Source organism: Pseudomonas sp. MWU16-30317 (genome assembly GCF_020515695.1).
In the GTDB taxonomy this organism is placed as follows: Bacteria; Pseudomonadota; Gammaproteobacteria; order Pseudomonadales; family Pseudomonadaceae; genus Aquipseudomonas.
Genome location: NZ_JAIWJA010000005.1, coordinates 458,112 through 515,782 on the forward strand (window position 1 = coordinate 458,112; position 57,671 = coordinate 515,782).

Genomic DNA, 57,671 nt, shown 5'->3' on the forward strand with positions numbered 1-57,671 from the left:
GGGATGGTGAAGCGCTGGTGGTCGGCCAGTTCGACTTTGCACAGGCCCACCAACAGGAAGGTCGCCGGGGTCAGCGGGCTGACCGGGAAGCCTGTGGTGTGCACGCCCAGCAGTGAGGCCTGGGCGACCTGCAACGGGTCGACGCCCAGCGAGCGGCCGACTTCGGCGATCACCGGCATGACGCCGAAGTAGTAGGAGTCCGGGTCGAACAGCAGGCTCAGCGGCATGGACAAAAAGCCGACCACCGCCGGGATGAGCTTGCCATGGCCAGCGGGGATGCCCGCGACCGCGACTTCGGCCATGGCCTTGAGCATGCCAGAACCTTGCATGATGCCGGTGAACACCCCGGCAGCAAGGAGGATGCTGGCCATGGTCAAGGCGGTTTTTGCATGGGCGTCGATACGGGCACGCTGGGCGTCGACGTTGGGGTAGTTGACGCACAGCGCGACCACGGTGCCGAGCATGAACATCACCACGGGGTCGATCCAGCCGGCGATCATTACCGCCATCACCACCACCGTCAGCAACAGGTTCGGCAGGAACAGCCGCGGCCGACGCAGGGCTTCGTCATCGACGCCGAGCACGCGTTTGGGCGTCGACTCACTGCCCAGACTGCCAGCGCCCAGGCCCAGGCGGCGTTCTTCGCGCAGGCCCAGGCCCCATGCGCAGGCAAACACGAATGCCAGGCCCACCAGTTGCACGATGATCAGCGGCTGAAATAACTGGCTGACAGGCACATGCAAGGCGGCGGATGAGCGCAGCACCGGGCCGGTCCACGGCAGAAAATTGACCCCGGCGGCCATCGCAGCCACGCAGGCGAGGATCCGCCGATCCATGCCCAGGCGGGTGTACAGCGGCAGCATGGCTGGCACGGTGACCAGGAAGGTCACCGCGCCCGAACCGTCCAGATGCACCAGCAAGGCCAGTAGTGCGGTGCCGAAAACGATGCGCGTGGGGCGGGTGCCGACGGTGCGCAGGATGCGGTCGATGATCGGGTCGAGCATGCCGGCGTCGGTCATCACGCCGAAGTAGAGGATGGCGAAGACGAACATGCCCACCACCGGGGCGACGTTCTTGATGCCGGCGATGATGAAGGTGCTGGTCTGCAGCCCGAATCCGCCAATCAAGGCGGCGACGATGGGCAAGGCGATCAGGGCGACGAGAGGCGAAAGGCGTTTGCTCATGACACTCACGAGCAGGCACAGAATGGTGATGACACCGAGTATTGCGAGCATAGCGGCTCTCCGCGTAGCCACGCCGGCATGGGCGTAGCGAGTTTTGTTGTTGTTTGGTGAGTATCGAAAGATGCGGCGCTCGGTGTAAATTGAAATATACCTGTGGTCACGTTCGGGAAAACAAAATGAAGAACGCCCTTCAGCACATCCGTGCCTTTATCGCCGTGGCCCATGCTGGCAACTTTGCCAAGGCCGCCACCCAGCTGCACCTGTCGCCTTCGGCCCTGACCGTGCAGGTGCAGCAGTTGGAAACCTGGTTGGGCATCACCTTGCTCGATCGTGGCCCGCGGCACCTGGCGCTGACGCCCGCCGGGCGACAGAATCTGGCCCCCATGGAAAAACTGCTGATGGACCTCGACAATATTGTCGAGCAAAGCCACGACCTGGCAGGCTTGCGCCGTGGAGTCGTGGAACTGGCCGCGTTACCGTCGTTGTGTTCGGGGGTGTTGCCCAGGGTGATGGGTGAGTTTCAGCAGCAGTATCCAGGTGTGGAAATACGCCTGCGTGATGTGGTGGCGCACCGTATCGACGACTTGGTGCGCAACGGTGACGTGGAGTTCGGCCTTGGAGGGCGGGGCAAGGGTGGCGGTCTGGACTTTCGATTCTTGCTCATGGACCGGTTGTGCGTGTGTGTTCGCGATGATCACCCATTGGCGCGCAGGCAGCCGCTGACGCTGGCCGATCTGAGCGGCCAGCCGATGATCCTGACCGGCCGCGACAGCAGCGTGCGTGAGCAGGTCGAACGCGTATTCGCCGACCACGGCTTGCGGCTGATCGCCCGTGCCGAGGCCAATTATATGTCTACGGTGCTGGCCTTGGTGCAGCAGGGGCAGGGCATCAGTCTGCTGCCGGAATCGGCGGCGCAAGGGCAGGTCGGGGTGTCGTGTCGGGTGATCGACGGGCCGCACATGAACCGCGAGATTGGCCTGATCACTCGCGCGGAGCAGGGCCTGAGCCCGGCGGCATCAGCCTTCGTAAAACACTTCGAGGGGCGGGTGCAATGAGCCCGCTGCATGAGCGCGTACACTACTGCAAACGTCCTGTTCCTGAGGTGAACGAGCAATGCCCATGATCCATAAACTTGCCGACGTCGCCAGTGCTTCCATCGGTGCCGGAACTCGCGTGTGGCAGTTCGCTGTCATTCTCGAGGGGGCCGTCATCGGCGAAAACTGCAACCTCTGCGCGCATACTTACGTAGAGAACGATGTGGTGATCGGTCACAACGTTACCCTCAAAAGTGGCGTCTACCTGTGGGCGGGGACACGTCTTGAGGACAATGTGTTCATCGGTCCGAACGCGACCTTCACCAACGATAGAATGCCGCGCTCGAAGGTGTACCCCGATGCTTTCGAAGGCATCACCGTGCGGACGGGGGCAAGCATCGGCGCCAACGCTACGTTGCTTCCAGGCATCACTGTCGGCCAGGGCGCGATGGTGGGCGCGGGGGCCGTGGTCACGCGGGATGTCCCAGACTACGCCGTCGTAGTCGGTAACCCGGCTAAAGTCACCCGGTATCTGAAGTAGGCTCAGTCAGCGATCCATGGCCTGGCGCCAATCGACCGTTTAACTGCGCGTCGGTGGCGCGACCTGCCTGTTCAGAGCTGCTAGCATGATTAGCAATGAAGTCAGGATGCTGAATAGTTTTCTTCAGCCGCTAAGGAGTTTTATGAGCAGGGCTGGCCAACGATCATCCAATGCCAAGTATTTGTGCCCTACCAAAAAAATGGCCTTTCTGCTGCATGAGCCAATGATGCTCAATCATTATGAAAGTGTCTGGCAGGCCTTGGGCAAGTCGCAGTTTTCTATCGTCCTGACGCAATATTTTTATCTGGATCAGAACGGTCAACAGAAAGAAGGCATCCCTGCATTTTTCAAGCATGTCCAAGCGCGAGGCTATCAGGTGCTTGATATAGAGCAGGTGATAGACAGCGGCATCAGGTTCGACTATTCCGTCAGTAATCATCCTATCTCGGGCGGTAGCAAGACTCGCAAACCCGAACAAAGACACGATCGCTACAAAAAGCTGTGGAATCGAATCCTCATCGCGTCCGGGCGTCGAGCCCGGTGGCATTACGGGGTAGATATCGACACGCTGCTACCCCTGCAAGTGGGCAGAAAGCAGATCCGCTACATGTACGGGGCCGATCTCAGCGACGCCTGGAGTTTGATGGACTGGAACGAGATCTACGATATCTTCCTGTGCCATGGCGTGAATGACGAGCGGATCATAAAGGAGCGGTTTGCAGGTGAGGTATTCGTCATGGGCTATCCGCGTTATGACGAGTATTTCGAGGCAGATCTTGATGTGGCCAGCATCAGCAAGGAGTTTGACCTGACTCCAGGCAAAAAGACCTTGCTGTGGATGCCGACATTGGGAGGCGAAAGCTCTTCCATCCCGGTGTATGCGCAAGCGATCGCGCGATTGCACGACCAGGTCAATATCATCGTCAGGCCTCACCCGCTCTCGTTCGTGCAGGAGCGGGAATACATTGCGGCACTACAAGCCTGCGATTTTAAAATCGATCGTACCTCGACCCGTAATATGAATCAGCTGTATGGCGCTGCGGATCTGGTGCTGGCTGACTACGGCGGCACACCGTTCTCTGCGGTGTTCCTGGGCAAGAATACGGTGCTGCTGGATGTGCCAGGAGGAGACGAATCGCCGATGAATGTTGGCTCTTCGGTGCTCGAACTGAAAAAATCGCTGCCGGTGTATACGCCCGATACTGTCGAGCAGTTGCCCCAGGCGCTGTCTTCGCCAGCATTTATGCAACGTAACGACGCTGCAATCGAACACCTCTTTCAACAGTACTTTGGCTCGCCCCGAGGTCGTAACGCCGCCCGGGTTGCCAAGTATCTTGAATCACTTTGAACCGCTGTTTTTGAACGGGCCTGAAAAATGAGTAGTGAGCTGATGCAAACCGGCGGACTGATCTGGATCACTGGCTACTCCGGTGCTGGCAAGACGACGGTTGCGCAAATCGTCAGTCAGGCGCTCAGAGAGGAGGGGCTACCTGTGTTGTTGCTGGATGGCGACGACTTGCGCAGCATCCTCGGTGAAAAATTCGGCCATGAGCTGGATGAGCGTAAACGCTTGGCCTATGTCTATTCGAGGCTGTGCAAGCGCGTCAGCGAAAACGGCATTACCGTGGTCATCGCGACCGTCGCGATGTTCGAGTCGGTGCGTGTGGAAAACCGTTTATCCAATGATCTCTACGTCGAAGCCTACCTCGACGTGCCACTGGATATCAGGGCCGAGCGCGACCCCAAAGGCATCTACCGTGCCCAGGCCAAGCAGAACATATCGCCCACGCCCGCTGGATTTGAAGAGCCCGAAAACCCTGATCTCATCCTCAAGAATTATGGTGACACGACCCCGCAAATGGCGGCGGGCGAAATCGTTCGGCATTTTCGGCAGGCGGTGCAGCTTCGCCAGCGCAAGCAAATACCCGTGCCGGCCGTTTATCAGGACAGGGCCAGGTATTGGGATGCCTACTATCAAAAGCGCGGCGCACCGATCCCGCCGTCTTCGTTCGCGATTTTTTGTGCTGAAAACTTTTTCAGTGATAACTGCCACGTATTGGAGTTTGGCTGCGGGAACGGTCGAGATACGTTTTATTTCTCGAAGAAATATCAAGTCACCGGCATTGATCAGTCCGCAGTTGCTATCAACATCAACAGGCAGCGCGCCAAAGACGAACAGATCCTGAATATAGACTTCGTCGATGGTGACTTTGCTGGCGTGGTGGGCGGTCTACCGGAAGTCGTCGATGCGGTCTATGGGCGATTCGTGATACATGCCATATCGCTCGACGACGAGGGCAAAGTGCTAGGTCATGCCCATAAAATACTGAAAGCAGGAGGCAAGCTTTATCTGGAGTTCCGCACCGATAAGGACAGCCTGATGCAGGAAGGGACCGAGGTGGGTGAGAATGAGCGGGTAACTGACCACTACCGGCGCTTCATCAATGTTGGGGAGTTTTGCAAACGTCTTTTGGCAATCGGATTCACGGTTGACTATTGCATCGAGCGTGATGGACTGGCCAAGCACGGTGACGATGATCCGATAGTCGCTCGGGTCATTGCTCGCAAGTAGCGCCGATGAGGGGGCGGCGGAGAGCGCAGCCCCCTAGGGATGAAGTTACAAGAACCTTCCTACCTGCGCTAATACCGCCTCATCCAATTCCGGCGTCATCTGATGCAATGGATTCGACGCCATCCCGGTCGCGGTCACCCGGCTGGTAATCTTCGGAAAGTACGTCTGCTCCGGGTCCATCTTGACGATAAAGGCTACGGGCCCCGTGCTCTCGAGTTGTGGGCCAAAGTCTGCCGATTCCGCAAACCCAGGCTCGACCCGCACCACCGGGATCCCGTAAGCCGCAAACAACGCCGCCCAGTTCGGCAGGCCCAGGCCTGTCTCTAAGTCGCATCCCACATAGCGCCCACCAAAATAGCTGCGTTGTGTCGAACGAATCGAGGCGTAGCCCGAGTCGTCGAAAATAAAGATCTTCACGTTCAAGCGGTTGATGCCAACGGTGCCGATTTCCTGCAGGTTTTGGGCGAAACCGCCATCGCCTTCCACCAGTATCACCCGGCGCTCGGGGTTGGCGAACGCCGCGCCGATGGCACCGCTCAGGCCGTAACCCATGGATGCCAGGCCCTTGTTGGTGACCACCCGTTGCCCGGCTTTCTGGGCGAACACCTGCATCATCACCGTGAACGCGCCGCCGCTGCTGCACGGGACGATCACGTCATCGTTCCTGAGCAAGGTCGACACGTGTTCGACCAGCTTGAACGGCGACTGGTAGCCCTCATGGGTGGTGTTCTCTTCGACCAGCGGCACTGTTGCTTGTACCTGACGGCAGTAGCTGTGCCAGTCACTCCACTGGCCCTCGATTTTGCCGGCCAGGGACTTTAGCCATGGGTTGACGTCGGCGCAGATCGGCAGGTCGACGCGTGGGTGACCCTTGGTCAGCTCGGCGACGTCGATATCGACCTGCACCACCTTGCCGCCGCGGCCGAACTCCTGCCAGTTGAAGCCGGTTTGCTGCAGGCCCAGGCGCGTGCCCAAGGCAATCACCAGGTCAGCCTGTTGCAGCAGCAAGTTGGCGTAGCGTTGGCCCCAGGTATTAGGCCGGCCGAAGTAGCAGGGGTGGTCTGCGGGGACGCGGTCCAGGCCGTTCCAGGTGGTGAACAGCGGCAATGAATAGCGCTCGGCGACGTCTGTCAGCGCGGCGGCAGCTTCACGGCTGACACCTCCACCGATCAGCACGGCCGGGCGTTGTGCATCGCCAAGCAGGGCGAGCACTTGGTCCAGCGAGTTGGCGGCGCTGCGCACCCCGGGCGGTATGGGCAGGTCCTTGCCGGTGATGGCGCTGGCGGCGGTGGTGGGTAGCTCTTCGGCGCTCATCAGTCGGCCTTGCACGTCCAGTGGAAGTTCGATGAACACCGGGCCAGGGCGGCCGCGCTCGGTAGCGCTGCACAGGGCCAGGAAGGCCTCGCGCGACACTTGGCTGTCCAGGCGTTCGGCGGCCACGGTGACGGGGCGAGCGATGGCGACGCCGTCGATTTCCTGGATGCCGCGTTGGCGCAGGTGGCCGTGGCTGAGGTCGGCGGTCTTGACCTGGCCGCCGAGTACCAGCAGTTCGCGGCTTTCGAGATAGGCGCCGGCCAGCGCGGTGACGATGTTGGTGAGGCCCGGGCCGGCGGTGACCAGCGCCAGTGCCTTGCTGCCGTCCGCCGAGGTGGCGTTGAAGTATTCAGCGGCAATGCCGGCTGCGACTTCGTGCACCGTAGGGATGCAGGTCAGGTGGTGGCTGAGGCTTTCGAGCAGGTGCATGATGTTGCCACCCGCGACGAAGAAGCAGTGGGTGTAGCCGGCTTCGGCCAGCCAGCCGCTGACCCAGTCACTGTACTTTTTCTGCATGATGTCTCCCGATACTATTTTTGTCGGTTGTGGCACGAATGGCCGGGCCCTGTTAGCGGTGCCCGGCGGGCGTCAAGGCTATTGGATGCCGAAGAAGGTTTCGATGCGCTCGACCACGTAGTCGAGCATCTCGGGAGTCAGGCCTGGCCATACGCCGACCCAGAACGTCTGGTTCATGATCCGATCGGTGTTGGTCAAAGTGCCCGACACGCGATATTCACGGCCGATCATGTACGGCTGGCGCAGCAGGTTGCCGGCGAACAGCAGGCGCGTGCCGACCTTGTGGTCGTCGAGGTAGGTCAGCAAGTCGAGACGGGTGAACGCGGTCCCTTCCTTGAGGCTGATCGGGAACCCGAACCAGGAGGGATCGCTGCCTTCGGTGGCCTCTGGCAGGACCAGAAACTCCTGGCAACGCGCCAGCTTTTCCTTGAGGTAGGCGAAGTTGCGTTTGCGGGCCTCGATGAAGGACGGCAGCTTGTCCATCTGAGCCAGGGCGCAAGCGGCTTGCATGTCGGTGATCTTGAGGTTGTAGCCCAGGTGCGAGTAGGTGTACTTGTGGTCGTAGCCGTACGGCAGGTCGCCCAGCTGCCAGCAGAAACGCTTCTTGCAAGTGTTGTCCTCACCGGGCGGGCAGAAGCACGAGCGACCCCAGTCGCGGATCGATTCGACGGCCAGGCGCAGTTTGGACTTGTTGGTGAACACCGCGCCGCCTTCACCCATGGTGATGTGGTGCGCAGGATAGAAGCTCAGGGTGCCGATGTCGCCGAAGGTGCCGACCAGCTTGCCGTCGTAGGTGGAACCCAGCGCGTCGCAGCAGTCTTCGACCAGCCACAGCTTGTGCTTGTCGCACAGCTCACGGATCTTGCGCAGGTTGAACGGGTTACCCAGGGTGTGGGCCAGCATGATCGCCTTGGTTTTTGGCGAAATGGCGGCTTCGATCAAATCCGGGTCGATGTTGTAGGTGGTCGGGTCGACATCGACGAACACCGGGATCGCGCCGTTCTGGATGATCGGGTTGACGGTGGTCGGGAAGCCCGCCGCTACGCCGATCACTTCGTCACCGGGCTTGATGGCGCGGGCGCCTAAAGTCGGCGAGGTCAGTGCGGTGAACGCCAGCAAGTTGGCCGAAGAGCCCGAGTTGGTGGTCAGTACGTGCTTGACGCCGAGGAACGTGCTCAAGCGTTTTTCGAACTCGGCGTTGAAGCGGCCGGTGGTCAGCCAGCCATCCAGCGAGGCCTGGATCATCAGGCCGACTTCGGCGCCATCGATGACCTTGCCAGACGGCGGAATCGCGGTCACGCCGGGCACGAATTCGCGGCGCGCGAAGGCGGTCTTGGCGTATTGCTGGGCCAGCTCGTCGATCTGTGTTCTGAGTTCGTCTTGGGTCATCATCAGGCGATCCGCATTCGTTGTGGTCATGCTTGGCAAAAGCGTGAAATTTGCTCGGTGCACACGTGGCGCATGTCGCTGCCGGCCAGGTACGACCGGTGCCAGGCGACGACTTCGTCCAGGGCACGGGCGAGGGACCAGCGGGGCGTCCACGCCAGCTCTGCACGAGCTTTGGAGCAATCGAGTTTCAGGTAATGAGCTTCGTGCGGGGCGGCGGCGTTGGCTTCGACACGCACCTGCGCGCCATCGGCCCAAGACTGCGCCATGCGTTCGGCAATCCATGCCACCGGCTGCGCGTCGGCGTCGGCAGGGCCGAAGTTCCAGCCCTCGGCAAAAGCCGCGCCGTCGATGAACAGGCGTTGAGCCAGCAGCAGGTACCCAGACAACGGTTCCAGCACATGCTGCCAGGGGCGCACGGCGCCGGGATTGCGGATGACCGCGGCGCGCCCCTGCTCGAAGGCACGCAGCAGGTCGGGTACCAACCGGTCAGCAGCCCAGTCACCGCCGCCGATCACGTTGCCGGCACGGCCACTGCCCACCGCCACACCGTGCTCGGCATGGCGTGCCGGGTTGAAATACGAGTTGCGGTAGGCCGCAGTGACCAGCTCGGTGCAGCCCTTGCTGGCGCTATAGGGGTCGTACCCGCCCATGGCTTCGTTCTCGCGGTAGCCCCAGGGCCACTCGCGGTTGTCATAGCATTTGTCGGAGCTGACGATCACACAGGCGCGCACGCCGCCTACCTGGCGCACGGCCTCAAGCAGATGCACTGTGCCCATCACGTTGGTAGAGAAGGTCTCGATCGGGGCGTCGTACGAATAGCGCACCAGCGGCTGCGCGGCCAGGTGCAGGACGATGTCCGGCCGGGCCTGTTGGAGGGCTGCGGTCAGCGCCGTCAGATCGCGGATATCACCGATCAACGAGGACATGCCGGTCGCCACCGAGGCGACTTCGAACAGGTTCGGCGTGGTCTGCGGGGCGAGGGCGAACCCGGTGACCTGGGCGCCCATTTGCTGCAACCAGAGCGCCAGCCAGCCGCCCTTGAAGCCGGTGTGCCCGGTCAGGAAAACTTTTTTGCCGTGCCAGAACGCGGGCTCGATCACCATACTTTCCACGGTGCCAGGTTGCGTTCCCACAAATCCTCCAGCTGTTGTTTTTCCCGCAGGGTGTCCATCGGCTGCCAGAAGCCGGCGTGTTCGTAGGCCATCAGGTCGCCTTCGCGCGCGAGTGTCTGCAGCGGCTCGGCTTCCCAGATGGTGTCGTCGCCCTCGATCAAGTCCAGCACTTCAGGTTTGAGGACGAAATAGCCGCCGTTGATCCATGCATCGTCGCCATGGGGTTTTTCCCGGAAGCTGTCGACGCGCTGCTTGCGAATGTTCAATGCGCCGAAGCGTCCCGGTGGCTGGGTGGCCGTGACCGTGGCGCGTTTACCATGGGCCTTGTGAAAGGCGATCAAGCTACCGATATCGACGTTGGAGACGCCATCGCCATAGGTGAAGCAGAAGTCTTCATCGGGCTCCAGGTATTTACGCACACGGCGCAGTCGGCCGCCGGTCTGCGAGTCGGCACCCGTATCCACCAGCGTCACGCGCCACGGTTCGGCGCTGTTCTGATGAACCTTCATCTCGTTGTTGGCCATGTCGAAGGTGACGTCCGACATATGCAGGAAATAGTTGGCGAAATACTCTTTGATGACATAGCCCTTGTAGCCCAGGCAGATCACGAAATCGTTCACACCGAAGTGAGAATAGGTTTTCATGATGTGCCAAAGGATAGGCCGGCCGCCGATCTCGACCATGGGTTTGGGCCGGATGCTTGTCTCTTCGCTCAAACGGCTCCCTAGCCCACCCGCCAGGATCACTGCTTTCATCGTACGCTCCCGCGTCATGTCAAAAAAATTACGTCGCAGCGGGAGGTATGCGCAAGTCGTGCCAGAGAACGGTTATTGCCCGTTATTTGCCAATAAATATATATGTTTCAAATAGTTGGCGGTCGCCAGGATCTGCTCGTCCAAGGGCTGCGGCGTTATTCCGGCGGTCCGCTCCCATTGGCGAATGGCGTCAGCGTCGCCGACGTAGCGGTCGGCTGGAGCGGTGCTCAGGGGCGGGCGCTCGATGGCCAGGTGGGGGGCGAGCAGTCGTTGGCATCGGATGGCCAGCTCCCCGACCTCGACCGCTTCGGTACCGGCGGTATCGAATGCATGGAAGGCCGGGGCGCGCTCTGCCAGCAGTAAATGGCAGCTCAGGGCGATGAGGTCCATGACGCTGTAGTAGGAGCGGATGACCGGATGGGTCGCGCGCACCACGATCGGTTCGTTGCGCAAACATGCGGTGATGATCGAGGCCAGGGCATACAGGTGGTGCTTGTTGATATAGGGGCCGCTGACATTGAACACCCGCGGGCTGCAGACTGCAAAGCCGTACTGCGCGCCCATCGCTTCGAACGCGCGTTCATCTTCCAGCTTGCAGCGGCCATAGATGGCGCCGTCGCTGTGGTTGGCCATATCCAGGCCGGCATAGGCCGCGCCGCTGGAGGGCACGAACAGCCCGGCCACTGGATTGGCATCGACAAACTGTGCCAGCGCCTCGCGGATGTGGCGGTTGTGCTGGATATAGGCCTCGACGCTGTTGCCCGCGACGCGGTCCTTGGTCTGGAAGGCGTAGTGGAACACCAGGGCAGGGCGGGGCGGGCGCAAGGCCGACAGTGCTGACAATGGCTGCACCGCCACCGTTGTGCCGTCGCGCAACACCAGTTGCCGCGCTGAGGATGCGAAGGCGTGCACCCGCGGCCATTGCGCCGCAGGCAGGTGACCGAACAGGTATTCGAGGGTGGCCTGACCGAGCCACCCTGTGGCGCCGATCACCACGAAGTCGAGGGTTTGCAGGCGTTCCATCAGATACCGCCGCGTACGGCGATGCCGGCGCCCAGCGCGAAGGCGTTGCAGATCAGCGCCTGAATGATCGGGCTGCGGGGAACCGACAACCGTTGCAGCTCGCCATCCTCGACCGGCACGATCACGCGGTAGTGGCTCTGGGAATGTTTCTTGTCGCTCTCGAAATGCGTGAGCAGCACCTCGGCGTCAATGCGTATGAGCGGCGACAGGGTATAACGCAGCGGCTGCAGCAGGGCTTGTACGTGATCTACCAGGCGTCGGGCGCGCTCTTCGCCGACGGGGCTGAGCAGCGACGCTACTTCGGCATACTTGTAGGCCATCAATATGCCCACACCGACGGCAATACCATGGGGGATGGCGAAGTGCGTGGCGGACTCCACGGCATGCCCGAAGGTGTGACCGAAATTGAGCAGCAGGCGCTCGGCCTGATCGAATTCGTCGACCTCGATGAACCACTTTTTGGTGGTCAGGCTCTGTTCGATGATGGCAAACGCCGTGGCCGTCTGCAGCGGGGCGGCGGGCCGTAGCGCGAGATAATCGGCGAAGGCCTCTGCGCCTCGGGCATAGCAGATTTTCACCGATTCCATCAGGCCGCTGGTTTGCTGTTCGGGGCTCAGGCTGTGGACGAAGGCGAGGTCGATGAGGATGCTCGCGGGTGGATGAAAATTACCCACCAGATTCTTCAACGCGCCGACGTTGATCGACGATTTGCCGCCGATGCACGAGTCGACCATGCCTAGCAGCGTGGTCGGGCAATAATGCCAACGCAGCCCGCGCATGTAGATCGACGCCACGAAGGTAGCGATGTCCTGAATGATGCCGCCGCCTACCGCGACGATTTCGGTTTCGCGCGTGGCGCCGTGTTGCTTGAGCGCCTCGATGATGGGCGCGATGCGTTCCAGCGACTTGTTCGCTTCGCTGGCATCCACGGCAATGATCGGATCGCTGACGAACGCCACCTGGGGCAGCAAGTGACGGTCGACGATGAAAATGCGGTGGGCGTTGCTGGCGATGACTTCCTGAACCAGCCCTTCGCCAAGGGACACGCGATAGATGCCCGTCGAGCTGTTGATATCAAACGATGCGCGCATGAGTGAAGCCCTTGTCGACAGTCAGGAATTGCCCAGTAATAGCAAGGTGCCCAGGGGTGCAGCAGAACTCCACCACGGCGGCGACATCCTCGACCGTTGCCAGCCGCGAACCCGGTGTTGCGCCCTCCAGGCGAGCAATTTGCTCGGCGCTGAGATTGGCACGGGTCATGGGGGTATCGAGTGCGCCTGGCAGCACTGCGTTGATCACGTGGCCATCGTCCGCCAGATCCAGTGACACAGAACGCACCAACCCTTGCAGGGCGGATTTGGTGACGCAGTACGAGAGCTTGTTCTGTCGCGCAATGTTCTGCCAGATCGAGCTGATCACGCACAGCCGTGCGCCACCGCTGCTCAGAGCGCCACCGCCCAGCAGGGCGTGCAACGAAACCAGGATGTGACCGACATTGGCTTCGTACATGTTCAGGTGGCGCGAGTAGTCGAGGTCGTTGATGTTGTCGGTGCAGTTGTCGCCCTGAGCCCACACAACGGCATCGAGACGCTCGACAGCGGCGGGTAAAGGCTCGTTGGCCAATGGATTCCACTGGACGACATTGACGTTTTTGCGCTCGTTAACGCTGGTGGCTGGTTGCCGAACGATGGCGATGACGTCCCATTCACGGGTTGCGAACCAGTCGACCAGCCCGCTGCCAATGGCGCCGGAAGCGCCAAATATGGCTATGCGTGGTTTGTCGATCTCAGGCATTGATTTATTCGCCACCCAACAACTTCCAGCGCGAATCTAGCATTTCAATGCGTTTGTCGTCTTCCTTCTCGATCAGGCCGTAGTACTCGCGCTTGTTCTGCAGCCACAACAGCTCGAAGTGCACAGCGTTTAGCAGGCCTTTTTCGATATCGAGGGTGCGTAACGATTCGGCGGCGTAGATGACCTTGCGGGTTTCAAAGCGCGCCAGGTGGTTGGCCTCGAGTTTCCTCAGCTCGCCGATGGCGTCGCTCGAAACACCACCGCCGACCACCAGTTCAAGGCCGGCGGCTTTGGCTGCAGTCCCGGTCTTAAGGGCGTACTCGGTGATGCGAGGGTCGTTGATGTCGTTACGGGTGAAACCGTGCGACAGGGAGAAGTCGACGCGCCCGAACACCACGCCGTCCAGGCCGTTGGGCACGCTGGCTGCCTTGATCAGCGCATCCAGGTTGTTGAAGCCAGTGATGGTCTCGAGGTTGAACAGGAACTTGGTGTCTTCCTGTTCCTCCTTGCTGTAGATCTTGTTCTTGGCCTCAATGAACTTTTGCACGGCGTAGGCCGACTCGATCATGGGCGCGATGATGTATTCGACGCCGATCTGCTTGCTCTCGAGCAAGTCGCGAATGGCCTCGCAGCCTCCCACCTTGAGACCGATACCCAAGTCCGCCCGGCGCGCCAGTTCGATCAGGCGCAGCAGCTCGTCGACGCGGGTGCCTTCGGCTTCGAACTCGGCCTTGACGGCCACGTAGCCATATTCCTGTTTACCGCGTTTGAGGAGGTCCAGCATCTTGCGCTCACGACGGTTCATTTGACGCTCCTTGACTCAAATAACTTCAGGCCGGCTGGATGCGCCAGCGGCCTTCGCAGCAGCGAGCCGGGCCCACAGCCGTGCCAGAAAAAAAGCCAGCCGCGATGGACGAGGCAGGCATCGACATTCAAAAAATTAGTGACCAAACATGAGCAAACTGTAGCACAGAGCATCGCTTGCAAATGTGGCTGACAGTAGGCGTATCGGCCGCCGTCGAGCACGCTTGAATTCGCTGTATAGCTTGCCTAAACGGCAGGAGTCGGGGTATCGATCAACGCCTTTATCCGCCCCGCATCCACCGCCGACACCGGGTTATAAACAATCATCCCCAAATCCGGCCGCCCATCCACGGCAAACCCCGAATACTCCAACTCGATCAACCCCAGCACCGGGTGATGCAGCTTCTTGGTCCCTTCACCGTGCACACGCACATCGTTATCTCGCCACAACCGGGCGAAGTGATCGCTGGCGGCGCACAGTTCATCCACCAGCTTGTTCACTTGCAAGGTTGCCCCGGCGCGCGCCGCATCGGCCCTGAACGCCGCCACCACGAAGCGCGCGATGTCGTCCCAGTCGTCCTGTTTGGCGCGCATGCGCGGGTTACAGAACATCAGCCGCAAGATGTTGCGCTGCGCCACCGGCAGCTGGCCGTAGTCGGTAAAGACCACGGTCGCGGCGCGGTTCCAGGCCAGGACGTCCCAAGTGGCCGTCTTGATGATCACCGGGCTGGACTCGAAGCTGTCGAGCAGGCGCTGCAAGCGCGGCGTCACGCCGTCCGGCGCTTTGTAGACGACCTCGGGTAGATGGCCGAAGGCGAGCATGAACAGATGCTCGCGCTCCGGTTCGGTCATCAGCAAGCCCTGGGCGATGCGATTGAGCACCTGCGCGGAGGGCGCGCCTCCGCGGCCCTGTTCCAGCCAGGTGTACCAGGTGGCGCTGATATTGGCGCGCTGAGCGACTTCTTCACGGCGCAGGCCGGGCGTGCGCCGGCGCGTTGCAGGCAGGCCGAAGGCTGCCGGGTCGAGGCGGCTGCGGCAGTCTTTGAGGTAGACCCCAAGGGGGTTCGCGAGCTGATCCGGCATGTTGATCCTGTTAGTGCGTATACCCTGATAACGTCCCTACTTTTACAGGATAGAGACTAAGCGCAGGCTGCTGCCATATCAACGACATGGGACAGGATCATGCGTGTATTTCTTACGGGTGCTACAGGTTTTATCGGTTCCCGGGTGGCGGCCGAGTTGATCGACGCCGACCACCGAGTGCTGGGCCTGACTCGCTCGGATGCGGGCGCGCAGGCGCTCAAGGCGCTGGGGGCCGAGGTGCTGTATGGCGATATCGAGGACCTGCCGGGCCTGCAACGGGGGGCGGCTGCTTGTGAGGCGGTGATCCATACGGCGTTCGATCATGACTTCACGCACTTCGCCGACAACTGCCAGAAGGACTACCGCGCGATCATCGCCTTGGGCGCGGCGCTGGAGGGTTCCGAGCGGCCGTTGATCATCACTACTGGCGCTGCTGCGGGTTCTCCAGGGCCCGGACAGGCGGCGATCGAAGACCACTTCGACCCCGAGCACCCCAATCCGCGCGTGGCCTCGGAGCTGGCCGGGCGCGAGTTGTCACAGCGTGGCGTTGACGTCAGGGTGATACGGTTGACGCAGATTCACGACACTCTGAAGCAGGGGCTGGTGAGTTATCTCATCGCCCACGCCCAGCGCACCGGCCGCTGCGCTTATGTCGGCGAGGGCCTGAACAGCTGGTCGGCGGCCCATGTCGCAGACACCGCACGCTTGTATCGCCTGGTGCTGGAGAAGGGCACGGCGGGCATGCGGTATCACGCTTCGGCCGAGGTCGACGTGAGTTTCAAAAGCATCGCCCAGACCGTGGCACAGCGCCTGGACGTGCCGTTGGTGGCGTTATCCGCAGAAGAGGCCGTTGGGCATTTTGGCTGGTTGGCGACGTTCGTGGACAAGGACTTGAAGGCCACGAGCGCCAAGACCCGCGCCGAGTTGGGCTGGGACCCGACAGGGGCGGGGCTGCTGGAGGATTTGCAACGCGCGCAGCTATAGCGAAGGGGCTTGGCGCCGATTCGGTGTGTCAGCCACGGATGGCGTGCTGACACGACGCTGTCGGGGACAATCCCTCTCGCTACAGGTATTTCAGCGAGGGGGGCTGCGCAGTGAGGAGGGGCCGCCAGCGACCGGGATGCGCTTGCCGGTATCCACCAGTTTCTGCCCTTCGATGCTGTACAGCCCCAACTGGTGTTCGACGTTGAACTGCACGATGACGTGCTTGCTGTCGGCGCTGAAAACGACGCCCTGTGCTGCGACACCATCGGCCACTTGCGACACCTGCGTGGCCTTGCCGTTCTTGATCGCGAACAGGGTTACGAGGCCGTGGGGGCGGGCGCCGGGGTTGTCGGGGGTGAGGTTGGAGCCGTCGATCGATTGGGCCGCGATCCATTTGCCGTCGGGGGAGATTGCCACGCCTTCAGGGGTGGCCGGTACGGTGAGGTGCTGCACCGCGCGGAATGGGGCCTTGGACACGTCGATCAGGGTCACGCTGTCCACGTCCGCCGCCAGGCGCCCTTTGTAAGCCAGGCCGGCGAGGCCGACGTTGCTGACCACGGCCCAGTGGCCATCGCTGGAGGCATCGACGGTGTACGGCGCCACACCGGTGCTGACGCGGTCGCCGCTGTCGACCCATTTGCCGTCCTTGAGGTCCAGCACCGCGACGCCTTGTTCGTCACGCATGGCGGCCAGCGCGTGCTGGCCATCGTGGGTGAACACTACGCCGGCCAGGCGTTTGCTGCTGATGTTGATGGGGTCGAGCAGTGTCACCTGCTGCCCTTCGATACGCAGCGGCCGCACGCTGCCGTCCACGCAGGTCACCAGGCCCCAGGTGCCGCTACGGTCAAACGCGACGGCTTGAGGATGGCTGCCGAGTTCGATGTGGGTGACCTTGGCGGGTTTGGCAGAGAGGTCGACCACTTGCAGGAAAGTGTCCATCAACAGCTTTTTGTTCGCCTGGTCATAGCGGGTGGGCGCAGCGATCAGCGCCAGTTTGCCGTCCGGGCTGATGGCAGCGGCCTGGGGTGGGCCTTGAATACCGTTTTCGATCTCGACGGTCTGGTTGACCTTGGGTGGGAAGACGCTGGCATCCAGCACCGTAAGGGTGTCCGGGACAGGGTTGGCGGGGTAGGTGTCGAGGCCTTGAGCGCGCTGGTACTTGCCGTCGTTCGAGGAAACCACCCAGTCGGCAGCGAAGGCAGAGTGCGCCGCAAACAGGGCCAGAAGGCAGACTGAAACCGGTTTCAGGGCGAAGCGAAAAGAAGGTGTGGTCATGTGCTTTCCAGGTCCATCCAGGGTTGTCGAGAAGTGAGAGACCTCACTATATACATCGCTGGATGGCCCGAACTTAAAACATATTTCAGTGGTAATAACGCTCGCGGGGCCCTATCTGCAGCGCCTGGTTCACACTGCTGCGCAACCCTGGTGGTGCTTCAATCCAGCCGGTCGTAGAGGCGTTTGCCCATGCTGACATGGTGCTCGACGCTGTAGCCCAGTGACTCGTAGAACGGCACGATCTCGGTGTTGGTATTGACCACTTGCAGGTTGATTTTCAAGCAGCCGAGGCGCACCAGCGCTGCCTCTGCGTGATGCACCAGGGCTTCGCCGATGCCTTGGCGGCGGTGGCCTGGGTCGACACTCACCGAGTACAGCCAGCCGCGGTGGCCGTCGTAGCCGGCGAGCACCGTGCCGACCACCTTGTCGCCGGCGAGGGCGACGAAGAACAACTGATCCGCGTGGGCCAGTTTCATGTCGATGGAGCGGCTTGGCAGGCGGTGTTCGGTGGGGTGATCGAAGACGTTGTCCCACAGGGCGATGACGCTGGCCCGGTGCAGAGGATCGGAATAGTCGACGATAGCGTCCATGGTCAGGCCTCTTGGCAAAGAGGTGGACGCTAGCGTCTGCGGGGGGTGGTTGTCCAGCCAGGAGGCGGCTGGATGCTGCTGGATGTATTCAGTGGCTGATGTGTGGGGGCATAGGGCCCTTTCGCGAGCAAGCTTTGCTCCCACAGGTGTACGACCCAAGACCGGTCGACTCTGTGGGCGCAAGGGTGCGCGTTCGCGGTGAAGAGGCCCTGAAGCACATCGCAAATCAGCCCCGCCAGACAGGCCGGCCATCGTCACCCATGGCCCAGTGCGGCTCGCGAGGTTGAATACAGACCCCGCCAATCCACCGCGGCGCATCCGCGTGGTCCGGCCAGTAGGCTTCACCTGCCAGCACTTGCTGCCCCAAGGCGGTCAATTGCAGTGGCCGCTGAGGCCAGTCCAATTGTTTTCCGGTTTCGCTGATCAAGGGCCTGGCGCCATCGATCAGCGGCCGCATCATGGCGTAGAACATCATGTCGCCCAGGTAGGGCAGCGGTTCACGTATCTCCATCAGCTCGGCAAACACTCGCCCGCACGGCATTTCGCCGCCCTCCAGCAACGTCTGCAAGGCCAGGCGCTCGGTCAGTGACAGGCCATCGCGCACGCCGGGCAGCTCTTGCAGTTGTCGGCGCAGTGCGGGGGCGAGCAGCGGCAGGCTGGGGTGTTCAGCGTCGGCGATAGCCGCCAGCGCCAGCGGTGAAGCCGCACAGTAGGCGGCCCAAGTGCGGCGTGCGAGCGCCAGTGCTTCGGCCGTTACGGCCCGGCGTTGCGGCCATAGCCACGCCAGCAGGTCGGGGGCCAGTTGGCCGATGCCGATAAAGCGCTGCACCCCCGGCACGGCGTTGATCTGCACCAGTTCCAGGCGGTGCTCCGGCAGGCGATCGAGACCTGCCAGGGCGCTCACCAGAAACAGCTGGTCGTAGGCATCGGCTTCGCACCACAACACTCCAGGTGTGTCGCCCAATTGCGCCAGCCGGTCGTATTCGTGGTCGGTGCGCCGTTGCACATCGGCCAGCGGCAGGTTGAATACCTGACTGATGTACTGGCTGCGTTGCGCGCGATACGCCTCAACCGGCAGTGCTTGCACCGGGCCCATGCACAGCGGGTCGGCCATCATCTGGAAGCGGCCCTTGAAACCGGCCAGGCGCAGGCTGTGTTCGATATCGTTGCCGCAACGCCAGTGGCAGCTGTTGGCCTCGTCGCTGGCGGTGAAATCCGGTTGGCGGGCGGCGAAGTCGATGGCATCGACATGCGCCTTGAGCTTGGGCCAGGTGGCGAAACCATAGCCGCGAGCGATCAGCCATTGGGCATCGGTCAGGGTGGCGGGCGATCGCTTGAGCTGGGCCTGATGCTTGGGCGCCGAGCCTGCGTGAAGTTCACGCAGCAGGTCCTTGGCTTGCTTCTTGAGCTGCTCGAGGTTGAGGCGGCCGTGGTGGGGCGAAAAAATGCGCGGTACGGACATACGAGCTCCTTGAATGAACCTTGTCCGCTTTAAGGTCGGGAGTCGTAGCGAGAATGAGGGTGAATCAGGTCCTGGGCACAGCCCTTTCCGCGGATGGAGGCGCAGAGCACGCCTGGTCCGGGATGATACGAGGGTGAATGAGGGAGATCAACCGTGTCGCGAGGGGCTTGCCCGGAAAGATGCCAGGTCGGCGCTAATGCATCCGACCTGATATTTTCCGCGGCAAGCCCCTCGCTACAGTGGGGCGGCGCGATCAGCTGGCCTTGATCCGCTCCACCGCCACTGGCGTAAGCCGTGGGGTGAGGAAGTGAATCACCACAATCGCTACCAGATACATACTGCCGGCCACGATAAAGATCGGCTGATACGACTTGAACACTTCAAGGATGTAGCCGTTGTAAGTGGTCATCAGCATGCCGCCCATGGCACCGGCCATGCCGCCGATACCGATCACCGAAGCCACCGCCTCTTTGGGAAACAGATCGGAAGGCAAGGTCATCAGATTCGCCGACCAGGCCTGATGCGCCGCCGCTGCCAGGCCGATGATCGCCACCACCAGCCACAGGCTGGAGACGAACTGCGCGGTCACGATCGGGGTGACGGCCAATGCACACAGCAGCATGGTGGTCTTGCGCGACACGTTGGCCGAGCGGCCCAGTTTCATCTGCTTCGACGAGCCCCAGCCACCCAACACCGAACCGACGTCGGCGAGGATATACACGGCAATCAGCGGCGGGCCGAACGATTTGAGGTCCAGGCCGTAGGTCTTGCCGAGGAAGTCCGGCAGCCAGAACAGGTACAGCCACCAGATCGGGTCGGTGAGGAACTTGCCGGCCGCATAAGCCCAGGTCTCGCGAAAGCCCAGCAGCTTGACCCAGGAGATTTTCACTGGCGGGGCGCCGGCTGAAATGACGCTGTCATCGGACTGGATATAGGCCAGTTCCGCCGGGCTGACTTTCGAGTGCTCTGCCGGGCGACGGTACATGATCACCCAGGCGATCAGCCAAAAGGAGGTGACGATACCGATAGAGATGAACGCCGCGCGCCAGCCCCAGGCCAGAGTGATGGCCGGTACCAGCAGCGGGGTAACGATCGGGCCGAAGGCCGTACCGGCGTTGAAGATCCCGGTGGCCAGCGCCCGTTCCTTTTGCGGAAACCATTCCGACACGGCCTTGAGGCTGGACGGAAAGCTGCCCGACTCACCCAGCCCGAGGGTGAAGCGTGCCAGGGCGAACTGAGTGACCGTGGTGACCAGCCCGTGACCGATGCTGGCGATGGTCCAGATAGTGAAGGCCATGGCATAGCCGATGCGCACGCCGACCTTGTCGATGATGCGGCCGAACGTCAGGAAGCCGATGGCGTAGGCGCACTGGAACCAGAAGACGATGTTGGCGTAGTCGGTTTCCGACCACTTGAGTTCAGCGGCGAGGGTGGGCTTGAGGATACCGATCATCTGGCGATCGATGTAGTTGATGCCGATGGCGATGAACAGCAGGGCGCAGATGATCCATCGGTAGCGGGTCAAGCGTGATTGCGGCACCGCTATTTGCGGCTGGAGCTGTGGAGGGACCTGTATTGTCATTATTGCGGCTTCCTTTTTATTGTTATTGACCGTGTCTAGCGCGGCATCCATTTCATCGAGAAAGCGACAGCTTGAATGGACCTGTAGGACATCCTATGACGGGGTCCTGAGGCTGTCAACGCGGCTCACGACAGCACGAAATCCACTATTTTTGGCATTTTTACATCAACAAGTAGTGCAACCGCTCTAGCTCGCGGATTTGCGGCTTGGCATCGTTCAATCGGATAACACAGCAGCTCGTCGGTACGACTCCAGCGCCGCTATCGCTCCCGTGCGACTGTGCTCCGGCAGGGTGCAGGGATGCTCGCTTGGGGGGCATGAACGACGTTGAGCCTCGCGCAGTTACCTGTCTGCCCCAGTACGACCGCCCATCGCCGACCATGGCGCGACCTTTGCATCGCCCTCACTCAGGTAATCCCCACAACCCGAACCAGACACGACAAAGGCGCCGTGTTGCCCCGCTCATCGAGCGTAGGCAGCTGGCGCCTTTTTTGTTTTGCACACCGCCACAAAGATGAGCGAGAGCCCATGAACAGCACCCACGTTCGTAGCGTGTGCCCCTATTGCGGTGTCGGCTGTGGCATCGTCATGAGCGTGGCCGACAACCGTGTGATCAAGGTCAGCGGCGACAAACTGCACCCCGCCAACTTTGGCCGCCTGTGCACCAAGGGCAGCACCTGTGCGCAAGCCCTCACCGCACCGGGTCGGATGAACACGGCATTCATGCGCCACGAGCGCCAGCGCGAGCCCGTGCAGGTTGCCATCGATGAGGCCATCAGCAGCACCGCACGGCGTTTGCGCGCGATCATCGACGAGCACGGCCCGGACGCGCTGGCGCTCTACGTGTCGGGGCAGATGTCGCTGGAAGCCCAGTACCTGGCCAACAAGCTCGCCAAGGGCTTCGTGCGCACCCGCCATATCGAGTCCAACTCGCGGTTGTGCATGGCCAGCGCCGGCAGCGGCTACAAGTTGTCGCTGGGCGCCGATGGACCGCCGGGCTCGTATGACGATTTCGATCACGCCGATGTGTTTTTCGTCAGCGGCGCCAACATGGCCGATTGTCACCCGATCTTGTTCCTGCGTCTGCTCGATCGGCGCAAGGCCGGGGCGCGGTTGATCGTCGTCGACCCGCGGCGCAGCGCCACCGCCGACAAGGCCGATCTGTTCCTGCAGATAGCGCCCGGCAGCGACCTGGCACTGCTCAACGGGCTGCTGTATCTGCTGGTCGAGAACGGCCATGTCGACGCCGACTTCATTGCGCGTCACACCGATGGCTGGGAGGTCATGCCGGCCTTTCTGCAAGCCTATACACCGGCCCACGTAGCGGAGATCACGGGCCTGAAGGAGGACGATATCCGCACCGCCGCGCAATGGATCGGCGAGGCTGGCGAATGGATGAGCTGCTGGACCATGGGCCTCAATCAGAGCACTCACGGCACCTGGAACACCAATGCCCTGTGCAACCTGCACCTCGCGACGGGGGCTATCTGTCGGCCGGGCAGCGGGCCGTTTTCCCTCACCGGCCAGCCCAATGCCATGGGCGGCCGCGAGATGGGCTACATGGGCCCCGGCCTGCCTGGCCAGCGCTCCAATCAGGTGGCCGCCGATCGGGCCTTCATCGAGCAACTCTGGCAACTGCCCGCCGGTCATTTGCGCAGCGAGGCGGGGGTCGGCACCGTGGCCATGTTCGACGCCATGGCGGCGGGCAGCATCAAAGCCTGCTGGATCATCTGCACCAATCCGGTGGCCAGCGTCGCCAATCGCCAGCAGGTCATCGAGGCCCTGTGCACGGCGGAGCTGGTGATCACTCAGGATGCCTACCTCGACACCGAGACCAACCGTTACGCCGATGTGCTGCTGCCTGGCGCTCTGTGGGCCGAAGCCGAAGGGGTGATGATCAACTCCGAGCGCAACCTGACCTTGATGCCCAAGGCAGTCGACGCGCCCGGCGAGGCCATGGCCGATTGGCAGATCATCGCCCGCATCGCCTGTGCCATGGGCTACGCCGAAGGGTTCAGCTACAGCAGCCCCGAGCAGGTGTTCGAGGAGATCAAAGGCGCCTGGAATCCCGGCACCGGTTACGACCTCCGCGGTGCCAGCTACGCACGCTTGCGCGAGGCGCCGCTGCAGTGGCCCTGCGCGCCCGACAGTAGTAGCACCCGAGCGCCGATTCGTTACCTTGAAGGTGATGCCAGCCATGCCGGCCTCTTCGCGAGCAAGCTTTGCTCCCACAGCACAAACAGTGCTGACGCCTTACACCCGTGGGAGCAAGGCTTGCCCGCGAAGGGGCCGTCAGATAGTGCAATGATCGCAGCCACAACCCGCCCCCTGCGCTTCGCCACCGCCACCGGCCGCGCGCAGTTCTTCGCCCGCCCCCACATGCCACCCGCCGAGTTGCCAGACGATGACTACCCGCTGGTGCTCAACACCGGGCGGGTGCAGCACCAATGGCACACCCTCACCAAGACCGGCAAGATCGCCACCCTCAACAAGCTCAACCCCGGGCCCTTTATCGAGGTGCATCCCGAGGATGCCCAGGCCCTGGCGATCGGCGAGGGCGACCAGGTCGAGGTCCGTTCACGCCGTGGCCTCGCGGTGCTACCGGCGCGCGTTACCGATCGGGTCCGGCAGGGCAGCTGTTTTGCGCCGTTCCACTGGAACGATGTGTTCGGCGAGCAGTGGGCAATCAACGCGCTCACCAGCGATGCCGACGATCCGCTGTCGTTGCAGCCGGAATTCAAATACGCCGCGGTGGCCTTGCAGCGTGTCGGCTCGCCGCTGATCGTGACCCGCGAATGGCAAGATCACCCCGCCATCCCCTTGGCGTTACCGAGGGTCGCTGAGCACGCAGACGCGCAACAGTCGCAGGCACTTGGGCAGGCCGCTGCGCAACGGTCTTGCCCGGTAGAAGAGCCCGCCGCGCAGTGGGTGCTGTGGGCATCGCAGACCGGCAACGCCGAAGCACTGGCCGAGCGCGTGGTTACCCAGTTACGTGACACCGGGCATGTGGTGCGCAGCGGTGCCATGGGCGAGGTGGCATTGAGCGACCTCAAAGGCGCGGCCAGCCTGTTGTTGATTGCCAGCACCTTTGGTGACGGTGATGCTCCGGACAACGGCGCGGGTTTGTGGACGGCGCTGCACGGCGAGGCGGCCCTCGACTGCGCCCAGTGGCGTTATGCGGTGCTGGCGCTGGGAGATTCCAGCTACGATCAGTTCTGCGGCTTTGGCCGCAAGCTTGACGAACGCCTGCACGGCCTCGGCGCCCGGCGCTTGCTGGAGCGGGTGGAATGCGAGCCCGATTACGAGGAGTCGGCCAGCGCCTGGCTGGCCTCGATTCGCGTCGCTCTTGAGGTCAGTGCGATCGCTCCGTTGTTCGAGCCGACTCGTCAAACCTCTAACGAGAGGGCTCGCCCCCGAACAATCTCTCAGCCCCCACAACCTTCCGCGCCTCTGTACAGCAAGCACCGCCCCTACAAGGCCCGCCTGCTGCACAACCACCGACTCAACAGCCCCGGCGCGCAAAAGGAAACACGCCACATCGCCTTCGACCTCACCGACAGCGGCTTCGATTACCAGGCCGGCGACGCCCTGGGCGTCTGGCCGAGCAACTGCTTGACGCTGGTCGAAGACCTGCTCGGTACCCTGCGCCTGGACAGCGGCCAGGCCGTGACCCTCAAGGATCAGGGCGACATGGCGCTGGCCGTGGCGCTGCAAAAGCATCTGGATATCTGCCGCATCACCCCTGACTGGTTGCGCATCGTGGCCGAACACAGCAACAGCGCGCTGCTCACCGAACTGCTGGCGCCCGAGCACAAGGCTCGGCTCAAGGACTGGCTATGGGGCCGGCAACTGGTGGATCTGCTGCACGAGTTCCCGGTGGATATCGATGCCACGCAACTGCTGGGCCTGCTCAAACCCTTGCAGCCCCGCCTGTACTCCATAAGTTCGAGCCCCAAGGTCACCCCCCACGAGGTGCACCTGACCGTTTCGACTGTACGTTATCGCTGCAACGACCGCGCCCGCAGCGGTGTGTGCTCGGGCTTTCTGGCTGACCGCGCGCAGCAGACGTTGGTGCCGATCTTCACTCAACGCTCGGCGCATTTTCGTGTGCCCGCCGATCCCCATGCGCCGATGATCATGGTCGGCCCCGGCACCGGTGTGGCGCCGTTTCGCGCCTTCCTGCAGGAGCGCCAGGCCACCGGCGCGCCGGGCAAGAACTGGCTGCTGTTCGGCGAGCAGCGCCAGGCCAGCGATTTCTATTATCGCGACGAGCTGCAGGCGTGGCAGCGCGACGGGCATCTGCAGCGTCTGGACACGGCGTTTTCCCGCGATCAGCAGGCCAAGGTCTATGTGCAACAACGCCTGCTCGAGCAGGGCGCGCAGCTGTGGCAGTGGCTGGAGGAGGGCGGGCACTTTTACGTCTGTGGCGATGCGAGTGCGATGGCCCGGGACGTCGATGCGGCGCTCAGGCAGGTAGTGGCCGAGCACGGTGGCATGAGCGGCGAGCAGGCGCAGGCGTATGTGCAGGGTCTGAGTAACGCCAAGCGTTATGTGCGCGATGTGTACTGAAAGGAGGCGTTGCGCCGGGGGATGCACTCCGGTGGCGCAGGATGGGTGAAGTCACAGAACAGCTCCGCGAGCAGAGCCCGCCCCCCACAAGGCGTGCGCGATGCCTGTGGGGCTGGGGCTGCCGAGGAAGAGGCCGTCACTGGCAGCGCAAATCTGCAGATTGGCACAGATGCTGCTTTCACCTTGATACTGACTCGCCGACCACATTCGGCCAGTGCACAACCCCATCGAATACCAGGCAAAGGCGCCTGGAGCTTAACGGCTCCAGGCGCTTTTTTTTTGCCTTTTTTTACCGAGGAGTCGCCATGAATGCGCCACTGAGCATCGAGCCGCGGGAAAGACTGATCGTCATCGGCAATGGCATGGTCGGCCACCACTGCGTCGAACAGCTGATCGAGCGCGGGGCGCTGAGCCGCTTCGACGTACGGGTGTTTGGCGAAGAGCGCCAGCGCGCCTACGACCGCGTGCACCTGTCCGAATATTTCAGTGGTTCCGATGCCGAGGCATTGGCACTGGGCGAAGCCGATCTGTATGGCCGCCATGGCGTGCATCTGCATCTGAGCGAGGCGGTGCTCGAGATCGATCGCGAACGCTGCGAAGTGGTCACCGCACTCGGGCGTTATGGCTACGATCGCCTGGTGCTGGCGACCGGTTCCTACCCGTTCGTGCCACCGATCAGCGGATCCGAGGGCAACGCGCGACTGGTCTACCGTACCCTGGATGACCTCGACAGCATTCGTGCGGCGGCGGCCAACGCCCGTCGCGGCGTGGTGGTGGGTGGCGGCCTGCTGGGCCTGGAGGCCGCCAACGCCTTGAAGTCCCTGGGCCTGGAAGCCCATGTGGTGGAGTTCGCGCCGCGCTTGATGCCGGTGCAATTGGACAGCGATGGCGGCGCCGCCTTGCGTGCACAGATCGAGGCCCTGGGCGTCGGTGTGCACACCTCCCGCGCCACGCAATCGGTGGTGGCGGGTGAAGGCTATCGCTATCGGATGAATTTCGACGGCGGCGAGTTTCTCGAGACCGACCTGATCGTGTTCTCGGCCGGCATTCGTCCTCAGGATGCGCTGGGCCGCAGCAGTGGCCTGGAGATCGCGGCGCGCGGTGGCGTGGCGATCGACGCGCACTGCCGCAGCAGCGATGCGCGGATCTTCGCCATCGGTGAATGTGCTTCATGGAATGGCAGCGTCTTCGGCCTGGTCGCACCGGGCTACAGCATGGCGCGCAATGTCGCCAGCACCCTGGCCGGGGAGCAGCACGCGACCTTCGCCGGTGCCGACATGTCCACCAAGCTCAAGCTGCTGGGGGTCGATGTCGGCTCCATCGGCGACGCCCACGCCGCCACGCCGGGTGCCAGGAGCTATCGTTTCATCGACGAGGCCAACGCCAGCTACCGGCGCCTGGTGGTGGATGCCGAGGGCAAGAAAGTCATTGGCGCCGTGCTGGTGGGTGACAACAGCTACTACGACACCTTGCTGCAATACGTACAGAACGCTATCAAGCTGCCAGCCGATCCCGCGAGCCTGATCCTGCCGCTGGCCTCCGGCGCGCCGAGCCTGGGCGCCGACGCGTTGCCGGACACGGCCACTGTCTGCTCCTGCCACAACGTCACCAAGGGCGCGATCTGCACGGCCATCGACGGCGGCTGCGCCGAGCTGGGGCAACTCAAGGCGCAGACCAAGGCCTGCACCGGCTGCGGCGGGTGCGCGGCGTTGCTCAAGCAAGTCTTCGAACACGAACTGATCGCCCGCGGCGTGGCGGTCGACAAGAGCCTGTGTGAACACTTCGCCCACACCCGGCAAGAGCTTTACGCGCTGGCCCGGGTCGAGGGCATTCACAGTTTCGACGAGATGCTCGCCAAGCACGGCCGGGGTCACGTCGGCTGCGATATCTGCAAGCCCACTGTGGCCAACGTGCTGGCGTCGTGCTGGAACCGGCCGATCATGGACCCGTCCCTGGTACCACTGCAGGACACCAACGACACCTTCATGGCCAACATGCAGAAAAACGGCACCTACTCGGTAGTGCCGCGCATTCCGGGAGGCGAGATCACCCCGGACAAGCTCATCGCCATTGGCGCGGTGGCAAAGAAATACGACCTCTACACCAAGATTACCGGGGGGCAGCGCATCGACCTGTTCGGCGCGCAGCTGCACGAACTGCCGGACATCTGGAGCGAGCTGATCGCCGCGGGCTTCGAGACCGGGCATGCCTACGGCAAGTCGACGCGCACGGTGAAGTCCTGCGTGGGCAGCACCTGGTGCCGTTACGGCGTGCAGGACAGCGTGCAGATGGCGCTGCTGATCGAGGATCGCTACAAGGGCCTGCGCTCGCCGCACAAGCTCAAGTTCGCGGTGTCGGGCTGTACCCGCGAATGCGCCGAGGCGCAGAGCAAGGATGTAGGCGTGATCGCGACCGAGAAGGGCTGGAACCTGTACATCGCCGGCAATGGCGGCATGCGCCCGCGGCACGCCGAGCTGTTCGCCACCGATCTGGACGATGCCACGTTGATCCGCTACATCGATCGCTTTTTGATGTTTTATATCCGCACGGCCGACAAGCTGCAACGTACCTCGGTGTGGCGCGAGAGCCTGGAGGGCGGGCTGGATTTTCTCAAGCAGGTGATCATCGAGGACAGCCTGGGCCTGGGCGCGGAGCTGGAAGGGCAGATGCAGCTGGTCGTGGATCGTTATGAATGCGAATGGGCCAACGCCTTGAAAGACCCGGAAAAACTCAAGCGCTTCCGTACCTTCGTCAACGACAAACGCAGTGATCCGGATATTCAATTCATCACCGAACGCGAGCAACGCCGACCGGCGCCGGCGGTGCAGTTGATTGCTGTGACCGAGGAGGTGCTGTGATGGGCCAGGCGCAATTGCAGCAATCATGGCGGCGGGTGTGCGCTGTGAGTGATCTGGTGGCGCAATCGGGAGTGGTGGCGTGGGTGGACGGCGCGCAGGTGGCGCTGTTCTATCTGCCCGAGCAGAACCCGCCGATCTTCGCGGTGGCCAACCGCGACCCGCAGTCGGGTGCCAACGTCATCGGCCGCGGGATCGTCGGGCTGCTCAAGGGTGAACTGGTGGTGGCGGCGCCGCTTTATAAGCAGCATTTCAGTTTGGTGACAGGGCAGTGTGTCGAGGACCCGTCCCAGGCGTTGGCGACCTGGGCGGTGAGGTTGAATGGTGAGGAGGTCGAGATCAGCGATTGAGAGTCAGAGCTCGCCTCACGTTCTGTAAAACCGCGCAGTCCTGCTACGATGCGCGACATGAACCTCGATACCCGGATCAAATTCCGCCACCTGCTGTGCTTTCTCGAAATCGCCCGCCAAGGCAGCTTTGCCAAGGCCGCCGATGCCGTGGCGATCAGTCAGCCGGCGATCTCGAAAACCCTCAAGGAGCTTGAAGAGCTGCTCGAGACCCGGCTGTTCGAGCGGGACAAGACCGGCGTCGAGCTGACCCCTGCCGGCATCCGCTTCATGCGCTATGCGGCGCCCTGCGTACAGGCCCTGCGCGACGGTGTCAGCACCCTGCGCAGTGAGGAGCACGAGCCACCACAGGTGCGCGTCGGCATCCTGTCGACGGTCGAAAGCCAGCTCATGCCCGAAGTCCTCAAGCGTCTGCACGAGCGCCACGATGCCTTGGTAGTCAGCGTGTCCACTGGGCCCGGCGCTTATCTGTTGGGCCAATTGCATGTGGGCGACCTTGACCTGGTGATTGGCCGCATGACCGACAGCCCGCAGATCCAGGGCTTGATCTTCGAGCACCTGTACAGCGAGGCCATGGCGCTGGTGGTGCGTACCGGCCACCCGCTGTTGGCCGTGCAACCACTGGAACGCAGCCAGATCAGCCGCTACCCGCTGGTGCTGCCGCTGGCGGGGACGACCATTCGCAAACACGCCGACAGCCTGTTCGTGCAATGTGCCGTCAGCCCGTCTTCGCAAAGGGTCGAAACACTTTCCCCGACCCTCAGCCGCCGCTACGTGCAAACCAGCGATGCGATCTGGGTGGCGCCACGGGATGCGGTGCGCCTGGACGTCAGCCAAGGCGAGTTGCACGAGTTGCAGTTGGGTGTCAGCGAGCCCGGCGGCTCGGTAGGCATCTGCAGCAACGCCGCGCGGGCCTTGCCGTTGCCGGCGCAATGGCTCTGCGAAGTGGTGCGCGAGGTGGCCGTCGAGTACCGCCAGGCGAGCGAAGCGCGCTAAGCGTGGTTTTACCTCGGTCCCGAGTCCGGTGAAGATGAAATCCTTGTAATACCTGAACTTATCCTCCTTTAGTGCCTCTCATGCCGGTAGCCATTGGTCGTGGCCGCCTGATAAGCTCGCGGCTTTACTCGAATGCCCTATTGGCGCATGAACAAGGAAATAGCATGAAACAGCATCGGTTGGCAGCGGCGATCGCCCTGGTTGGTTTGGTACTCGCAGGCTGCGATCAGCAGGCCAGTGTCGAGCTGAAAACACCGGCGCAGAAAGCTTCTTATGGTATCGGCCTGAACATGGGCAAGAGCCTGGCGCAAGAAGGCATGGACGACCTGGATTCCAAGGCCGTGGCTCAAGGTATCGAAGATGCCGTGGGCAAAAAGCCTCAGAAACTCAAGGACGACGAATTGGTCGCCGCTTTTGCTGATCTGCAGAAGCGTGCTGAAGAGCGCATGACCAAGATGAGCGCCGAAGCTGAATCCGCCGGCAAGAAGTTCCTCGAAGAAAACGGCAAGAAGGATGGCGTGGTCACCACCGCTTCCGGCCTGCAGTATCAGATCATCAAGAAAGCCGACGGCGCTCAGCCCAAGCCGACTGACGTGGTCACCGTTCATTACGAAGGCAAGCTGATCGACGGCAAGGTCTTCGACAGCTCCATCGAGCGCGGTAGCCCGATCGACCTGCCGGTCAGCGGCGTGATCCCGGGTTGGGTCGAAGGTCTGCAACTGATGCACGTTGGCGAAAAGGTCAAACTGTTCATCCCGGCCAACCTGGCCTACGGTGCCCAGAGCCCGAGCCCGGCGATCCCTGCCAACTCGGTACTGGTCTTCGACCTGGAACTGATCGCTATCAAGGATCCGTCCAAGGCTGATGCCGGCGCACCTGAGCAGTCTCCGGAAGACGAAGACGCGCCAGATGACGCTCCAGCCGCACCGGCTGCGCCAGCCAAGAAGTAATTCTGCCTGGCTGTACTGCAAACGCCCCGTCTCGACGGGGCGTTTGCGTTTTTGCGGTTCGCGTCGCTGATTTTTTCGAACCCCTGGAAATGGCTGTAGTCACAGCTGTACGCCCTCATGGACTAGCCCGTAAGTGGCTATCCAGTCAACGAAAATCTGTGTTTTTTATGTGAGTAAAAAACGCGCGATTTGTGTTCGGCCCTTGTATATCGGGGGCCTACAGGCCTAAATTCGCCTCTGTTCACAAGGTTATCCACAATATCTGTGGATAACCTTTCCCCTATATTTTTCGGGAGGGTTCATGAAAGCACCCTGGAGTTTCAGCCGTTTCCTGCCACTGGCCGAAAGGCTGCTGAGTCGTGGTCGTTTACCGGCATTGGTCTTCGCGGTGACGCGCAAGGTCAAGGGCCATAACCTCGGCAAACTGCGCGAGGATGTCGGCCTGCTGCAGGCGCTGTGCCTGGCTTACTGGCGCGGGGAATATCGCGCTATCAGTGGCAAGTCGATGCTGTCGATAGTGGCCGGTCTGCTGTATTTCGTCAGCCCCTTCGACGCCATTCCGGACTGGCTGGTGGGCGTGGGGATGCTCGATGACATCGCCGTGCTCAGTTGGGTGATGAAGGTGGTAGCGGACGAGCTTGAAGATTTCCGCGCCTGGCGCGCTCGCCAGTCGCCCGAAAAACTGCGCGTGCTCGAACGTGTGCCAAATGTCGAAGAGCCGCTGGAGCTGGATCCGCGCAAGGGTTGATCTGGCGAAAGTCCCAGCCGGCTCCTTTGCGAGCAGCGCTCCCGCACAGGGGCCACGTAGACGCATGGGAACGAGCTAGCGCGTGCGGCGGCGAATGGGCCAGGAGTGCTGACCAGTGACCGCCCAATCGCGCCGCACTCCAGGCCGCACCATGGCCCGCTAGTGGCTGGCGTTCGGTGATCATCGAGCTCATGGCTGGCGCCTTGCCATCAGCCTTGCAGGCGCCGATTACCGCCAATTCAAGGACAAATATCCCCTCCCTGAGATTCCGCTGTTAAGATAATCGCATTCAGGAATATGCCTATCGAGCACTCGTTTCGGGCGGACAGGGGGATGTGATGGGGATTCAGGTGATCAGTCGTGATGGCCAGCCGGAATACGCCGTGGTGCCATGGGCTGAATATCAGGCTTTGTTGGCAGCCGCAGGTCAGGCTACACCTGCGCTGGAGCCGACAGCGCATAGTGCGACGGCCAGCGAGGCTGGGCATCCTGCCTTCACTGAACTCGCCGCCCTGCGCGAAGCCAAGGGGCTTGAAGCCAATACCCTGGCGCGCGCCGTCGGCATCAGCCCGGCGTACCTGGCGATGATCGAAAGTGGCGAACGCGACCCCGATGCAGCGATCAAGCGCAGCCTGGCATGGGAGTTGGGGGTGCCGGGCTGGAGGGAGGCATCATGAGCGTGCGTATCAGCCGCCAGCAATGGGACGGCTTGTTGGGCGAGCTGGACCACGCCCGTCGGCAACGGCATCTGCTCACCTATCGTGCTCTGCTCGAGCGCTTGCAGTTTCCCACGCCCGCCATGCAGACCTTGACCGCAGCCCTTGAACATCTGGCCTCGCTGGACGCGAAAGCCGAGCAGCCGATTCGCAGCTCATTAGTCATCAGCCAGGGCGCGAGCCGTTTGCCGCGCCCTGGCTTTTTCGAATGCGTCGAACGCCTCGGGCGCTTTTCCGGACCCTCGGATGGTGTTGCAGCTGCCTCCTGGCATGCCTCCGAAGTGGTACGGGTGTTCGAGTACAGCTATCCCGAGCAGTGCGCTTCCTGATCGACCTTGCTGGCCTGTCGTAGACGCGAGTGTGCGAGGGGTTCACGCTCAGCCGCTCAGGGCCGTGCCAGGTGCCAGACGTCCCCCTCATTGTCACCTGTGGTTTCGCCAGGCTTGCTGTCCTGATACCAGGTGTACAGCGGCTGGCCCTTGTAGGCCCACTGCAAGGCGCCATCTCGGCGGGTGATCACTGTCCAGTCCCCATGCGGCTGCGCGCCGTCCGGTGCCAGCAAAGCCGGCCATTTTTGCAGGCAGTTGCCGTTGCACAGCGACTGGCCGTTCTTGTCGCGCTCGAAGGTGTAGAGCGTCATCCCCTTGCCATCGACCAGCACCGGGCCCTTGTCGGTCTGCGCTGAAGTCGCCGGAGCCATCGCGGAGCCACAGGCGCTGAGGCTGCACAGGGACAACAAGGCCAGGTAGGGCAAAAGACGCATTGAAGCTCCGGGAGTGGGGCGAGGAGGATAAATATTGTATCGGGAGCCTCGCAGGAATCTTTAGGGGGAAGGTTTACTGCTGTGAGGTCTCAGAGGTGTGCTGGAGCGCTGCTCGGCCATCAAGTTTGCGCAAACAATGTCCGCATTTTTGAATGAGGGGACGGCTTGTCGATACCTGTTCACGACAGGGTGAGCGCTGTGGGGCACAGGGAGTAAATAGGGAGCGTAAAGAACTTTACAGCGGTCGACAAGTTGAAAAAATAATAGTGTTAATTGATTTACGAATTGCCTGATTTTAAAAGTATAAATACGAAAATTCCGACGCTTCTTGGCCGTTTGCCAAAAGGATGAATATTGCTTTTGATTACTGGACATCAAACAAGTGGAATCTATACTGGCTTCGTGCGCAGGACTATGAATGATCACGGCTGGCATGAATGCAAATATTGCCAAGGGAGATTTTTATGTCGGAATATACACTCATCAGTCGTACCGATAATCGCTTTGAAACACTAAAAAAAGGCTTCAATTTACGCTGGCCGGGTAATGGGCAGGGTGCCGATTTTATCTATATCTGCAGCACTGAGGCGTCAGTCTGGGCAGCGGCTAATGACGCGTTGAAAAAAAATTATCGCATCACGGTGCGCAGCGGCGGCCATTGCTACGAAGGGTTGGTGTCGAATAAATTAGCGGATCAGAAGAGTCAGAAGCTGGCCATTATCGACCTTGGCTTGATGTCAGGTATTGAATTCGACGAAAACGGCGGTTTGCGATCTCGTTATAACGAAAGCGTCAAATACAAATTTCGCCTTTCGTCCGGCAATCAGAACTGGGACGGTTATACGGCGCTTTATAAAATGGCTAACCGCACGATTCCAGGCGGTTCATGTTATTCCGTCGGTGCAGGAGGGCACATCAGTGGTGGCGGTTATGGACTGCTGTCACGTATGCACGGCTTGACGGTGGACTGGCTGAGCGGCGTGGATATCCTGGTGCCCAACCTGGCCGGAGACGCATTGGAGGTCAGGCATGTTCACGCCGACAGTGATGAGTCGAATGGGGAGCGCGACCTCTTCATAGCCTGTCGCGGGGCCGGAGGAGGTAACTTTGGTATTATTCTCAACTATTACTTCAAGGAACTGCCTCAGGCACCGCAGCAGGCTTATTTGCTTTCTTTGGCTTGGCCTTGGAGTGCATTTGATAGTAAAGCTAAACTGGGCCACTTTTTGAACGAGTACTGGCGCTGGTTCAGTGACAATGATGAGCATTGGAATAGTAACGAAATAGGCAAGGCCAATGGTGGCTTGTTTACTTTGCTGAAAATCCAGCATCGCTCGACCGGCGATATCAATTTGTTGATCCAGTACACCGGGATGGACGGTAGGGTGGACGGCGAGCGGCAAACGGATCCGCTGATCGACTTCGTTACCCGTATGAACCAGGCAGCGGGTAGTAATGCCTTTGTCACCCCTCAGGATGCCTTGTACGGTCCCATACGAACACGTCATCTCACAGAACCGCTGAATGACGTCTTGCAAGATGCCAGGCTGATGGACTGGCTGCACCTGACCCAAACGTTGAATGGTTCAGGAAATAACCAGTATGGTAAATACAAGTCCTTTTATCAGATCAATGATTTTTCCGACTTCGAGATCGGCGCCATCTGGCGATATTTCAACCAGCAGGACGATGCCATTCTCAATCAGGCATTGCTACAAATTGACTCTTATGGCGGCTGCGTCAACATCAATAATGAACAGGAAACCCCAACCTCTGTCTACCAGCGGCGTTCACTGCTGAAATCGCAGCTTCAGGTTTATTGGAGTGATCCGACGCATGAGCAGCATTGTGTTGACTGGTGTCGTGATTTCTACAGGGCTTTTTTTGAGCAGCAGGGCGGCAAGCCGTTTCAAGACAATCAGCGTTATGAGGGGTGTTACATAAACTATCCGGATGTGGATATGAAATATACGGACGATAGCCATGAGGTCGTCGATACACGATGGCTCGAGCTGTATTACGGTGACAAGCGGCAGAAGCTGATCGAGACCAAACAGAAGTTTGATCCTAAAAATATTTTCCGCAGTGAGCTTTCCATACCGCTAGCGCATCCTTAGGGATACCCCAGAAACAGCAAAGCCCCAATAAATGGGGCTTTCAAAGCTGGCTCCGTGACCAGGACTCGAACCTGGGACCCAATGATTAACAGTCATTTGCTCTACCGACTGAGCTATCACGGAATTTGCATGCATGTTACTGATTGCTAAGGAGAAGTCAAGCTTTCACCCGACCTCTCCCGCGCTTACAGTTACAGAACAGCCAGAATCGCCTGGGTCACCTTGCCGATGTTGCTGCGGTTCAGAGCGGCGACGCAGATCCGGCCGGTGTCCAGTGCATAGATGCCAAACTCGGTGCGCAGGCGTGCGACCTGCTCGACGCTCAGGCCCGAGTAGGAAAACATGCCGACCTGGCGACCGACGAAGCTGAAGTCGCGACCGGCGCTGTTGCCGGCCAGGGCGTCGACCATCGCGGTGCGCATGGCTTTGATGCGTTGGCGCATCTCGCCCAGCTCGGCTTCCCACTGTGCGCGCAGCTCGGGGCTGGCGAGGACCGCCGACACGATGCTGGCGCCGTGGGTCGGCGGGTTGGAATAGTTGGTGCGGATCACGCGCTTGATTTGCGACAGCACACGGCTGCTTTCATCCTTGGAATCGGTGACGATCGACAGCGCGCCGACACGTTCGCCGTATAGCGAGAACGATTTGGAAAACGAGCTCGAGACGAAGAAGCTCAGCCCCGACTCGGCGAACAGGCGCACGGCGGCGGCGTCTTCGTAGATGCCATCGCCGAAGCCCTGGTAGGCCATATCGAGGAATGGCACGTGGCCCTTGGCCTTGACCACATCGAGGACGTTCTGCCAATCCGCTGCGTTCAGTTCCACGCCAGTGGGGTTGTGGCAGCAAGCATGCAGCACGACGATCGAACCGGACGGCAGCGCCTGCAGGTCTTCGAGCATGCCGGAACGGTTGACGTCATTGCTGGTCGCATCATAGTAACGGTAGTTCTGCACCGGGAAGCCGGCAGTCTCGAACAGCGCCCTGTGGTTTTCCCAGCTTGGGTCGCTGATGGCGACGATGGCATCGGGCTTGATCTGCTTGAGGAAGTCGGCGCCCAGCTTCAGAGCGCCGGTGCCGCCGACGGCTTGTGCAGTGATGACGCGGGCGCTGCCGATCAGTGGCGAGTCGACACCGAACAGCAGGGTCTGCACGGCCTGGTCATAGGCGGCGATACCGTCGATCGGCAAATAGCCACGGGCGGCATGAGCGGCCACACGCGTCGCCTCCGCTTCGATCACGGCGCGCAGCAGGGGAATTCGCCCCTCTTCGTTGCAGTAAACGCCTACACCCAGATTGACCTTGTCGGTACGGGTATCGGCGTTGAACGCTTCGTTGAGGCCCAGGATAGGATCGCGGGGTGCCAATGGGACAGCGGAAAACAGGCTCATTTTGACCGTGGCTCTGATTTAGGATGATAAAGGACACGCGCTCGAGTGAATGCACTGGAGCGGTGCACGAACGGGGAGTCAGTATAGTGATCCTTGGGAAACACGGCGACAGGTTGCACCGAGTTTTACCTTTAATTTTTCCATTTATTTCACCCGCCTTCGAGGTGCCGGCAAAAACTGCCCGGTTGCCCCTTGAAAGCGTGCTTTAGCGGCACCACTTTGATACAAGTACTGTTTATAAATACAGGTTGGCCGATGTCGGGCTACCTGCCCCTTGTCGCCTGGGCGAGGGTCGCCACTCAGAGGTCCTCATGTCCGAATTCCAGTTGGTCACCCGTTTCGAACCCGCCGGCGATCAGCCTGAAGCCATCCGCCAGATGGTCGAGGGCATCGAGGCCGGTCTTGCGCACCAGACGCTGCTTGGGGTGACCGGGTCGGGCAAGACCTTCAGTATCGCCAACGTCATTGCCCAAGTGCAGCGGCCGACCATGGTGCTGGCGCCCAACAAGACCCTCGCGGCTCAGCTGTACGGCGAGTTCAAGGCGTTTTTTCCGAACAACGCCGTGGAGTATTTCGTCTCGTACTACGACTACTACCAGCCCGAAGCCTATGTGCCGTCGTCGGATACCTTTATCGAGAAAGACGCCTCGATCAACGACCACATCGAGCAGATGCGCCTGTCCGCCACCAAGGCTCTGCTCGAACGCAAGGACGCCATCATTGTCACCACGGTGTCGTGCATCTACGGCCTGGGCAGCCCCGAGACTTATCTGAAGATGGTCCTGCACGTCGACCGCGGCGACAAGCTCGACCAGCGCGCGCTGCTGCGCCGCCTTACCGACCTGCAATACACCCGCAACGAGATGGATTTCGCCCGCGCCACCTTCCGCGTGCGTGGCGATGTGATCGATATCTTCCCGGCGGAATCGGACCTCGAAGCCATCCGCATCGAGCTGTTCGACGACGAAGTGGAAAACATCTCGGCGTTCGATCCCCTGACCGGTGAGCTCATCCGCCGTCTGCCCCGTTTCACCTTCTACCCCAAGAGCCACTACGTGACGCCGCGCGAAACGTTGCTCGACGCCGTCGAAGGCATCAAGGAGGAGTTGCAGGAGCGCCTCGAGTACTTGCGCACCGCTAACAAGCTGGTGGAAGCCCAGCGGCTGGAGCAGCGCACGCGCTTCGACCTGGAAATGATCATGGAGCTGGGCTATTGCAACGGCATCGAAAACTACTCGCGCTACCTGTCAGGCCGTGCGTCCGGGGCGCCGCCACCGACCTTGTTCGATTATCTGCCGGATGACGCCTTGCTGGTCATCGACGAATCCCACGTCAGCGTTCCGCAGGTGGGTGCAATGTACAAGGGCGACCGTTCCCGCAAGGAGACCTTGGTGGAGTACGGTTTCCGTCTGCCTTCGGCGCTGGATAACCGGCCGATGCGCTTCGATGAATGGGAGCAGGTGAGCCCGCAGACCATTTTCGTTTCGGCGACGCCGGGCAACTATGAGGCGGAGCACGCCGGGCGGACCATCGAGATGGTGGTGCGGCCGACCGGGCTGGTGGACCCGCAGATCGAGATTCGCCCTGCAACCACCCAGGTCGACGACCTGCTGTCGGAGATCCGCAAGCGCGTGGCCCTCGACCAGCGAGTGCTGGCGACCACGCTGACCAAGCGCATGGCCGAGGATCTGGCGGACTATCTGGCCGATCACGACGTCAAGGTGCGCTACCTGCACTCGGACATCGATACCGTGGAGCGCGTCGAGATCATCCGCGACCTGCGCCTGGGTACCTTCGATGTGCTGGTGGGCATCAACCTGCTGCGTGAAGGTCTGGACATGCCGGAAGTGGCGCTGGTGGCGATCCTCGATGCCGACAAGGAGGGCTTCCTGCGTTCCGAGCGTTCGTTGATCCAGACCATCGGTCGGGCCGCGCGCAACCTTGAAGGTCGCGCGATTCTGTATGCCGACCGGATCACCGGGTCGATGGAGCGCGCGATTGGCGAGACCGAACGGCGGCGCGAAAAGCAGATCGCGTTCAACACCCTGCACGGCATCATTCCGGTGGGGGTGGTCAAGGATGTCGCCGATATCATGGAAGGCGCCACCGTGCCCGGTTCGCGCAGCAAGAAGCGCAAAGGCATGGCCAAGGCCGCGGAAGAGAATGCCAAGTACGAGGCCGAGCTGCGCTCGCCCAGCGAGATCAACAAGCGAATCCGCGTCTTGGAGGAGAAGATGTACCAATTGGCCCGCGACCTGGAGTTCGAAGCCGCCGCGCAGACCCGCGACGAGGTCGCCAAGCTGCGTGAGCGCTTGTTGACGGTGTAAGTCAGGGAGTGTGGGAGCAAGGCTGCAGGCCTCATCGCGGGCAAGCCTCGCTCCCACAGAGTTGCCCGCTCTTGAGGTGCATGCCTGTGAGAGCAAGGCTGCAGGCCTCATCGCGGGCAAGCCTCGCTCCCACAGAGTTGCCGCTCTTGAGGTGCATGCCTGTGGGAGCAAGGTTGCAGGCCTCATCGCGGGCAAGCCTCGCTCCCACAGAGTTGCCTGCTCTTGAGGTGCATGCCTGTGGGAGCAAGGCTTGCCCGCGATGAGGCCTGCAGGCTCGATGCAAGTCTTCATGTCTGGAGCCGTCCCCCCAACCCCTGCTAACATCCGCCCCCTTGATTCACACAGCTGCGGGACTTTCCATGACCACCGTTCGTACGCGCATCGCGCCGTCGCCCACTGGCGACCCTCATGTCGGCACGGCGTATATCGCCCTGTTCAACTATTGCTTCGCCAAACAGCATGGCGGCGAATTCATCCTGCGCATCGAAGACACCGATCAACTGCGTTCGACCCGCGAGTCCGAGCAGCAGATCTTCGACGCCCTGCGCTGGCTGGGCATCGAGTGGAGCGAAGGTCCGGACGTCGGCGGCCCGCACGGCCCATACCGGCAGAGCGAGCGGGGCGATATCTACCAGCAGTACGCCCAGCAACTGGTCGATCTCGGTCATGCCTTCCCGTGCTTCTGCACCAGCGAAGAGCTGGACCAGATGCGCGCCGAACAACTGGCCCGCGGCGAGACCCCGCGCTACGACGGCCGTGCGTTGCTGCTGTCGGCTGAAGAAGTCGCCCGTCGTCTGGCTGCCGGCGAACCCCATGTGATCCGCATGAAAGTGCCGACCGAAGGCATCTGCGTGGTCCCGGACATGCTGCGCGGCAACGTCGAGATCCCGTGGGATCGCATGGACATGCAAGTGCTGATGAAAACCGACGGCCTGCCCACCTACTTCCTCGCCAACGTGGTCGACGATCACCTGATGGGCATCACCCATGTGCTGCGTGGCGAAGAATGGCTGCCGTCGGCGCCCAAGCTGATGAAGCTTTACGAGTACTTCGGCTGGGAACAGCCGCAGTTGTGCTACATGCCGCTGCTGCGCAATCCGGACAAGAGCAAGCTGTCCAAGCGCAAGAACCCGACCTCGGTGACCTTCTACGAGCGCATGGGCTTCATGCCTGAAGCCATGCTCAACTACCTGGGGCGCATGGGCTGGTCGATGCCCGACGAGCGCGAGAAGTTCAGCCTGGCGGAGATGGTCGAGCATTTCGACCTGTCACGCGTTTCCCTGGGCGGGCCGATCTTCGATATCGAGAAGCTGTCCTGGCTCAACGGCCAGTGGCTGCGTGAACTGCCGGTGCAGGAATTCGCCACACGGGTGCAGCAGTGGGCCTTCAACAGCGACTACATGATGAAGATCGCGCCCCATGTGCAGGGCAGGGTAGAGACCTTCAGCCAGATCGCACCGTTGGGCGGATTTTTCTTCGCGGGCGGCGTGAATCCGGATGTGAAGCTGTTTGAAAGCAAAAAACTCTCCGGGGACCAGGTACGGCAACTGATGCAGTTGATCCTGTGGAAGCTCGAAGCCTTGCGCCAGTGGGAAAAGGACCGTATCACCGGGACTATCCAGGCGGTGGTCGACGCGCTGGAGTTCAAGCTGCGTGACGCGATGCCGCTGATGTTCGCCGCCATTACCGGCCAGGCCAGCTCGGTGTCGGTGCTCGATGCCATGGAAATCCTTGGGCCGGACCTGACCCGTTTCCGTCTGCGCCAAGCCTTGGACCTGCTGGGCGGCGTGTCGAAGAAAGAAAACAAGGAGTGGGAAAAGCTGCTGGCTACCCTCGGCTGATCCAGTGACCTGCGGGAGTGTGCAGAGCCCACTCCCGCAGGGGGAATCCGGTAAGTCACTGTTATCGCGGTAAATTGTTTTGAGATTTTTTCAAAATAAGTTTGACAGCGTTGCGGTCCGCACTTAATATGCGCCCCGTCCACACAGCATCACACTGTTTGGGGCTATAGCTCAGCTGGGAGAGCGCTTGCATGGCATGCAAGAGGTCAACGGTTCGATCCCGTTTAGCTCCACCAATTTCCAGGTGTAACGTTGAAGTTTGACTTTACGCCGATCAGTCTCACACTGATCATTGGTAGAAGGTATGTCCCCTTCGTCTAGTGGCCTAGGACACCGCCCTTTCACGGCGGTAACAGGGGTTCGAGTCCCCTAGGGGACGCCAGTTGTAAAAGGATGAAGCGTGAAGGCTTCATCCCGCCGCAGGGCGATAAATTCGGGGCTATAGCTCAGCTGGGAGAGCGCTTGCATGGCATGCAAGAGGTCAACGGTTCGATCCCGTTTAGCTCCACCAATTTGCCAGGGTTCGCGTCAGCGGATCTGCATGAAGGTTTGCGTCCCCTTCGTCTAGTGGCCTAGGACACCGCCCTTTCACGGCGGTAACAGGGGTTCGAGTCCCCTAGGGGACGCCACGATTTCCCGCTCTGCGGGACCAAGGCTCATTCGATTATTGAATGGGCCTTTTGTTTTTTCTGGCGGAGCAAAAACCGTCATCCCTGATTCGCTACACTGCGCCCTTGTCGACCACAGCCAAGTGAGAGCCGCGATGAATTGGGATCTGCCCACACCCTTTACGATCGAACTGAGCGTCGGCGCTGACGATATCGACGGCCTCGGGCACGCCAACAACGCCGTGTACGTCAGTTGGCTGGAGCGCGGCGCCTGGCGCCATTCCCAGCACCTGGGGCTGGATCTGGTCGCCTATCGACGCCTCGATCGCGCCATGGCCGTGGTCCGGCACGAGATCGATTACCTGGCCGCCGCCTATGAGGACGACCAACTCGTGCTGGCAACCTGGATCGTCGATTGGGATCAACGCCTGAAAATGCAACGACGTTTTCAGCTGACCCGCCCCAGTGACGGCGTGACGCTGCTGCGCGCGCAAACCACCTTCGTCTGCATCGAGTTGTCCACGGGCAAGCCCAAGCGCATGCCTGCCGAGTTTATCGAAGGCTATGCGCCGGCTTTGCAATCCGCCTGAGCTGGAGTGATTCGTCGCCAATACCGGCCTCTTCGCGGGCAAGCCTTGCTCCTACAGTGCAAGCCGATCCTGAGTCCTAGACCTGTGCGAGCAAGGCTTGCCCGCGAAGAGGTCACCAGCATCACTATAAAATTTCAGGCTACAATGCCGCGCCCATTTCCGAGACACCGTTCCCCATGCAAATAGCCTTGGCGCCCATGGAAGGCCTGGTCGATGACATCATGCGCGACGTCCTTACCCGCGTCGGCGGGCTGGACTGGTGCGTGACCGAATTTATTCGCGTCAACGACCGCCTGTTGCCGCCCAGTCAGTTCATCAAGTTCGGCCCCGAGTTGCAGCACGGCGCAAAAACCGCGTCGGGCGTGCCGCTGCGTGTGCAATTGCTGGGCTCCGATCCGGTGCTGCTGGGCGAGAACGCCGCACTGGCCTGCGAGCTGGGGGCGCCGGCCATCGACCTGAACTTCGGCTGCCCAGCCAAGACCGTCAACAAATCCCGCGGCGGCGCGGTGCTGCTCAAGGAGCCGGAGCTGCTGCACGCGATCCTGCGCGAAGTGCGCCGCGCCACCCCGGCGCATATCCCGGTGACCGCCAAGATGCGCCTGGGTTTCGACAGTCCGGATGTCGCCCTGGTATGTGCCACGGCGCTGGCCGAAGGCGGCGCCGAACAGATCGTCGTGCACGCGCGCACCAAGGTCGAAGGCTACAAGCCGCCGGCACATTGGGAGTGGGTGGCCAAGGTGCAGGAAGTGGTCAAGGTGCCGGTATTCGCCAATGGCGACATCTGGACAGTCGACGATTGGCGCCGCTGCCGTGAAGTCAGCGGCGCCAAGGACTTCATGCTTGGCCGAGGCCTGGTGTCGCGCCCTGATCTGGCTCGGCAGATCGTCGCCGCCGCCCAGGGCATCGAGCTGCCGGACATGACCTGGTCGCAGCTGTTGCCGTTGATCCAGGACTTCTGGCTGCAAGCGGTGGCCCAGCTCACGCCGCGTCAGGCACCGGGGCGGCTCAAGCAGTGGCTGGCGATGTTGACCCGCACCTACCCCGAGGCGGTGGCGATGTTCGACGTGCTGCGCCGCGAAACCGAATTGACCCACATCGATCGATTGGTTGGTGTCGAGCGCAGCGCCGCAGCCTGAACCGCGATTTCAGTGGTTTGGGCACCCTGGATGCGCTGGTGATGCGCATGGCCCCCTCGCGAGCAGGCTCTGCTCCCACAGGTGGCTCTTGCGGCAACACTCAACTCTCGGCCAGCAACATCTCGCGAAATGCCCGCAGCGACAGCGGCTGGCTATGCAGATAACCCTGATACAAGTGGCACCCCAGCCCCTGCAGGAACTCCAGTTGATGCGACGCCTCGACGCCCTCGGCGATGACCGTCAGTTCAAGGCTATGGGCCATGGCGACGATGGCGCGGACGATTTCCGCATCGTTGGGGTCATCTGCCGCATCGCGCACGAAGGACTGATCGATCTTCAAGGCATCCACCGGCAGGCGCTTGAGGTAAGTCAGTGAGGAATAGCCGGTGCCGAAGTCGTCCATCGCAAAACTTACCCCCAGCTTCTTGAGGGCATGCATCTTGGCGATGGTGTCGTCCAGATCCTGAATCACGATGCCTTCGGTAATCTCCAGCTTCAGCACGCGACAGGGCACGGCATGGGTGCTCAGGCTCAGCAGCACCCGCTCGACGAAGTCATTCTGGCGAAACTGTCGCGGGCTGATATTCACGCACAGGCTGAAGGTGGCGGGGTCGATCAAGCCTTCCTGCAGCAATAGCGCAGCGGCGCGACAGGCTTCCTCGAGGATCCAGCTGCCGACCTCGAGAATCATCCCGCTTTCTTCCAGCACCTGGATGAACAGCACCGGCGGCTGCATGCCCAGTTCCGGATGGAGCCAGCGCAGCAGTACCTCGGCGCCGACGATGCGCTCGCAACGGGCATCCACCTGCGGCTGAAAATTGAGCTGCAGCTCGTTGCGGGCCAGGGCCATGCGCAGGTCGTTCTCCATGCGCAGGCGTTCGACGGCGGCTTTCTGCATCGAGCTGTGAAACAGCTGCGTGGTGTTGCGCCCGGCATCCTTGGCCCGATACAGGGCGATGTCGGCCCGTTTGAGCACGTCTGCCGGGGTCGAGCCATGATCAGGGATCAAGGCGATGCCGATGCTCGGGGTCACCTGCAGCCGATGGCTGTCCAGCGACATCGGTTGCGCCAGCAGTTGGCGAAATTCGTCGGCGGTACGGCGCACCTGTGCGGTAACCTCGCGGCGCGTGCCCTTGAGGCCCGTGATCAGCACTACGAACTCGTCGCCGCCCAGGCGCGCCACGGTATCCTCCATGTGCACCGAAGCCTCGAGGCGAGCGGTGACGATTTTCAGCACCGAGTCACCGACCGGGTGGCCCAGCGAATCGTTGATGTGCTTGAAGTTGTCGAGGTCGAGGAACAGCAGGGCGCCGCGCTGATTGAGCTGCTTGAGTTGGCCGATGTGATAGCTCAGGCGTTCCATCAGCATGGCGCGATTGGGCAGGTTGGTGAGTGAGTCGTGATACGCCAGATGACGAATCTGCGCCTGGGCGTTGCGCAACTGGCTGACATCGCGGGACGTGCTCAGCAGGCAGGGCTTTTCATCGAGAATGATGGTTTCGACCGACACCTCGACGGTGATCAGTTGCCCCTGGCGCGTGCGCCCAAGCATTTCATGGTGCAGCACGCGGCCGCTGTCCTCGACAGCGATGATCAGCCGTTCGTACTGCCGTTCGTCGGCCCAGATCGGTACATCGTCCACTCTGCGCCCCAGCACATCCTCGGCGCGATAGCCGGTCAAGCGGCAAAACCCGTCGTTCACCTCCAGGTAGCGGCCATTGGCCTTGTTGATGATGGTGATGGCGTCGGGGCTGGAGTGAAAGGCCTTGGCGAATTTCTCTTCGCTGGCTTTCAAGGCGGCTTCGGCCCGTTGTTGCTTGGTCACGTCGCGCAAGGTAGTGACCAGGCACGAGTAGCCGCCGACACGGATCATGCTGCTCGACACCAGGCAGGTGAGGGCGCGGCCATAGCGGCTGTGCACGGTGATGGTCAGTTGATCGAGCGACTGGTCGCGCATGAACTGCTGCATGCGCTGCTCGTGGACGTCGTCGTTGGCCCAGAAGCCCGCTTCACGGGCGGTATGGCCAATGATCTGTTTGGTCGTCCAGCCGAAGGTCTGGGTGAATTTGGAGTTGATCTCGATGAACACCCCGTCGCTCAGGCGGGTCACGCAGATCGGATCCGGGCAGGCCTGGAACAGGCTCGAGAACTTCTCTTCGGAGTGCACCAGGCGCTGTTCACGTTCAATTTGCTGGCTGATGCTCGACAGATTGCCGACCACGTGTCGATTGGCACCGTCGGCATCCTGATAGCTCACGCTACGCTCGCGAATACGGGTGTCGATGATCTGCCCGCTGTCCAGGTCCCAATGCCAGCTCAAGGGCTGCGGTGCCGGGCGGTCGATTATCGTGGCGATATCGTGCTCGCCGCGCGCCTTTCGCTCCAGCAGGCTGGGGGCGTCGGCGTCGCAAGTGTCGACGAATGGAAAGAGAGGTGTGGGCATCGATCGCGAACCTTATTGCTGCCAGTTGCCTGCGCATGAAACCTCAAGTCATGCTTTTCCCATTCAAGCCGGGGCGGCGTCAAGTACCACTTCGGCATCAAGTAGCGCCATGAACGCCCGAGCCGCGTTGGAGAGCGTTCGTTCGGTGTGCAGGATGTAGCCTAGCTGGCGGCGCAGCTGCATGTCGGGTAAGTGAATGGCGGCGACCTGCTCGTCGAGCATGGTGCGCGGCAGGACGCTCCAGGCCAACCCGATGGATACCATCATCTTGATGGTTTCGAGGTAATTGGTGCTCATCGATATGTTCGGTGTCAGGCCCTGCGCCTCGAAATGCCGACGCACGATATGGTGGGTGAAGGTGTTGGTGCCAGGGAATACCGCGGGGTGCCGGGCGATCTCCTCGAGGCTGACCTGGGGCTGGGTCGCCAACTGATGCTCGGCCGAGACCACGAAGTCCAGCGGGTCGTCCCACACCGGGATAGCCTTTACCAGGGGGTGCGGGTCCGGGGCGAGGGTGATGACCGCCAGCTCCGCGCGGCCGTGAAGGATTTCCTCGTAAGCGGTCTCGGAGTCGAGAAACTGGATGTCCAGGGCCACCGCCGGATACCGCCGGGTAAAAGCCCGCAGGACTGGGGGCAGGCGATGCAGGCCGATGTGATGGCTAGTGGCGAGGGTCAGGCGGCCGCTGACTTCGCCGGTCAGGTTGGTCAGTGCGCGGCGGGTGTCGTCCAGTACATTGAGGATCTGGTAGGCGCGGGGCAACAGGGCGCGCCCGGCCTCCGTCAGGCTGACTTCGCGCCCAAGCCGGTCGAACAGGCGTACATTGAGTTGCTGTTCGAGGCTGGCGATGCGTTTGCTGACGGCCGGTTGGGTCAGATGCAGACGTTCCCCGGCGCCGGAGAAGCTGCCGTACTCGGCGATGGCGATGAAGGCATTTAGATTGGCGAAGTCCACCGGCTCGAATTCCTTTTGGTTATCCAAAGCATAAAAATTATGAATTTGAGTTATCCAATCTAACCTCTTACCATCTACCCCACAAGCCAAGTGGTTATTGGCGCAGAAAGAAGCTGATGAGGAACCGTCTGATGGCTGGCAAAACGCTCTACGACAAGCTCTGGGATTCGCACTTGGTCAAACAGCGCGACGATGGCTCGGCGCTGATTTATATCGATCGTCACATCATTCACGAAGTGACCTCGCCGCAGGCCTTCGAAGGCCTGCGCCTGGCCGGGCGCAAGCCCTGGCGCATCGACGCCAACATCGCCACGCCGGACCACAACGTGCCGACCACACCGGAGCGCAAGGGCGGAATCGAAGCCATCGCCGACCAGGTTTCGCGCCTGCAAGTGCAGACCCTCGACGACAACTGCGACGAATACGGCATCACCGAATTCAAGATGAACGACGTGCGCCAAGGCATCGTCCATGTCATCAGCCCGGAGCAGGGCGCGACCTTGCCGGGCATGACGGTGGTCTGCGGTGACTCGCATACCTCGACCCACGGCGCCTTCGGGGCCCTGGCCCACGGCATCGGCACTTCCGAGGTCGAGCACGTGCTTGCCACCCAGTGCCTGGTCGCCAAGAAGATGAAAAACATGCTGGTCAGCGTCGAAGGCCAATTGCCGGCCGGCGTGACCGCCAAAGACATCGTCCTGGCCGTGATCGGCAAGATTGGCACCGCTGGCGGTAACGGCCATGCCATCGAGTTCGCCGGCAGCGCCATCCGCGACCTGTCGGTCGAAGGCCGCATGACCATCTGCAACATGTCCATCGAAGCCGGCGCCCGTGTGGGCCTGGTGGCGGCGGACGAAAAAACCGTGGCCTACGTCGAAGGCCGTCCGTTCGCGCCCAAGGGCGAGGACTGGACCAAGGCAGTAGAAGCCTGGAAAGACCTGGTTACCGACGCCGATGCAGTGTTCGACACCGTGGTCGAACTCGACGCTGCGCAGATCAAGCCGCAAGTCAGCTGGGGTACTTCGCCCGAGATGGTCCTGGCTGTCGATCAGAACGTGCCGGACCCAGCCCAGGAGCGTGATCTGATCAAGCGTGGCTCCATCGAGCGCGCCCTCAAATACATGGGCCTGACCGCCAATCAGGCGATCACCGATATCCAGCTCGATCGCGTGTTCATCGGCTCGTGCACCAACTCGCGCATCGAAGACCTGCGCGCCGCCGCCGAGATCGCCAAGGGCCGCAAGGTCGCCGCGACCATCAAGCAGGCCATCGTGGTGCCCGGCTCGGGCCTGGTGAAAGCCCAGGCCGAAAAAGAAGGCCTGGACAAGATCTTCGTCGAAGCCGGTTTCGAATGGCGTGAACCTGGCTGCTCGATGTGCCTGGCAATGAACCCTGACCGCCTGGAGTCGGGCGAGCATTGTGCATCGACCAGCAACCGCAACTTCGAAGGCCGTCAGGGCGCCGGTGGCCGTACCCACCTGGTGAGCCCGGCCATGGCCGCCGCCGCTGCCGTCACCGGCCGCTTTATCGATGTGCGCGAATTGACTCAGGGGAACGCAGCATGAAAGCCTTTACTCAAGTCACCGGCCTGGTCGCGCCTCTGGATCGCGCCAACGTCGACACCGACCAGATCATTCCCAAGCAGTTCTTGAAGTCGATCAAGCGCACCGGTTTCGGTCCCAACCTGTTCGACGAATGGCGCTACCTCGACGTGGGCCAGCCCTACCAGGACAACTCCAAGCGCCCGCTGAACAAGGACTTCGTCCTCAACCACGAGCGTTACCAAGGCGCCAGCGTGCTGCTGGCCCGGGAGAACTTCGGTTGCGGTTCGAGCCGCGAGCACGCCCCATGGGCCCTGGACGAGTACGGCTTTCGTTGCGTGATCGCGCCGAGCTATGCCGATATCTTCTTCAACAACAGCTTCAAGAACGGTCTGCTGCCGATCATTCTCAGCGACGCCGAAGTCGATGAGCTGTTCAAGCAGGTCGAAGCCAACCCGGGTTATCAGCTGCAGGTCGATCTGGCCAGCCAGACCGTCACCCGCCCCGATGGCCAGACGCACAAGTTCGAGATCGACGAGTTCCGCAAGCATTGCCTGCTCAACGGCCTCGATGACATCGGCCTGACCCTGATGGATGGCGACGCGATCGCCACCTTCGAGAGCAAGCATCGCGCCAGCCAGCCGTGGCTGTTCCGCGACTGAGGTCAAAAGCTTCGCGGGCAAGCCCTCCCAGTCGATGAACATGTCATGAAACGCTTCAAATTCAGCAGAACAACGAGGAACCCATGAGCAAGCAGATTCTGATTCTCCCAGGCGACGGTATCGGTCCGGAAATCATGGCCGAAGCGGTCAAGGTGCTGGAGTTGGCCAACGACAAGTACACCCTGGGCTTCGCCCTGCAGCATGACGTGATCGGTGGCGCCGCCATCGACAAGCACGGCGTGCCGCTGGCCGATGAGACCCTCGAGCGTGCCCGTGCCGCCGACGCCGTGCTGCTGGGCGCCGTGGGCGGTCCGAAATGGGACAAGATCGAACGCGACATCCGTCCGGAACGCGGTCTGCTGAAAATCCGTGCGCAACTGGGCCTGTTCGGCAACCTGCGTCCGGCCATCCTCTACCCGCAACTGGCCGAGGCCTCCAGCCTCAAGCCGGAAGTGGTCGCTGGCCTGGACATCCTCATCGTTCGCGAGCTGACCGGCGGCATCTACTTCGGCGCGCCGCGCGGCACCCGTGTCCTGGAAAACGGCGAGCGCCAGGGTTACGACACCCTGCCGTACAGCGAGAGCGAGATCCGCCGCATCGCCGTGGTCGGCTTTGAAAGCGCGCAAAAGCGCGCCAAGAAGCTCTGCTCGGTGGACAAGGCCAACGTCCTGGCCTCCAGCCAGTTGTGGCGTGAAGTGGTCGAAGAAGTGGCCAAGGACTACCCGGACGTCGAGCTCAGCCACATGTACGTCGACAACGCCGCCATGCAGCTCGTGCGTGCGCCCAAGCAATTTGACGTGATCGTCACTGACAACATGTTTGGCGACATTCTGTCGGATCAGGCTTCCATGCTCACCGGTTCTATCGGCATGCTGCCGTCGGCGTCGCTGGATTCGAGCAATAAAGGCATGTACGAGCCATGCCACGGTTCGGCGCCGGACATCGCGGGCAAGGGCATTGCCAACCCGTTGGCGACCATTCTGTCGGTGTCGATGATGCTGCGTTACAGCTTCAACCAGCAGGCAGCGGCCGACGCCATCGAGAAGGCCGTGAGCCTGGTGCTCGACCAGGGCCTGCGCACTGGCGACATCTGGAGCGAAGGCTGTGCCAAGGTCGGTACACAGGAAATGGGCGATGCTGTAGTCGCCGCGCTGCGGAATCTGTAATCTCTTGGGCCCGCTGCAACAGGCAGCGGCCCACTTTTTGTTGAAGGTGTAGTTGCGATGAAACGTGTAGGTCTGATCGGTTGGCGTGGAATGGTCGGTTCCGTGCTTATGCAGCGGATGCTCGAAGAAGGTGATTTCGACCTGATCGAGCCGGTGTTCTTCACCACTTCCAATGTGGGCGGCCAAGGCCCTGCAGTGGGCAAGGATATTGCTCCGCTCAAGGACGCTTACAGCATCGACGAACTGAAAACCCTGGACGTGATCCTCACCTGCCAAGGCGGCGACTACACCAGCGAAGTGTTCCCCAAGCTGCGTGAAGCCGGCTGGCAGGGTTACTGGATCGATGCTGCCTCGAGCCTGCGCATGCAGGATGATGCGGTCATCGTCCTCGATCCGGTCAACCGCCGGGTGATCGACCAGCAACTGGATGCCGGTACCAGGAACTTCATTGGCGGCAACTGCACCGTCAGCTTGATGCTGATGGGCCTGGGCGGCCTGTTCGAGGCCGGTCTGGTGGAATGGATGAGTGCCATGACCTACCAGGCCGCTTCGGGTGCCGGCGCGCAGAACATGCGCGAGCTGATCAAGCAGATGGGCGCGACCCACGCGGCCGTCGCCGATGAACTGGCCAATCCGGCCAGCGCCATCCTCGACATCGACCGCAAAGTGGCCGAAGCCATGCGCAGCGAGGCCTACCCGACCGAGAATTTCGGCGTGCCCCTGGCCGGCAGCCTGATTCCCTGGATCGACAAGGAACTGCCGAACGGCCAGAGCCGTGAAGAATGGAAGGCCCAGGCCGAGACCAACAAGATCCTCGGTCGCTTCAAGAGCCCGATCCCGGTCGACGGTATCTGCGTGCGCATCGGTGCCATGCGTTGCCACAGCCAGGCGCTGACCATCAAGCTCAACAAGGATGTGCCGATCGCCGACATCGAAGGCATGATCAGCCAGCACAACCCTTGGGTGAAACTGGTACCTAACCAGCGTGAAATCAGCATGCAGGAACTGTCGCCGACCAAGGTGACCGGCACGTTGAACATTCCGGTAGGGCGTCTGCGCAAGCTGAACATGGGCTCGCAGTACCTGGGCGCGTTCACCGTTGGTGACCAGCTACTGTGGGGCGCGGCCGAACCGCTGCGCCGCATGCTGCGGATCCTGCTGGAGCGTTGATCGCTGCTGTATGACAAATAGCCCGCGCCTCCCCGGAGTCGCGGGTTTTTTTGTGGCGAATTTGCTGGGGGCTGCAAGTGGACGCGGGATTTCCAATCCACTCTCATTCCCGATAAAGTGCCGCCCCCTGTAACGCTCGAGGATTAGCCCATGACCCAGACTTTCGATATCGCCATCGTCGGCGCCACCGGCACGTTGGGCGAAACCCTGGTGCAGGTCCTTGAAGAGCGAGACTTCCCGGTAGGGGTCCTGCATTTGCTGGCCAGCAGCGAGTCGGCCGGCGCTTCGGTGGCGTTCCGCGGCAAGAACGTGCGGGTGCGTGAAGTCGATGATTTCAACTTCGCCCAGGTGCGCCTGGTGTTCTTCGCCGCCGGCCCGGCGGTAAGCCGCAGCTTCAGTGAGCGCGCGCGCGCGGCGGGTTGCACGATCATCGATCTGGCCGCCGACGCCGGTGTACCGAATCTGGTGCCAGAGGCCAACAGCCAGCGTTTGGCAGATCTGCCCACGCCGGTGCATATCGCCAGCCCTGGCTCCACCGCCGTCGCGCTGGCCGTATTGCTGGCCCCATTGCGCGAGCACCTGCAATTGCAGCAGGTCACGGTCACCGCTTGCCTGGCGATCTCTGCCCTGGGCCGTGAAGCCGTCAGCGAGCTGGCCCGGCAAACCGCCGAGTTGCTCAATGTCCGCCCGCTGGAGCCGCGTTTTTTCGACCGGCAGGTGGCCTTCAACGTGCTGCCTCAGGTCGGCAAGCCGGACACCCAAGGCCATCTGAATATTGAAAGACGTGTGGTCAGCGAATTGCGCGAATTGCTGGATATGCCTTTACTGAAGGTTTCAGTCAGTTGCATCCAGGTGCCGGTGTTCTTTGGCGACAGCTTTACCGTTTCATTGCGCACTGGCGGCCCGGTCGATCTGGCCAAAGTGACCGCTGCGCTGGATTGCGCGGCCAGTATCGAGCGGGTTGAAAACGACGATTTCCCGACCCCGGTAGGCGATGCCGTGGGGCAGGATGTGGTCTATGTCGGCCGTTTGCGCACGGGCGTCGATGACCCGGATGAATTGAATTTGTGGGCCACCGTCGACAACGTCCGCAAAGGTGGCGCACTCAACGCTGTGCAGTTGGCTGAATTGTTGATAAAAGACCTTGTGTAAAAGATACTTGGCAACACTTTGTATAAAGTATCTCGCTTGCCGAGGAATGTTCAGACAAGGATTGAGACCATGGTTCACGTTCGCAAACTGGTGTTAGCAATAGCCGCCGCTTCGGCGTTGTCATCCGGTATGGCGCAGGCGCTGGTGCTGGGCGAACTGACCCTGAAGTCAACGGCCAATCAACCGTTGCTGGCCGAGATCGAGCTGCGCGACGTGCGCGACCTTACAGCCGCCGAGGTGGTGCCGACGCTGGCGCCGCCAGACGCCTTCGCCAAGGCCGGGGTGAGCCGCGACGGTTATCTCAATGATCTGGTGTTCACGCCGGTCATCAATGCCACTGGCCGCAGCGTCATCCGCGTGACGTCGAGCCAGCCGTTGTCGGCGCCGATGGTCAAGTTCCTCGTGCAAGTGGTCTATCCTGCCGGTCGGCTGATGCGTGACTACAGCGTGCTGGTCGACCCGGCGCGCTTCTCGCCGCAAGCCGCCGCCGCGCAAAACGCGCCACGCCCGGCGGTCACGGGCGCCAACGCTACCAGCCAGTACACCACCACCGCCCGCGATACCCTGTGGGAAATCGCGGCGCGCTATCGCAACGGCGCGTCGGTGCAGCAGACCATGCTGGCGATTCAGGCACTCAACCCGGATGCCTTTATCGACGCCAACATCAACCGTCTCAAGTCCGGCCAGGTCCTGCGTCTGCCAGACGGCCAGCAAGCCACCGCGCTGCCGCAAAACGATGCGATCGCCGAAGTGGCCAAGCAGAACGCTGCCTGGCGTGATGGCCGGCGCCTGGGGCCACGCGCGCAACAGCTCGATGCCACTCGCCGTGGATCGGGCAACGCCGCGCCCGATGCCAACGCTCAACAAGACAAGCTCAGCCTGGTTTCGGGCGCCCGTTCCAACGGCAAGGGCGCCGCCGGGGACGCGCGAGCGCTGAACGACAAGCTGGCGACAACCCAGGAAGATCTCGACGCCACGCGCCGTAACAACGACGAGCTGAAAAGCCGCAATGGCGATCTGCAAGGCCAGATCGACAAGCTGCAAAAACTGATTCAGCTCAAGAACGACCAACTGGCTCGTTTGCAAGCGGCCGGCATCGACGTCAATGCCGGTAACGCGGCGGGTGCTGCAGCCGGTGCAGCGGCCGCAGGCGCGGCGACGCCCGGCAGCACTGCGCCCGCTACCCCGGCCACGCCGCCTGGCGGCGAGGGTGCCGTGGCCCCCGGCACTGCGCCAGGTGCTGCGCCGACACCGCCGATCGATGCCACCCTGACGCCTGGCGCGCCGGCTGCGCCAAGCGCTACGCCAGCTACGCCAACGCCCGCCACCGAAACACCCGTCGTCGTGCCCGCCGAGGCCCAGCCCGGCGTGCTCGACAAGATGCGCAGCAACCCGATCCTCTACGGCCTGATCGCCGGGGGCGTGGTGTTGCTGCTGTTGCTGGGTGCACTGCTGCTGGCACGCCGACGCAATGCGTTGGCCGAAGCGGAAAAGCACAAGCGCATGGCGGCAGCGCTGACCGATGAGCCGCTGTATCGCGAAGAAGATTTCGACATGCCTCCGGGCACCTTTGACGGTCTGGAAACTCCGCCTAATGTGCGTCTGACGTCTGCGGCAATGGCTGCGGCAGCTGCCGCAGCACAAGCTTCCGAGCAGCACGAGCAATCCACCAACGCGGTTTATCGTCCGGCACCGCCTCTGGCGCTCGACACGCCCCCGTCGGTGGCCTCGCTGGTGGTGGCCCCGGCCGCCGATGACGTGCTGCTTGAAGCCGAGCGGGCCATCGATCATGGGCGCCTGAACCACGCCGCGGATATTCTCGAAGCTGCCGTGGCCCGTGAGCCGGAGCGCAGTGATTTGCGTCTCAAGCTGATGGAAGTCTACGCCCAGCAAGGTGACCGCGATGCCTTCGTCGGCGAAGAGCGCCAGTTGGTCGCCAACGGTCGCAATCACGCCGAGGCCGAGGCCCTCAAGGAGCGCTACCCAGCCATGCTAGGGGCCGCTGCCTTGGGCTTGAGCGCCGCCGCAGTGGCTGCCGAGCTCGACGCGCAGTACGTCAAGGATCTGCTCAGTGAAGACGATGCCAGCGACGCGCCCGAGCCGATCGGTGATGTCTTCGACACCGACTTCGACCTCAGCCTCGATGGCGTCGACCCTCTCACCGCAACGCCAGACGACGAGTTGGACAGCGCCGACAGCGATTTCGATGCCTTGCTGGCGCGCTCCACTGCCGAGCAACAGGCAGTGGCTGACGAACTGGCGGATTTCGATCTCGACCTCGGCGCCGACGACCCGGCGCCGTCTGCTGTGGACGACCTGGACACCGCCGAGCCGCTGAGCACTCTGGACGAGCCGGCCAGGCCGGTGGTGCCGCCGGTCAAGGAGGAGGTCGATCTGTCCTCCGACTTCGACCTGTCGCTGCCGGATGACGACGATGTCGAGTCGAAGAAATTCGCTTCCGACCTGGATGACGTCAATGCCGAGCTCGATCGCTTGTCCCAGACCATGGCCAAGCCCGGGCTCAGTACCGGTGCCGAGGATCTGGACGATGAGTTCGACTTTCTGGCGGGTACCGATGAGGTCACCACCAAACTCGACCTGGCCCGCGCCTATATCGAGATGCAGGACGCCGACGGCGCCCGCGACATCCTCGACGAGGTGGTCAAGGAAGGCAGCGAAGCGCAACGCACTGAAGCGCGCAAGATGCTCTCCAGCCTGGCTTGACCTGCCTGTACACAGTCCCTGTGCAAGCGAACTCTGCTCGCGAAGCGTTTAACGGCTTCGCGAGCAGAGCGCGTTACACAGGGTTCTGTCGTGATCATGGATAAGCCGTATAATCCCCGCCATCAAGCAATCGACAGGCTGTAACCCCCGTGGAATTCATCGACAACTCAGCCGCCGAACGGGCGGCTGACGGCTTTTTCAGAATCGCGCTTGGCGTGGAATACAAAGGCTCGCGCTACAGCGGCTGGCAGCGCCAGGCCTCAGGCGTGAAAACCGTGCAGGAAACCCTCGAGAAGGCGCTGTCCAAGGTCGCCGACTCGCCGGTCTCCTTGATGTGCGCCGGGCGTACCGACGCTGGGGTGCATGCCTGTGGCCAAGTGGTGCATTTCGACACCCAGGCCGAGCGCAGCCTCAAGGCCTGGGTGATGGGCGCCAACATCAATTTGCCCCACGACGTCAGCGTCAGCTGGGCGCGGGTCATGCCGGCGGATTTCCATGCGCGCTTCAAGGCCATCGCCCGGCGATATCGCTATGTGATCTACAACGACCAGATCCGCCCGGCGCATCTGAATGAAGAGATCACCTGGAACCACCGCCCCCTCGACGTGACGCGCATGGCCGAAGCTGCCGAGGCCCTGGTCGGCAGCCATGACTTCAGCGCCTTTCGTGCCGGTCAGTGCCAGGCCAAATCGCCTATCAAGAAGGTCCACCACCTGCGGGTCACCCAGCACGGCAAGATGATCGTCATCGATATTCGCGCCAACGCCTTCCTGCATCACATGGTGCGCAACATCGCCGGGGTGCTGATGACCATCGGTGCCGGCGAGCGCCCGGTCGACTGGGCGCGAGAAGTGCTGGAAAGCCGCATCCGCCGTACCGGTGGGGTCACGGCGCATCCGTTTGGCCTTTATCTGGTGCAAGTGGAGTACCACGACTGCTTCCCGCTGCCGGAGCGCTACATCGGCCCGCACTTCCTGACGGGCTTCGAAACACTCCCGGGCTGACGCTGCCCTCGGCATTTGCTACCATCCGGGACTTTACCCGTGCGACGAGGTTGTTTGGATATGTCCGCCGTTCGCAGCAAAATCTGCGGTATTACCCGCATAGAGGATGCACTGGCCGCTGCCGAGGCCGGCGCCGACGCCATTGGTCTGGTGTTCTACGCCAAGAGCCCGCGGGCGGTCACGGCGGTGCAGGCGCGCGAGATCGTCGCTGCGCTGCCGCCCTTCGTGACCACGGTGGGCCTGTTCGTCAACGCCAGCCGCTGCGAGCTCAACGAAATCCTCGAGGTGGTGCCGCTCGATCTGCTGCAGTTCCATGGCGATGAAACCCCGGCCGATTGCGAGGGCTATCATCGCCCCTGGATCAAGGCGCTGCGGGTGCGCCCGGGGGATGATCTGGAGGCCGCCTGCAAGCTGTACCGTGGCGCGCAGGGCATTTTGCTCGACACCTTCGTGGCGGGCGTGCCCGGCGGCACGGGTGAGGCGTTCGACTGGTCGCTGGTACCCGAGCACCTGAGCAAGCCGATCATCCTGGCGGGGGGACTCTCGGCGGCTAACGTCGGTGAGGCGATCGCTCGGGTCAAACCTTATGCGGTGGATGTCAGCGGCGGGGTGGAGGCTGCGAAGGGCATCAAGGATCACGACAAGATCGAGGCCTTCATGGCTGCAGTAAAGGGCGCCCACTCCCACAGGGAAAAGAGTGTGACGGCTGGCCAGTAGCCGCCGTCCACCTGTTTCGCGGCGGAATTTACGCTGCACTGAATTCGCAACACACATGAATACGCTCAAGGGCATACGCGGGACCTCGAAACGCCAGACGTTCGGTCCCCCGGTACTGGAGAAAAGCAAGCATGAGCAACTGGTTGGTAGACAAACTGATCCCTTCGATCATGCGGTCCGAGGTGAAAAAGAGCTCGGTTCCTGAAGGCCTGTGGCACAAGTGCCCGTCCTGCGAAGCGGTGCTGTATCGTCCGGAGCTGGAAAAGACCCTGGACGTTTGCCCCAAGTGCAACCACCACATGCGCATCGGCGCGCGTGCACGCCTGGATATCTTCCTCGACGCCGACGGCCGTAACGAGCTGGGTGCCGATCTGGAGCCGGTCGACCGCTTGAAGTTTCGCGACGGCAAGAAGTACAAGGACCGCCTGATCGCCGCGCAAAAGCAGACCGGCGAAAAAGACGCCCTCATCTCCATGAGCGGTACGCTGCTGGGCATGCCAGTGGTGTGCAGTGCCTTTGAATTCTCGTTCATGGGCGGTTCCATGGGCGCCATCGTTGGCGAGCGTTTCGTACGTGCTGCCAACTATGCGTTGGAAAATCGCTGCCCGATGATCTGCTTCGCCGCCTCCGGCGGTGCACGCATGCAGGAAGCGCTGATCTCGCTGATGCAGATGGCCAAGACCTCCGCCGTGCTGGCGCGCCTGCGCGAAGAAGGCATTCCGTTCATCTCGGTATTGACCGACCCGGTCTACGGCGGCGTTTCCGCCAGCCTGGCGATGCTCGGCGATGTGATCGTCGGTGAGCCGAAAGCCCTGATCGGCTTCGCTGGCCCGCGCGTGATCGAACAGACCGTGCGGGAAAAACTGCCCGAAGGCTTCCAGCGCAGCGAATTCCTGCTGGAGCACGGCGCCATCGACATGATCGTTCACCGTCAGGAACTGCGCCCACGCCTGGGCAGCCTGCTGGCACAGATGATGGGCCTGCCGACTCCGGTCTACGTCGCCGCGCCTATCGAACCGATCGTCGTACCGCCGGTGCCTGCTAACGTATGATCCAGCGTGGCCTGGGCGAATGGCTCGCCTATCTCGAGCAGCTGCACCCTTCGGCCATCGACATGGGCCTGGAGCGTTCGCAGCACGTGCTTGATCGATTGCAGCTCGGCGCCTTGGCACC

45 protein-coding genes, 5 tRNA genes and 1 pseudogene (2 of these 51 cut by a window edge) are annotated in these 57,671 nt (G+C 61.8%); 32 read left to right on the plus strand and 19 right to left on the minus strand.

Features of this window, described 5'->3' with window-relative positions; all coding sequences use genetic code 11:
* Nucleotides 1-1,235, minus strand: the 5' portion of a protein-coding gene (locus LIX93_RS17310; RefSeq protein WP_226505266.1) for a citrate:proton symporter. The gene continues 61 nt to the left of window position 1, outside the view; the window shows 1,235 of its 1,296 coding nt (coding positions 1-1,235); its start codon is at nucleotides 1,233-1,235; the stop codon falls past the left edge of the window.
* Nucleotides 1,236-1,360: 125 nt separating this feature from the next.
* Here LIX93_RS17310 and LIX93_RS17315 point away from each other — a divergent pair, with 125 nt between their 5' ends.
* The 4 genes from LIX93_RS17315 to LIX93_RS17330 all read left to right on the plus strand — a co-directional run bounded on the left by LIX93_RS17315 (nucleotide 1,361) and on the right by LIX93_RS17330 (nucleotide 5,331).
* Nucleotides 1,361-2,239: a LysR family transcriptional regulator gene (locus tag LIX93_RS17315; RefSeq protein WP_226505267.1), complete on the plus strand. Its 879-nt coding sequence runs from the start codon at nucleotides 1,361-1,363 to the stop codon at nucleotides 2,237-2,239.
* Between the two features lie 58 nt (nucleotides 2,240-2,297).
* Nucleotides 2,298-2,759 carry an acyltransferase gene (locus LIX93_RS17320; RefSeq protein ID WP_226505268.1) on the plus strand — a complete coding sequence of 154 codons (462 nt, stop codon included), beginning with the start codon at nucleotides 2,298-2,300 and terminating at the stop codon, nucleotides 2,757-2,759.
* Between the two features lie 85 nt (nucleotides 2,760-2,844).
* Nucleotides 2,845-4,107: a CDP-glycerol glycerophosphotransferase family protein gene (locus LIX93_RS17325; RefSeq protein WP_226505269.1), complete on the plus strand. Its 1,263-nt coding sequence runs from the start codon at nucleotides 2,845-2,847 to the stop codon at nucleotides 4,105-4,107.
* 27 nt (nucleotides 4,108-4,134) lie between these two features.
* Nucleotides 4,135-5,331 carry an adenylyl-sulfate kinase gene (locus tag LIX93_RS17330; protein WP_226505270.1) on the plus strand — a complete coding sequence of 399 codons (1,197 nt, stop codon included), beginning with the start codon at nucleotides 4,135-4,137 and terminating at the stop codon, nucleotides 5,329-5,331.
* A gap of 45 nt (nucleotides 5,332-5,376) precedes the next feature.
* On the opposite strand, the gene LIX93_RS17335 is transcribed toward LIX93_RS17330, so the two are convergent.
* The 9 genes from LIX93_RS17335 to LIX93_RS17375 all read right to left on the minus strand — a co-directional run bounded on the left by LIX93_RS17335 (nucleotide 5,377) and on the right by LIX93_RS17375 (nucleotide 15,121).
* Nucleotides 5,377-7,161 carry a thiamine pyrophosphate-binding protein gene (locus LIX93_RS17335; RefSeq protein ID WP_226505271.1) on the minus strand — a complete coding sequence of 595 codons (1,785 nt, stop codon included), beginning with the start codon at nucleotides 7,159-7,161 and terminating at the stop codon, nucleotides 5,377-5,379.
* A gap of 78 nt (nucleotides 7,162-7,239) precedes the next feature.
* Nucleotides 7,240-8,550 carry a lipopolysaccharide biosynthesis protein RfbH gene (gene rfbH, locus LIX93_RS17340; RefSeq protein ID WP_226505340.1) on the minus strand — a complete coding sequence of 437 codons (1,311 nt, stop codon included), beginning with the start codon at nucleotides 8,548-8,550 and terminating at the stop codon, nucleotides 7,240-7,242.
* A gap of 26 nt (nucleotides 8,551-8,576) precedes the next feature.
* Nucleotides 8,577-9,653 carry a CDP-glucose 4,6-dehydratase gene (gene rfbG, locus LIX93_RS17345; protein ID WP_226505341.1) on the minus strand — a complete coding sequence of 359 codons (1,077 nt, stop codon included), beginning with the start codon at nucleotides 9,651-9,653 and terminating at the stop codon, nucleotides 8,577-8,579.
* Nucleotides 9,647-10,417, minus strand: a complete 771-nt coding sequence (gene rfbF / locus LIX93_RS17350) for a glucose-1-phosphate cytidylyltransferase (protein ID WP_226505272.1) — start codon at nucleotides 10,415-10,417, stop codon at nucleotides 9,647-9,649. The genes rfbG and rfbF overlap by 7 nt, the downstream gene beginning before the upstream one ends.
* A 72-nt stretch (nucleotides 10,418-10,489) precedes the next feature.
* Nucleotides 10,490-11,440: an NAD-dependent epimerase/dehydratase family protein gene (locus LIX93_RS17355; RefSeq protein ID WP_226505273.1), complete on the minus strand. Its 951-nt coding sequence runs from the start codon at nucleotides 11,438-11,440 to the stop codon at nucleotides 10,490-10,492.
* Nucleotides 11,440-12,531, minus strand: coding sequence for a 3-dehydroquinate synthase family protein (locus LIX93_RS17360; protein WP_226505274.1), 1,092 nt, complete (start codon nucleotides 12,529-12,531; stop codon nucleotides 11,440-11,442). Before LIX93_RS17360 ends, LIX93_RS17355 begins: the two co-directional genes overlap by 1 nt.
* Complete coding sequence (locus LIX93_RS17365) at nucleotides 12,515-13,234, minus strand: SDR family oxidoreductase (RefSeq protein ID WP_226505275.1); 720 nt, start codon at nucleotides 13,232-13,234, stop codon at nucleotides 12,515-12,517. Before LIX93_RS17365 ends, LIX93_RS17360 begins: the two co-directional genes overlap by 17 nt.
* A gap of 4 nt (nucleotides 13,235-13,238) precedes the next feature.
* A complete protein-coding gene (locus tag LIX93_RS17370; RefSeq protein WP_226505276.1) occupies nucleotides 13,239-14,039 on the minus strand; it encodes an aldolase/citrate lyase family protein in 801 nt (266 codons plus the stop codon).
* A gap of 245 nt (nucleotides 14,040-14,284) precedes the next feature.
* Nucleotides 14,285-15,121, minus strand: coding sequence for a helix-turn-helix transcriptional regulator (locus tag LIX93_RS17375; protein ID WP_226505277.1), 837 nt, complete (start codon nucleotides 15,119-15,121; stop codon nucleotides 14,285-14,287).
* Nucleotides 15,122-15,220: 99 nt separating this feature from the next.
* Between LIX93_RS17375 and LIX93_RS17380 the strand changes: the two genes are divergently transcribed.
* Nucleotides 15,221-16,105 carry an SDR family oxidoreductase gene (locus LIX93_RS17380; protein ID WP_226505278.1) on the plus strand — a complete coding sequence of 295 codons (885 nt, stop codon included), beginning with the start codon at nucleotides 15,221-15,223 and terminating at the stop codon, nucleotides 16,103-16,105.
* A gap of 90 nt (nucleotides 16,106-16,195) precedes the next feature.
* Here the strand turns inward: LIX93_RS17380 and LIX93_RS17385 are convergent, their stop codons facing one another.
* The 4 genes from LIX93_RS17385 to LIX93_RS17400 all read right to left on the minus strand — a co-directional run bounded on the left by LIX93_RS17385 (nucleotide 16,196) and on the right by LIX93_RS17400 (nucleotide 21,014).
* Nucleotides 16,196-17,380 (minus strand): YncE family protein, encoded by a 1,185-nt coding sequence (locus LIX93_RS17385; protein WP_226505279.1) that lies wholly within the window; start codon nucleotides 17,378-17,380, stop codon nucleotides 16,196-16,198.
* 158 nt (nucleotides 17,381-17,538) lie between these two features.
* A complete protein-coding gene (locus tag LIX93_RS17390) occupies nucleotides 17,539-17,970 on the minus strand; it encodes a GNAT family acetyltransferase (RefSeq protein WP_226505280.1) in 432 nt (143 codons plus the stop codon).
* Nucleotides 17,971-18,196: 226 nt separating this feature from the next.
* Nucleotides 18,197-19,432: a DUF1835 domain-containing protein gene (locus LIX93_RS17395; protein WP_226505281.1), complete on the minus strand. Its 1,236-nt coding sequence runs from the start codon at nucleotides 19,430-19,432 to the stop codon at nucleotides 18,197-18,199.
* A 253-nt stretch (nucleotides 19,433-19,685) separates the two neighbouring features.
* Nucleotides 19,686-21,014 (minus strand): MFS transporter, encoded by a 1,329-nt coding sequence (locus tag LIX93_RS17400; protein ID WP_226505282.1) that lies wholly within the window; start codon nucleotides 21,012-21,014, stop codon nucleotides 19,686-19,688.
* 528 nt (nucleotides 21,015-21,542) lie between these two features.
* On the opposite strand from LIX93_RS17400, the gene LIX93_RS17405 reads away from it, so the two are divergent.
* From LIX93_RS17405 to LIX93_RS17440, 8 genes are all read left to right on the plus strand, one after another.
* Nucleotides 21,543-25,583 (plus strand): sulfite reductase subunit alpha, encoded by a 4,041-nt coding sequence (locus tag LIX93_RS17405; RefSeq protein WP_226505283.1) that lies wholly within the window; start codon nucleotides 21,543-21,545, stop codon nucleotides 25,581-25,583.
* A gap of 305 nt (nucleotides 25,584-25,888) precedes the next feature.
* Nucleotides 25,889-28,441 carry a nitrite reductase large subunit NirB gene (nirB, locus tag LIX93_RS17410; RefSeq protein ID WP_226505284.1) on the plus strand — a complete coding sequence of 851 codons (2,553 nt, stop codon included), beginning with the start codon at nucleotides 25,889-25,891 and terminating at the stop codon, nucleotides 28,439-28,441.
* On the plus strand, nucleotides 28,441-28,788 hold the full coding sequence (nirD, locus tag LIX93_RS17415; RefSeq protein ID WP_226505285.1) for a nitrite reductase small subunit NirD: 348 nt from the start codon (nucleotides 28,441-28,443) through the stop codon (nucleotides 28,786-28,788). Before nirB ends, nirD begins: the two co-directional genes overlap by 1 nt.
* Nucleotides 28,789-28,845: 57 nt before the next feature.
* Nucleotides 28,846-29,781, plus strand: coding sequence for a pca operon transcription factor PcaQ (pcaQ, locus tag LIX93_RS17420; RefSeq protein WP_226505286.1), 936 nt, complete (start codon nucleotides 28,846-28,848; stop codon nucleotides 29,779-29,781).
* A 164-nt stretch (nucleotides 29,782-29,945) separates the two neighbouring features.
* Nucleotides 29,946-30,731, plus strand: coding sequence for an FKBP-type peptidyl-prolyl cis-trans isomerase (locus LIX93_RS17425; RefSeq protein WP_226505287.1), 786 nt, complete (start codon nucleotides 29,946-29,948; stop codon nucleotides 30,729-30,731).
* A 301-nt stretch (nucleotides 30,732-31,032) separates the two neighbouring features.
* On the plus strand, nucleotides 31,033-31,479 hold the full coding sequence (locus LIX93_RS17430) for a DUF1232 domain-containing protein (RefSeq protein WP_226505288.1): 447 nt from the start codon (nucleotides 31,033-31,035) through the stop codon (nucleotides 31,477-31,479).
* Nucleotides 31,480-31,817: 338 nt separating this feature from the next.
* On the plus strand, nucleotides 31,818-32,156 hold the full coding sequence (locus LIX93_RS17435) for a helix-turn-helix transcriptional regulator (RefSeq protein ID WP_226505289.1): 339 nt from the start codon (nucleotides 31,818-31,820) through the stop codon (nucleotides 32,154-32,156).
* The gene (locus tag LIX93_RS17440) at nucleotides 32,153-32,524 is read left to right on the plus strand and encodes a hypothetical protein (protein ID WP_226505290.1); all 372 of its coding nucleotides are present in this window, start codon (nucleotides 32,153-32,155) and stop codon (nucleotides 32,522-32,524) included. The genes LIX93_RS17435 and LIX93_RS17440 overlap by 4 nt, the downstream gene beginning before the upstream one ends.
* A 56-nt stretch (nucleotides 32,525-32,580) precedes the next feature.
* On the opposite strand, the gene LIX93_RS17445 is transcribed toward LIX93_RS17440, so the two are convergent.
* The gene (locus LIX93_RS17445; RefSeq protein WP_226505291.1) at nucleotides 32,581-32,958 is read right to left on the minus strand and encodes a hypothetical protein; all 378 of its coding nucleotides are present in this window, start codon (nucleotides 32,956-32,958) and stop codon (nucleotides 32,581-32,583) included.
* Between the two features lie 464 nt (nucleotides 32,959-33,422).
* Here LIX93_RS17445 and LIX93_RS17450 point away from each other — a divergent pair, with 464 nt between their 5' ends.
* Nucleotides 33,423-35,075: a BBE domain-containing protein gene (locus LIX93_RS17450; RefSeq protein WP_226505292.1), complete on the plus strand. Its 1,653-nt coding sequence runs from the start codon at nucleotides 33,423-33,425 to the stop codon at nucleotides 35,073-35,075.
* A 47-nt stretch (nucleotides 35,076-35,122) separates the two neighbouring features.
* Here the strand turns inward: LIX93_RS17450 and LIX93_RS17455 are convergent.
* Both LIX93_RS17455 and LIX93_RS17460 read right to left on the minus strand, forming a co-directional pair.
* A tRNA-Asn gene (locus tag LIX93_RS17455) sits at nucleotides 35,123-35,198 on the minus strand.
* 68 nt (nucleotides 35,199-35,266) lie between these two features.
* On the minus strand, nucleotides 35,267-36,463 hold the full coding sequence (locus LIX93_RS17460) for an amino acid aminotransferase (protein ID WP_226505293.1): 1,197 nt from the start codon (nucleotides 36,461-36,463) through the stop codon (nucleotides 35,267-35,269).
* Between the two features lie 311 nt (nucleotides 36,464-36,774).
* Between LIX93_RS17460 and uvrB the strand changes: the two genes are divergently transcribed.
* The 8 genes from uvrB to LIX93_RS17500 all read left to right on the plus strand — a co-directional run bounded on the left by uvrB (nucleotide 36,775) and on the right by LIX93_RS17500 (nucleotide 42,965).
* Nucleotides 36,775-38,790, plus strand: coding sequence for an excinuclease ABC subunit UvrB (gene uvrB / locus LIX93_RS17465; protein ID WP_226505294.1), 2,016 nt, complete (start codon nucleotides 36,775-36,777; stop codon nucleotides 38,788-38,790).
* A 359-nt stretch (nucleotides 38,791-39,149) separates the two neighbouring features.
* Nucleotides 39,150-40,631 (plus strand): glutamate--tRNA ligase, encoded by a 1,482-nt coding sequence (gene gltX / locus LIX93_RS17470; protein ID WP_226505295.1) that lies wholly within the window; start codon nucleotides 39,150-39,152, stop codon nucleotides 40,629-40,631.
* Nucleotides 40,632-40,791: 160 nt separating this feature from the next.
* A tRNA-Ala gene (locus tag LIX93_RS17475) sits at nucleotides 40,792-40,867 on the plus strand.
* A gap of 70 nt (nucleotides 40,868-40,937) precedes the next feature.
* A tRNA-Glu gene (locus tag LIX93_RS17480) sits at nucleotides 40,938-41,013 on the plus strand.
* A 53-nt stretch (nucleotides 41,014-41,066) separates the two neighbouring features.
* A tRNA-Ala gene (locus LIX93_RS17485) sits at nucleotides 41,067-41,142 on the plus strand.
* Between the two features lie 42 nt (nucleotides 41,143-41,184).
* Nucleotides 41,185-41,260 (plus strand) — tRNA-Glu (locus tag LIX93_RS17490).
* A gap of 134 nt (nucleotides 41,261-41,394) precedes the next feature.
* Complete coding sequence (locus LIX93_RS17495; RefSeq protein WP_226505296.1) at nucleotides 41,395-41,829, plus strand: thioesterase family protein; 435 nt, start codon at nucleotides 41,395-41,397, stop codon at nucleotides 41,827-41,829.
* Nucleotides 41,830-42,005: 176 nt separating this feature from the next.
* Nucleotides 42,006-42,965: a tRNA-dihydrouridine synthase gene (locus tag LIX93_RS17500; RefSeq protein ID WP_226505297.1), complete on the plus strand. Its 960-nt coding sequence runs from the start codon at nucleotides 42,006-42,008 to the stop codon at nucleotides 42,963-42,965.
* A 100-nt stretch (nucleotides 42,966-43,065) separates the two neighbouring features.
* On the opposite strand, the pseudogene LIX93_RS17505 reads toward LIX93_RS17500, so the two are convergent.
* Together LIX93_RS17505 and LIX93_RS17510 are read right to left on the minus strand one after the other, a co-directional pair.
* A pseudogene (locus LIX93_RS17505) lies at nucleotides 43,066-45,165 on the minus strand (bifunctional diguanylate cyclase/phosphodiesterase); the annotation flags it as partial.
* Between the two features lie 306 nt (nucleotides 45,166-45,471).
* Nucleotides 45,472-46,362, minus strand: a complete 891-nt coding sequence (locus LIX93_RS17510; RefSeq protein WP_226505298.1) for a LysR family transcriptional regulator — start codon at nucleotides 46,360-46,362, stop codon at nucleotides 45,472-45,474.
* A gap of 131 nt (nucleotides 46,363-46,493) precedes the next feature.
* On the opposite strand from LIX93_RS17510, the gene leuC reads away from it, so the two are divergent.
* The 10 genes from leuC to folC all read left to right on the plus strand — a co-directional run.
* The gene (gene leuC / locus LIX93_RS17515; protein ID WP_226505299.1) at nucleotides 46,494-47,927 is read left to right on the plus strand and encodes a 3-isopropylmalate dehydratase large subunit; all 1,434 of its coding nucleotides are present in this window, start codon (nucleotides 46,494-46,496) and stop codon (nucleotides 47,925-47,927) included.
* Complete coding sequence (gene leuD / locus LIX93_RS17520) at nucleotides 47,924-48,565, plus strand: 3-isopropylmalate dehydratase small subunit (protein ID WP_226505300.1); 642 nt, start codon at nucleotides 47,924-47,926, stop codon at nucleotides 48,563-48,565. Before leuC ends, leuD begins: the two co-directional genes overlap by 4 nt.
* Before the next feature lie 83 nt (nucleotides 48,566-48,648).
* Nucleotides 48,649-49,731 carry a 3-isopropylmalate dehydrogenase gene (leuB, locus tag LIX93_RS17525; RefSeq protein WP_226505301.1) on the plus strand — a complete coding sequence of 361 codons (1,083 nt, stop codon included), beginning with the start codon at nucleotides 48,649-48,651 and terminating at the stop codon, nucleotides 49,729-49,731.
* Between the two features lie 57 nt (nucleotides 49,732-49,788).
* Nucleotides 49,789-50,901: an aspartate-semialdehyde dehydrogenase gene (gene asd / locus LIX93_RS17530; protein ID WP_226505302.1), complete on the plus strand. Its 1,113-nt coding sequence runs from the start codon at nucleotides 49,789-49,791 to the stop codon at nucleotides 50,899-50,901.
* 150 nt (nucleotides 50,902-51,051) lie between these two features.
* Nucleotides 51,052-52,053, plus strand: coding sequence for an aspartate-semialdehyde dehydrogenase (locus LIX93_RS17535; RefSeq protein WP_226505303.1), 1,002 nt, complete (start codon nucleotides 51,052-51,054; stop codon nucleotides 52,051-52,053).
* Between the two features lie 69 nt (nucleotides 52,054-52,122).
* Entirely contained in the window at nucleotides 52,123-54,777 is a 2,655-nt protein-coding gene (locus LIX93_RS17540; protein ID WP_226505304.1) for a FimV/HubP family polar landmark protein, read from the plus strand.
* A gap of 149 nt (nucleotides 54,778-54,926) precedes the next feature.
* Nucleotides 54,927-55,781 (plus strand): tRNA pseudouridine(38-40) synthase TruA, encoded by an 855-nt coding sequence (truA, locus tag LIX93_RS17545; RefSeq protein ID WP_226505305.1) that lies wholly within the window; start codon nucleotides 54,927-54,929, stop codon nucleotides 55,779-55,781.
* 60 nt (nucleotides 55,782-55,841) lie between these two features.
* Complete coding sequence (locus LIX93_RS17550; RefSeq protein ID WP_226505306.1) at nucleotides 55,842-56,498, plus strand: phosphoribosylanthranilate isomerase; 657 nt, start codon at nucleotides 55,842-55,844, stop codon at nucleotides 56,496-56,498.
* Between the two features lie 131 nt (nucleotides 56,499-56,629).
* Entirely contained in the window at nucleotides 56,630-57,550 is a 921-nt protein-coding gene (gene accD, locus LIX93_RS17555; RefSeq protein ID WP_226505307.1) for an acetyl-CoA carboxylase, carboxyltransferase subunit beta, read from the plus strand.
* On the plus strand, nucleotides 57,547-57,671 hold the 5' end (the start) of the coding sequence (gene folC / locus LIX93_RS17560) for a bifunctional tetrahydrofolate synthase/dihydrofolate synthase (RefSeq protein ID WP_226505308.1). 1,183 nt of this gene lie beyond the right edge of the window; the window shows 125 of its 1,308 coding nt (coding positions 1-125); its start codon is at nucleotides 57,547-57,549; its stop codon lies off the right edge, out of view. Before accD ends, folC begins: the two co-directional genes overlap by 4 nt.

Coding starts and splice junctions, on each gene's coding strand:
- LIX93_RS17315 (WP_226505267.1), top strand. CDS start 1,361: ATGAAGAACGCCCTTCAGCACATCCGTGCCTTTATCGCCGTGGCCCAT.
- LIX93_RS17320 (WP_226505268.1), top strand. CDS start 2,298: ATGCCCATGATCCATAAACTTGCCGACGTCGCCAGTGCTTCCATCGGT.
- LIX93_RS17325 (WP_226505269.1), top strand. CDS start 2,845: ATGATTAGCAATGAAGTCAGGATGCTGAATAGTTTTCTTCAGCCGCTA.
- LIX93_RS17330 (WP_226505270.1), top strand. CDS start 4,135: ATGAGTAGTGAGCTGATGCAAACCGGCGGACTGATCTGGATCACTGGC.
- LIX93_RS17335 (WP_226505271.1), bottom strand. CDS start 7,161: ATGCAGAAAAAGTACAGTGACTGGGTCAGCGGCTGGCTGGCCGAAGCC.
- rfbH (WP_226505340.1), bottom strand. CDS start 8,550: ATGACCCAAGACGAACTCAGAACACAGATCGACGAGCTGGCCCAGCAA.
- rfbG (WP_226505341.1), bottom strand. CDS start 9,653: ATGGTGATCGAGCCCGCGTTCTGGCACGGCAAAAAAGTTTTCCTGACC.
- rfbF (WP_226505272.1), bottom strand. CDS start 10,417: ATGAAAGCAGTGATCCTGGCGGGTGGGCTAGGGAGCCGTTTGAGCGAA.
- LIX93_RS17355 (WP_226505273.1), bottom strand. CDS start 11,440: ATGGAACGCCTGCAAACCCTCGACTTCGTGGTGATCGGCGCCACAGGG.
- LIX93_RS17360 (WP_226505274.1), bottom strand. CDS start 12,531: ATGCGCGCATCGTTTGATATCAACAGCTCGACGGGCATCTATCGCGTG.
- LIX93_RS17365 (WP_226505275.1), bottom strand. CDS start 13,234: ATGCCTGAGATCGACAAACCACGCATAGCCATATTTGGCGCTTCCGGC.
- LIX93_RS17370 (WP_226505276.1), bottom strand. CDS start 14,039: ATGAACCGTCGTGAGCGCAAGATGCTGGACCTCCTCAAACGCGGTAAA.
- LIX93_RS17375 (WP_226505277.1), bottom strand. CDS start 15,121: ATGCCGGATCAGCTCGCGAACCCCCTTGGGGTCTACCTCAAAGACTGC.
- LIX93_RS17380 (WP_226505278.1), top strand. CDS start 15,221: ATGCGTGTATTTCTTACGGGTGCTACAGGTTTTATCGGTTCCCGGGTG.
- LIX93_RS17385 (WP_226505279.1), bottom strand. CDS start 17,380: ATGACCACACCTTCTTTTCGCTTCGCCCTGAAACCGGTTTCAGTCTGC.
- LIX93_RS17390 (WP_226505280.1), bottom strand. CDS start 17,970: ATGGACGCTATCGTCGACTATTCCGATCCTCTGCACCGGGCCAGCGTC.
- LIX93_RS17395 (WP_226505281.1), bottom strand. CDS start 19,432: ATGTCCGTACCGCGCATTTTTTCGCCCCACCACGGCCGCCTCAACCTC.
- LIX93_RS17400 (WP_226505282.1), bottom strand. CDS start 21,014: ATGACAATACAGGTCCCTCCACAGCTCCAGCCGCAAATAGCGGTGCCG.
- LIX93_RS17405 (WP_226505283.1), top strand. CDS start 21,543: ATGAACAGCACCCACGTTCGTAGCGTGTGCCCCTATTGCGGTGTCGGC.
- nirB (WP_226505284.1), top strand. CDS start 25,889: ATGAATGCGCCACTGAGCATCGAGCCGCGGGAAAGACTGATCGTCATC.
- nirD (WP_226505285.1), top strand. CDS start 28,441: ATGGGCCAGGCGCAATTGCAGCAATCATGGCGGCGGGTGTGCGCTGTG.
- pcaQ (WP_226505286.1), top strand. CDS start 28,846: ATGAACCTCGATACCCGGATCAAATTCCGCCACCTGCTGTGCTTTCTC.
- LIX93_RS17425 (WP_226505287.1), top strand. CDS start 29,946: ATGAAACAGCATCGGTTGGCAGCGGCGATCGCCCTGGTTGGTTTGGTA.
- LIX93_RS17430 (WP_226505288.1), top strand. CDS start 31,033: ATGAAAGCACCCTGGAGTTTCAGCCGTTTCCTGCCACTGGCCGAAAGG.
- LIX93_RS17435 (WP_226505289.1), top strand. CDS start 31,818: ATGGGGATTCAGGTGATCAGTCGTGATGGCCAGCCGGAATACGCCGTG.
- LIX93_RS17440 (WP_226505290.1), top strand. CDS start 32,153: ATGAGCGTGCGTATCAGCCGCCAGCAATGGGACGGCTTGTTGGGCGAG.
- LIX93_RS17445 (WP_226505291.1), bottom strand. CDS start 32,958: ATGCGTCTTTTGCCCTACCTGGCCTTGTTGTCCCTGTGCAGCCTCAGC.
- LIX93_RS17450 (WP_226505292.1), top strand. CDS start 33,423: ATGTCGGAATATACACTCATCAGTCGTACCGATAATCGCTTTGAAACA.
- LIX93_RS17460 (WP_226505293.1), bottom strand. CDS start 36,463: ATGAGCCTGTTTTCCGCTGTCCCATTGGCACCCCGCGATCCTATCCTG.
- uvrB (WP_226505294.1), top strand. CDS start 36,775: ATGTCCGAATTCCAGTTGGTCACCCGTTTCGAACCCGCCGGCGATCAG.
- gltX (WP_226505295.1), top strand. CDS start 39,150: ATGACCACCGTTCGTACGCGCATCGCGCCGTCGCCCACTGGCGACCCT.
- LIX93_RS17495 (WP_226505296.1), top strand. CDS start 41,395: ATGAATTGGGATCTGCCCACACCCTTTACGATCGAACTGAGCGTCGGC.
- LIX93_RS17500 (WP_226505297.1), top strand. CDS start 42,006: ATGCAAATAGCCTTGGCGCCCATGGAAGGCCTGGTCGATGACATCATG.
- leuC (WP_226505299.1), top strand. CDS start 46,494: ATGGCTGGCAAAACGCTCTACGACAAGCTCTGGGATTCGCACTTGGTC.
- leuD (WP_226505300.1), top strand. CDS start 47,924: ATGAAAGCCTTTACTCAAGTCACCGGCCTGGTCGCGCCTCTGGATCGC.
- leuB (WP_226505301.1), top strand. CDS start 48,649: ATGAGCAAGCAGATTCTGATTCTCCCAGGCGACGGTATCGGTCCGGAA.
- asd (WP_226505302.1), top strand. CDS start 49,789: ATGAAACGTGTAGGTCTGATCGGTTGGCGTGGAATGGTCGGTTCCGTG.
- LIX93_RS17535 (WP_226505303.1), top strand. CDS start 51,052: ATGACCCAGACTTTCGATATCGCCATCGTCGGCGCCACCGGCACGTTG.
- LIX93_RS17540 (WP_226505304.1), top strand. CDS start 52,123: ATGGTTCACGTTCGCAAACTGGTGTTAGCAATAGCCGCCGCTTCGGCG.
- LIX93_RS17550 (WP_226505306.1), top strand. CDS start 55,842: ATGTCCGCCGTTCGCAGCAAAATCTGCGGTATTACCCGCATAGAGGAT.
- accD (WP_226505307.1), top strand. CDS start 56,630: ATGAGCAACTGGTTGGTAGACAAACTGATCCCTTCGATCATGCGGTCC.